The sequence below is a fragment of the Streptomyces sp. NPDC101225 genome (assembly GCF_044767585.1).
GTDB lineage: Bacteria > Actinomycetota > Actinomycetes > Streptomycetales > Streptomycetaceae > Streptomyces.
The window spans coordinates 1-54,956 of sequence record NZ_JBIWOE010000049.1 but is presented as its reverse complement, the minus strand read 5'-3'; the positions used below and the strand labels follow the sequence as shown (position 1 = coordinate 54,956).

The following is a 54,956-nucleotide window of genomic DNA, read 5'->3' as shown; positions in this document are numbered from 1 at the left end:
AGGAGATCGCCGCCGAGAAGGACGTGACGCCCGCGCAGCTCGCCATCGCCTGGGTGCTGGCCCAGGGCGAGGACCTGGTGCCGATCCCGGGCACCAAGCGCCGCACCTACCTGGAGCAGAACGCCGGCGCGGTCGGCATCGAGCTGACCAAGGACGACCTGGCCCGCATCGACGCGGAACTGCCGCAGGCGGCGGGGGAGCGGTACGACGAGGCGGGCATGCGCTCCGTCAACCGCTAGGTGTACTGCCCTGTGTGGCGAGCGGTGCGTAGACGGCCGGAACGCTGCTGCTGCTCACGGTCGGTTCACCGCTGGAGCTGGGCGTGGCCGCTGCGCTGACCGGCGCCACGATCCCGCCGCTTCTCACGCTCTTCTCGGTCCTCACCGAATCGGCCGTCCACCGGGACGTCCTGACCCAGGCGTTCTCCTGGCTCGGCTCCGCGAGCGCGGCGGGCTCGGCCGTGGCCGCGGCCACGGCCGTCTCGGGCTGGGCGATCGACGCGCTCGGACCACGCGGCGGCCTCGCGCTCACCGCGGCGGAGCCGGCGGAGAACTGAGGCCGTGTCAGCCGGGCGGTACCCCGTTTCGGTGGGCGCCGCCGCCCGGCTGACGCGAGAATCGGGGCACGGGACGTCCCGGCAGCGGGGCGTCCGCCAAGGCCGCAGGGCCGAGCCGGTCCGGACGGGACCGGCCGGCGCCAGGAGAGGAATCGTCAGCCATGTCACTCGCACGCGTCCACAACTTCTCCGTCTCGCTCGACGGCTTCGCCACCGGTGAGGGGCTGAGCCTCGACGCGCCGTTCGGCCACGCCGGGCAGCGGCTGCACGGGTGGATGTTCGACACCCGGTTCTGGCACGACATGGTCGGCCGGCCCGGCGGGAGCACCGGCGTCGACCACGCCTTCGCGCTGCAGTTCGACCCCGGGATCGGTGCGGAGATCATGGGCGCCGGGAAGTTCGGTCATCCCGGCTGGCACGAGGACCCGGAGTGGAAGGGATGGTGGGGACCCAACCCGCCGTTCCACACACCGACCTTCGTCCTCACCCATCACACGCGTCCGTCGATCGAGATGGAGGGCGGCACGACGTTCCACTTCCTCGACACCGAGCCCGCCAAGGCGCTGGAGACGGCCCGCGACGCCGCGGGCGGCAAGGACGTACGCATCGGCGGGGGCCCGACCGTGATCCGCGACTTCCTCGCGGCCGGGCTCATCGACCACCTGCACGTCGTGGTGGTCCCGATCCTGCTCGGCCGTGGCGTGCGCCTGTGGGAGGGACTGGAGGACCTGGAGAAGGACTACCGGGTCGAGTCCGTCTCCTCGCCCAGCGGCGTCACCCATGTGACGTTCACCCGAGCGGGACTCTGAAGCACCGGCCGTGCGGGTGCGCGCCGTGCTGTAAAGGATCCCTTGACGCCGAAGTCGTGTAAAGGCATCCTTGACGCATGGCCGATTCTCCGTCGCCGGCCGCCCTGAGCGGCCTGCTCGCCGAGCGGTCCTCGCTTCTGGCGGAGGCGCTGGGCAGCCCGCTGGCGCCGCCCGCCTACCTGGACGTGGTCCGGCAGGCCCGGGGCCTCGACGAGTTGGCCGAGCAGGTGCTCAAGCTCTGCGTGCAGCTGTGCCGGGACGCCGGGCACACCTGGCAGGAGATCGGCGATCTGCTCGGCGTCACGCGCCAGGCCGCCTTCCAGCGGTTCGGCCGGCCCATCGATCCCCGGACGGGAGAACCCATGGACAGGACAGTGCGCATGGCGGACGCCGCGCCGCGTGCGGTCGCGATCGTCAAGGCGGTCCTCGACGGGCGCATGGACGAGGCGAGGCGGTCGTTCAACGCGCAGGTCCTGGAGGCGTTCACCGACGAGGTGCGGGGCAGCGGCCTGGCCACGGTCGCCGGGCTGGTGGGAGCGTTCGAGGGCTTCGGCGAGGACGAGCCGTCCGTCCGCCGGATCGGCGACCAGACGGTCGTCGACGTCCCGTTGCGCTACGAGGCCGGCGACATGAAGGCCCGCGTCACGTTCGACACCGACGAGAAGGTCGCCGGGATCTTCATCCTCGCGTCCGAAGCCCCGTAAGCCACCGGACGCCTGCTCGGGGACGAGGAGATGGTGGTCATCGCACCGGAAACACAGATCCTGCGTGCCGGGTGAGGCTGGACCGCCCGCCCCTGCCGGATGTGGGGAGACCGGTGGCAGGGAGGCGGTCGGGGCGTCGTCTCCCTGCCACCGGTCGGACGTGGTGCCGCAGTCGGCTACAGATCCTTCTCGACCTGTGCCACGACATCCGAGATGAGGTCGGCGACGGCTTTCGGGGCCGTCACGAGCGGCGTGTGGTCCACGTCGTGCACCCGCACCGAGGCGCCCATGCGCTCCGCCATGAAGTGCTGGTTCTCGGCCGGGATCATCCGGTCCTGCTCGGCTATGAGGTACCAGGTGGGGCGGTCCTTCCACAGGGGACGACCCACCGGAGTGGTGATCGAGGCGACCGAGATCGGCCGCTGGACCGCCCGCAACAGAGCCTGCTCCTCGGCGGTGGCCAACGGCGCGAACGCGTTGGGGAACGCCTCGTCGGGCAGCCACATGAAGCCACGCTCGTTCGGGGCCAGCACCGGCGCCTGCGGATGCGGAGTGCCGCGCCCGAAGACCTCGCCGATGGTCTCGCCCTCGTCCGGCGCGAGAGCCGCGACGTACACCAGTGCCCGGACGTTGTCCGCCGCGGTGGCACCGATCACGCCACCGGCGTAGGCGTGGCCGACCAGGACGACCGGACCGCCGACGTGGTCGAGAGCGTGGTCCAGCGCCGCCACGTCGTCCTCGAGCGAAGTCAGCGGCAGGGGGGCTGCGACGGCACGGATGCCCTCGGCCTGAAGCCGGCCGATGACCTTGATCCAGCTGGAACCGTCCGCCCAGGCGCCGTGGACGAGGACGACCGTGATGTCCGAAGACATGGTGACAAACTCCTTGGTTGTGGGAGCCGACCGCGTGCACGCGGGCACGCCCGATGCGGCTGGAAGATGACGGAATGCCAGAACCTGCACGGCTCTGCGTGGCGTTCTCCGGCGAGGCCCTGGATGCCGGGCTGCTCTAGGTCCTGTCTGGAGTTTGATCATGGATGGGGTGCGATGCTGCGGAGCCAGAGCATCGCACCGCACAGGTGGAGCCCGGCCTCGTAGCTCTGCGGGGTCTTGTCGAAGCGGGTCGCTATGCCGCGCCAGTTCCGCAGGCGGTTGATGCACCGCTCCACGGTGTTGCGTTCGGTGTACAAGTCCGCGTCGTGGCTGACGGGGCGGCCGCCGCGCGAGCCACGCTTCTTGCGGTTGGCGGCCTGGTCCACCTTCTCAGGGATCACCCCGCGGATCCCTCGTTTGCGCAGGTAGCGGCGGTTGCGGCGAGAGGAGTACGCCTTATCGGCAGCCACCGCGTCCGGCCGGGTCTTCGGGCGTCCCACGGACCGCGCACCTTGATCCGTTCCAGGACCGGGACGAACTGCGGGCTGTCGCCGGCCTGTCCGGGTGTGAGGACGAACGCCAGCGGGCGGCAGCGCCGGTCGGCCGCCAGGTGGATTTTGCTGGTCAACCCGCCTCGAGAGCGCCCCAGTTCAGCAGCGTTCAAGCGGGCGCGGTGCCGTCGGCGGGTCCGGCGCCGTTCAGCGCGGTCGTCGGCGTCGGACTGTCCCTCTCGCGGCTCTTGTTCCTTCGGGGCGCCCCCTTTTCAGACTCGACGGCCGCCTCCAGAGCTGCCAACTGCTCCGCGTCGAGGATCATCCCGGCGGCGTGGTGGTGGGCCCGGGACGTCGCGGAGTCCACGCTGACCAGGCCCATGTCGGTCTCACCGCGCGCGGCTGCTTCGGCGATCAACGCCTCCATCAACTGCTGGAAGGCTCCCTGCCCCACCCAGATGCGGAAGCGGTCGTAAGTGCTCTGCCAGGGCCCGAACTCGTTCGGCAGGTCGCGCCAAGGGCTGCCGGTGCGGAAGCGTCACATCACCGCGTTGAAGTGTTTCCGCAGGTCGGGGATGGGCCCGACCGCGGCGATCGGGAGATGGGGCTCGATCAGGGCCCACTGCTCGTCGGTGAGATCGCCTCGCGCCATGACTGACGATCTATCAGGACCGGGCCTCGGTGCGCAGACGATCCACCGAATCGTGATCCGAGCTCCAGACAGAACCTAGAACTCGACCTTCCCGAGGAAGGCCCGAATCGCCTCGGCGATCTCGTCCGCGTGGGTCTCCAGCGCGAAGTGCCCGGTGTCGAAGAGCTGCACCTCGGCATTGGGGTTGTCACGCATGAACGCTTCGGCGCCGGCGGGCAGGAAGAAGGGGTCGTTGCGTCCCCAGACGGCCAGGAACGCCGGGGTGTGCCGGCGGAAGTACTCCTGGAAGGTCGGGTACAGCGCGACGTTCGACTTGTAGTCGCCGAGCAGGTCGAGCTGTACCTCGTCGGCGCCGGTCCGGGCCAGGTAGTAGTTGTCGAGGCTGTAGCCGTCGGGGGACACCGCCGCCGGGTCGGGCGTGCCGTGCGTGTACTGCCAGACGGTGGTCTCCGGAGCCAGGAAAGCCCGCAGCGCCTCGCGGTTGGCCTCGGAGCGGTCCTCCCAGTAGGCGCGGACGGGTGCCCAGCCGTCGCTCAGCCCTTCTTCGTACGCGTTGCCGTTCTGGGAGATGATCGCGGCGATCCGCTCGGGATGCGCCACCGCCAGGCGGAACCCGGTCGGGGCGCCGTAGTCGAATACGTAGACGGCGAACCGCTGCAGCTCGATGACTTCGGTGAAGCGGCCGATCACCTTGCTGACGTTGTCGAAGGTGTAGTCGAAGTCGTCACGGCTGGGCATGTCGGACTGGCCGAAGCCGGGCAGGTCGGGGGCGATGACCCGGTACTGGTCGGCCAGCAGCGGGATCAGATCGCGGAACATGTGGCCGGCGCTCGGGAAGCCGTGCAGGAGCAGCACCGCGGGCGCGTCCTTGGCACCGGCCTCCCGATAGAAGACCTTCAGGCCGTCGACATCGACTGATCGGTAGGTCACAGGATTGCCCATTTCACTCAGCTCCTTCGTCGCGTGCGTGCACAAGAACGAGTCAAGCAGCCCAGTTCTAACCTGTCAAGACTTATTGAATGGTTAGAACTTCTTGAAGGGGTGCAGGTCCGGCCACCACACGGCAACGGCCTGTCGGCGGCCGCGGCCCTCGCGGAGCCCCTGTCGCCCCGCGTTCCACAGTCGGCAGGGATGCGCGCCCTTGTGCGGGACGGCTCCGTGACGCGGGCGCGCAGCGCCGTCACGTCGTCGGAGGCGAACCGGCCGCTCGGGCTCGGGGATGGGTTTGTCATCCCGTGCAGATCTCCGTGTCGGGTATGGCGCACCCACAGCGCACGGCGGCCACGATCGGTGGGGCTTCCCCCACTGCCTTCTTCGTGGCCCCGCATGGGGCTCCTGGCCTCAGGGGCTGGTACGACCGGTCCTCCCCCGCTCGCACGCATGGTCCGCGGGTAATGCCACCGGCTCCGGAGGTATCGGCAGACCGCTGATGGGGAGGCCTTCGACAGACGTGCCCAACGGCGACCCCGAACCCCGCGCGTTCTTCGCGGAGTTGCGGGCCATACACGGCACCGTGCTCGTGGTCGTCCACCAGCCGGCATCCATCGGGACCGGGCCCTCGCGGTGGCCCGAGACATGGACTGCCGGGTCGCCCAGGTGGAGGGATGAACGGTCCCACGGCCTCCCCCCAGGGGCTGGGCTCGCCTGGCTTCAGCCCCCGGCCCGGGCTCCCGGCCCCTGTCCGTCTCCCCAGCCTCAGCGCCCCCCAGCGGCCCACCCCCTGGCCCCAACCCCCGCGGCGTCCGCCCCGGCCCTCAGCCCCCCGGCCGCTAGCCTCCGAGACCTCAGCCCTCCGGTCGGCCTCAGCCGCCGGGCCCAAGCCACCCGCCCCACGGCACCCGCCCCCAAGGACCCGCCATGTTGGCCGACACCTTCGGTTCGTCGCCGAACACGCCGTGGGCCGTGATCGTGCCGCTGATCGCGGTCCTTCCCGCCGTCCTGTGCATGGCCGACATCGCCCGGCAGCGGCGGACACGGCAGTACCCGCCCCAGGTGTGGCTGGCCATCCGTGCCTTCGGGAACATCTTCGGGCTGATCGCCTATCCGAGGTTCGGACGCGGCGATGAGCGGTGACCTCGTCCGGGCGGTGCCGGTCGGACCACCCGCCATGGGTGATGCCGCCCCGTCCCGGTTGCGTGAGCATGAGCAGCGCGCCAGGAGCGAAAGGAGCGCCGACATGGCCGGAGAGACCATCGCCGAACGGAACATCGGGAGCCTTGCCGAGGCCGACGCCCCGGTGTTCGAAACGCTCGTCGAGATGCAACTCGACACCTTCGAGAAGTCCGGTCTGGACACCGAGACGTACCTGCTGGCACGTATCGCCGCGCTGGTGGCCACGGACGCGGCGCCCTCCAGCTACCTGCTCAACGTGGGTGCCGCCGCCGAGAGCGGCGTGCCCTGGGAGAAGGTGCAGGGCACGCTCGTCGCGATCGCCCCGGTGGTCGGCAGCGCACGTATCGTCTCGGCGGCCGGCAAGATCGCCGAGGTCTTCGGCCTGCTGGACGACAGCGACTGACCCGCGGCCCGGCGCTGGTGAGCTGCCGCACGCCGGCCCGCGCCGGCCGTCGGTCCCGTACCGGAAATCAGGAGTGACCATGAGTGACGACCTGGAAGAAATGGGGCCCGTCGACTATCTGGTCGTCGAGTTCCCCGGAAATCGGATGACGGGTGAGGGGCTCCCCCTGCTCGTCGACCTGGTGGACCGCGGCATCATCCGCATTCTCGACTTCCTCTTCGTGCGCAAGGACGCGGACGGCGCGGTCTCGGTCGTGGAGCTCAAGGACCTGGGGGACGAGGTCGATCTGACCGTCTTCGAAGGAGCCTCCTCCGGCCTGATGGGCGACGACGACATCGAGGAAGCGGGCCGTGTGCTGCAGCCGGGCAACTCCGCGGCCCTCCTCGTCTACGAGAACGTGTGGGCGGCGCCGCTGGCCCGTGCGCTGAGGCGTGGCGGCGCCCAGATGGTGGCCGGCGGCCGCATCCCGGTCCAGGCTCTGCTGGCCTCCCTGGAGGCGATCGAGACCTCGCCGTCCGGAGCGGGATCGGCGATCGCCTGACCCGAGACCCGAGACCCGAGACCCGAGACCCGAGCCCGCTGCACGCGTCGCCGTGCCGGCGGGCCACACCCCTGGGAGATGAGTGGACATGCCCGGACTGCTTCGCGGTGTCGCGCGCACCGCCGTCGTCGCCGGCACCGCCACGGCCGTGTCGAACCGTGTCTCACGGCGCCAGGCCGGACGGTGGGCGCAGCAGGACTACGAACAGCAACAGCAGGCGTACCAGCAGGCGCCTCCGCAGCAGCCACCGCCTGCCGCCGCGCCCCCGGACGACATGAACGACAAGATCGCGCAGCTCAAGCAGCTGGGCGAACTGAAGGCGCAGGGCGTCCTGACCGAGGCGGAGTTCGAGGAGCAGAAGCGCCGCATCCTCGGCTGAGCCGCGGGAAGGCGGAACGGCCCACGTCGAGGGGTGGGGACGCCGCCTCCGGCCGCGCGCGATGCCGGGCCGGAGCGGCGGGACCGACGCGCGCCCGCGGACGCGGCGGACCGAGGGACGCGACCGGTTCGCCCTGCGAAGCCGGTACGGGCCTGGCACCGTGGGTGCCGGGCCGCGCCGTTTCCGGGCCGCGGCCCGCCCTCCCCCTTCCCGAGGAGCCGATGTCATGGGCAACGAACTTCAGGGCAGAACCGCCGTCGTCACCGGTGCGAGCAAGGGCATCGGGCTCGCCGTGACCGAGGCACTCGCGGCCGCCGGAGCCTCCGTGGTCGCCGGTTCCCGGACGACGTCGAAGGAGCTGGACGGGCTGGCCGAACGGGGCTCGGTGACCTGGGTGCCCGTCGACCTGAGCGAGCCGGCGGCGGCCGGGCACTTGATCGAGGCAGCGCGGGGCCGGGTGGACATCCTCGTGAACAACGTCGGTACGGCTCCGCCCCGCACCGACGGCTTCCTCTCCGTGACCGACGAGGAGTGGCTGCGCACACTCGACCTGAACCTCCTCGCGGCCGTACGGGTCACCCGCGCCGCACTGCCGGCCATGCTCGCGGCCGGTAGGGGCTCCGTCGTCACCATCGCCTCCGTCAACGCCACCCTGCCCGACCCGCTGGTGATCGACTACAGCGCGGGCAAGGCCGCGCTCGTCGCCTTCTCCAAGGCCCTGTCCAAGGAGGTCGGTCCCCAGGGCATCCGCCTGAACACGGTGAGCCCGGGGCCGGTGGAGACGGATCTGTGGCTCGGCGGCGGAGGAGTGGCCGAGACGGTGTCGGCCGCGGTGGGGGGCAGCCCCGAGGACATCGTGGCCGACGCCAGGTCGTCCATGCCCACCGGACGCTTCACCAGGCCCCAGGAGGTGGCGGAGCTGGCCGTGTTCCTGGCCGGGGACCGTTCGGCCAACATCACCGGCAGCGACTTCGTCATCGACGGCGGCATGATCCCCACCTGGTGACCGCTCGCGTCATTTCCCGCATCACCTCTGTGCGGACCGGGATTTCGCGGGACACTCGGGACATTCTGCAACGAACCCCGAAACGAGGTGAGCGGGATGCGCACACCGGTCAGCGATCCGATGAAGGTGGGGCCGTACCGCATCGTGGGGCGGCTGGGCTCCGGCGGCATGGGCTGGGTCTATCTCGGCCGCTCGCCGGCCGGCCGCGAGGTGGCCGTGAAGGTGGTGCGACCCGAACTCGCCGCGGAGCCCGAGTTCCGCGAGCGCTTCGCCCGCGAGGTCGCGGCCGCGCGGGTCGTCAGCGGGGCCTACACCGCGGCGGTGGTCGACGCCGACACCGACGCCGAACTGCCCTGGCTGGCCACCATGTACGTGCCCGGGCCGTCGCTGGCGGAGGCGGTCCGCACGGACGGGCCGCTGCCCGAGGAACAGGTGCGCCGGCTGGGCGCGTTCCTGGTCGAGGCGCTGCAGGCGGTGCACGCGGCCGGTGTCGTGCACCGCGACCTCAAGCCGGCCAACGTGCTGCTCGCGTCGGACGGGCCGCGCGTCATCGACTTCGGGATCTCCCGCGTCGACGGCGCCCCCGGGCTCACCCAGGCCGGCATCGTCGTCGGCACGCCGTCCTTCATGTCGCCCGAGCAGATGAAGGGCGCGGCCGTCGGCCCGCCCACCGACGTCTTCTCGCTCGGCGGGGTCCTGGTCTACGCGCTGTCCGGCAGACCGCCGTACGGGGCGGGGGACTCGGTGCGCTACCAGGTCGTGTTCGGCCGACCGCACCTGGACGCCGTACCGCAGGAGCTGCGGCCGTTGCTCGCGCGCTGCCTGGCGAAACGGCCCGAGGACCGGCCCGGACTCGGCGAGCTGCTCGCCGCGCTGGTGGAGGAGAGCGGGCCACCGCCGTCGTGGCCCCCACCCCGGGTGCGGCGCACGATCGAGATCCGGGTCGGCGAACTGGCCGCCCGCCGCGACTCCGGAGCGAGCGTGTCCGTGCCCTCCTGTCTGCTGCTGCACGCCCAGGCGCTCCTGGACGCCGGACTGACCGACGACATGGTCGCCCGGGCGGTGGGCCGTGCCGCCCGCTGAGTCGTCGCCCGCGACCGTGCTGGAAATCGGCACGCACTGGCGGCAGTTGGTGCAGAAATGGGGAGCCGGCCGGAATTACCGCGCCGTGGCGGACACCGACTCGGTGTCCCTCCAATTCGATCTCGACGAAACCGGCCGTACGCTCACCGTCAGATTCATGACCACCAAGCGGCTGCTCGTCGCCTTCGTGACCGACGGCCGTTTCCTGCGCCATGACCAACTGGCCGTCGCCGCCGCCGCTTCGAACGCGTGGAATACCGAACAACTGAATCCGATGCTCTCCGTATGGGACGTCCGAGGGCCGCGCCCCTGTCTCGCCGGGGTGTGCAACCTGCCGCTGACCTGCCGTGTCACCCAGCCGGACTTCGACGCTCTGGCCAGTGACTGGGTGGAACGGGCGCGGCAGATGTTCACCCGTTGCCATCAGGTGTTCAAGCTGTAGAAGTGACGGTCGTGAGGGCTCTCAACCCCTTTCGGACAAGGGCGTATTGCCTTCAATATGGGCACGGGCCTTTTCAGGCCGCGGGGGGTTGCCCATGAGGCGTTCAGTCTGTTTCACCATGCTGTTCGGGATTCTCCTCACGGTAGTGCCGACGAGTCCGGCGACCGCGGCCGGCGACGGGTGCGACGCGGGTTTCTCCCCGCGGCTGCGGTGCTGGTCCGCCTGGCTGGGCAAGGGGGCCGTCACCGTCCGGCTCAACCAGGCACTGCCCCTCGACACCGCAGGCGACCGTGCCGACCTGGCCGCCCGCGTCGTGAGGCAGCGCGAGAACCTCGCGGTCCAGGTGCCGGCCGGTGTCACCACCGGGGAGGGCGGGACGGTGCTGCTGGTGCTGGCAGGCCACCGGTTCGTCGATCCGCGGGCCCGTGTCAGCCGGTTGACGCCCTCGACCGTGCGGGAACTGAAGCAGGTCGGCGCCTGTGACCCCCGGGTCCGCGACGACCTGTGCACCGTCCTCGGCGCGCACGACCGCGAGGGCACGGAGCTGGCCGCGCGGCCGGACGTCGCGACCCTGGGCGCGGAGCACTCGGTCGCGGTCGGCCCCGCTCCGCGCACGCCGGCCGCCTCGTCGGCCGCGGCGAAGAACACGTCCGCCGAACACTCCGGCCCGGACCCTGCCCTGATCGGCGTCGCCGTGCTGGGCGCCCTGCTCGCCCTCCTGCTGGCCGCCTTCGTCCACGTCGTGCGCCGATCCCGCTCCCTCGCCGCCCCCGGTGCCGGCGCCCTGCGGGCCTCACCCGGTAGCACCGGCGGCACCACCGGGCCCGCCCGGACCGGTCCGGGCACGGCACCGCGTCCGGGCCCGCCGGTGCGGACGGGGCCCACCCGCCCCGCCGTCGTACGCACCTGTCTGCACCCCCAGGGATACGTCGAGATCGACCGGGTGCTCCACCGGGCGGTGTGGGCGCGGCCGGAGCGGACCCCGCCCGCGCCCGGAGCGCACGTCGACGTGGCCGACGCGGCGGATCGCGACGCCGACGTCCTGTACGCCTTCCCGCCCGCCACCGGACGCCACACCCAGGCCCGTTGAAGCACCGCCGCACCAGGAGACGCCATGTCCAGCGAATACCCGCCCACCCTGCCGGCGGAGTACGCCGACATCGAGTTCGAGAACAACGCCCAGCGCCTGCCGCTGGTGCTGTGCCTGGACACCTCCAGCTCCATGGCGGGCCCCCCGATCCGGGCGCTCAACGATGCGCTCGTGGAATGGACCCGCGAGCTGCACGACGACGTCGCCCTCAGCTACAGCGTCGAGGTCGCCGTGGTCACCTTCGGCGGGCAGGCCGTCGCCGTGTGGCGGGGGCCCCAGCCGCTCGCCCCCGGGGCACCGGTGAGCCCGTTCGTGCCCGCCCACCAGTTCCGGCCGCCGCAGCTGGGTGCCACGGGCGTGACCCTGATGACGGAGGCCCTGGAGCTGGCGATGCACATCGTCGCGGCCCGCAAGGCCGAACTGCGCGCCTGCGGCCTGCAGTACTACCGCCCGCAGATCTGCCTGGTCACGGACGGGCTGCCGACCGACGCGCAGGGCCGGCGCACCGACGCCTGGCAGCGGCTGGTGCCGGTGCTGGCCGGGGAGCAGGGGGCCCGCCGCTTCCGGCTCTACGCGATCGGTGTCGGCGGCATCACCGACCTGGGCGAGCAGGTGCTGCGGGCGTTCGCGCCGAAGTTCCACGCGACCCTCCACGGATTCCCCTTCCGGGAGCTGCTCCAGATGATGTCCGCCAGTGCCAACGCCGAGCAGAAGGGCGCCGGGGACGAGGTGTTCGAGAAGATCTTCAGCCAGTTCAAGACCCAGCGTCCGGCCTGGGAGAGCTAGGCGATGGACGAGGGCGGCGCCGGCTGGCGGATCCACGGCATGAGCGTCGAGGGCTATCGGCACCGCCGCGACGGCCGCCCCTGCCAGGACGCGTGCGCGCACACCGAGTCCGGGCGGCTCGCAGTCCTGGCCGTCGCGGACGGCGCCGGCAGCCGGCCGCGCTCCGAGGAGGGTTCGCGGCTCGCGGTCGCGCTGGCGGGCGAGCACTTCGTACGGCGGGCCGCCGCGGCCGTCGACGCGCCGCCCGGCGAGCGCGTGCACGATCTGCTGCTGGACGCCTTCCACGACGTCACCAAGGTGTTCCTGGACACCACCGGCGCGGCCGCCGCGGACTTCGCGACCACCCTCACCGTCGTGGTGCTCGCGCCGGGCTGGCTGGGCCATCTCAGCGTCGGCGACGGCTTCGTCGTGCTGCGGGCCGGCAGCGAGGACGGACGGCGGCAGTTCCATCTGCTGCCGCAGCCGCCGGCCGCCGGGGAGTACAGCAACGAGACCGTCTTCCTCACCTCGCCGGACGCGGCCCGTCAGGTGCACACCGACTGCGTGTGCGACGCGGGCGTCGACGGCGTCCTGCTGTCCACCGACGGTCTCGCGCAGGCCGCGCTCACCCGGTCCGCCGACGGACCGCCCACGCCCAATGCCTCGTTCGCCGACGCCGTCTTCCGCTCCCTCGACGGCCCCGGTCCCGTGCCCGACGGCGCATACGACAACCTCGCCGCGCTGCTCAGGTCGGACCGGCTGACCGCGCTGAACGCGGACGACAAGACGCTGCTGCGAGCCGTGCGCCGGACCCGGCCATGAGCGGACGGGTGGTCCATCTGGACGGCAGGCCGGTGGTGCTCGCCGGGGCACCGCTGAAGGGCGGCGGCCAGGCGGCCGTCTTCCCGGTCGAGGGCGACCACGCCACCGTCGTCAAGCTCTACCGCGACCCGCCCGGCCCCGACCAGGAGCGGCGGCTGGCCCGCATGCTGACCATGTCACCCCTGGCCGCCCGCCCCACCAACCGCTTCCAGCCGCCCGAGCTGGCCTGGCCCACCGCGCTGGCCCGCGGCAGCGGCGGTGAGTTCCTCGGTTACGGCATGCACCGTTTCGGCGAGCCCGAACACGTCCAGCTGGTCGGCCTGTTCACGCGCGCGCAGCGGACGCGGCTCTTCCCCGACCGGGCCGACTGGCGTTTCCTGCTCGGCGTCGCCTGGAACCTCGCCTTCATGACCGCGCGCATGCACGGCGACCACCTCGTCATCGGCGACTTCTCCAGCAGCAACGTCGTCGTCGACACCAACGGCTTCGTGACCTTCCTGGACTGCGACTCCATCGCCTTCACCGATCCCGTGACGGGCGAGCCGTTCCCCTGCCTGATGCACACCACCGACTACTCCGCCCCCGAGCGGCAGACCGGTGCACCCGCCACCCGGTCCAGCGACGACTTCGCCCTCGCCGTGCTCGTCTACCAGCTGCTGACCGCCGGCAACCACCCCTTCGGGGGCGTACCGCACGACAGCGCCTCCGAGTCGACCGTGAAGGACAACATCGCCGCCAGCGTCTCGTACGTGGTGCGCCCGGAGCTGGTGACCGTCCCACGCGGCACGGTCGACCCGTCGGTGCTCCCGCCCGGCCTGCTCACCCTGGCGCGCGCCGCCTTCGGCCCCGGCGTCCGGGCCCCCGCGGCCCGCCCCCCGGCGGAGGCCTGGCTGCGGGCACTGGACGGGGAGCGGACGCGGATACGGGTGTGTCCCGCCCGGCCGCTGCACACGTACGGCTCCCATCTGCCGTCCTGCCCCTGGTGCGAGCGGGCCGCGCGCACCGGCCACGACGTCTTCAACGCCCCGCGGCCGGTGCAGGCCACGGCGCCACCCGCCCCTCCGCTCCCGCCGGAGGCACCGCCGCCCCGCCGGTTCGGTCCGCTGAAGGTGGCGGCCGTGCTGATCCTGCTGGTGCTGATCGTCGTGGTGGTGACGCGACTCGTGTAGCGCGGGATCGCGCGTTCGAGGGCGGCGCGCCGGTACGGGCGTGAACGCGGCGCGGCGCGTCATCCGCCCGCGTGCCGCGACGGCCCGGCGAGCAGGAGCGGCTCGACGGCCTCGTAACGGTCCCGCGCCCGTACGGTGGTCCCGTCGCGGGACAGGAGGGTGCCCAGCACGCCGCACAGGAAGCCGGCCGGTACTGAGACCAGAGCCGTCGTGGTGAACGGGAACCAGTTGAAGTCGGCGTCCGGGAAGGCCGATCGGGGCGTGCCGGAGACGAGGTTGGTGCCGGTGATGAGGACGAGGACGCTCACGCTGCCGCCGATCAGGGTGCACAGCAGGCCGGCGCGCGTGTAGCGGCGCCAGAAGAGGCTGTAGACGAGGGCCGGCGCGATGGCCGAGGCGCCCAGGCAGAACGACAGCGTGGCGAGCGGCTGGAGGCTGCGGTGCTGCGCCACCACGGCCAGCAGGATCACCGGGGCGCCCACGGCCAGGGCGGCCAGACGCGCCAGGGCCGTCTCCCGCTGCGGCGTCGTGGTGCGGCGGGCGGCGGCGACGTCATGGGCCAGGGAGTTGGCGCAGGCCAGCGTCATGCTGGCCACCGAGGCCAGCAGTGTCAGGAAGATCGCCGTGGTGACCGCGGTGAACAAGAGGGCTTCCGCGTGCGACAGTTGCGTCCCGAACGCGGCTCGCGCGCCCAGCAGATAGGCCGTGTTGCCCTGCGGGTCCGCGGCGGTGACGCCGGTCCGCCCGATGAGGGCCGTGGCGCCGACGGCGATGACGATGACGACGGCGACGCACAGGGCGACGGTGGACACCGCCCAGCTCATCGCGCGCCGGACCTGGCGCGTACTGCCGGCGCTGTACATCCGCATGGTGACGTGCGGCAGGCAGGCGCCGCCGAGCACGATGGCGCACTGGGTGCTGATCATGTCGAGGCCGCGGTGGGCCCCGCCGGCGAACTGCAGCCCCCAGCGCAGGAACGCGTCGCCGGCCCCGCTGCGCCGTGCGGCGGCGTGGAACAGGTTCTGCGGGCTCCAGCCGAACGTGTGCAGGACGAGCGCGGCGACGATCAGCCCGGAGCCGAGCAGCATCACCGTCTTGAGGATCTGGATCAGCGCGGTGCCCCGCATCCCCCCGATGGCCGCGTACGTGATCATCAGCGCTCCGGCCCCGACGACGCAGCCGGTTTGCATCGCGCTGTCGGAGAAGCCGAGGACGTAGGCCAGCAACTGCCCGACGCCCGCGAGTTGGACGACCATCATCGGCACCAGAGAGGCCAGGGTCACCCCGCAGGCCGTGACGCGCACCGCCCGGCCGGGCAGGCGCCGGCCGAGTGCGTCGCCCATGGTGAACCTGCCGGTGTGGTGGAGGGGTTCGGCCAGCAGGACCATCAGCAGCAGCAGGGACAGCAGGGTGCTCAGGGCCAGGACGACACCGTCGTACCCGCACAGCGCGATGACCCCGCCGACGGTGAGCACGGTGGCCGCGGAGATGTAGTCGCCGGCGATCGCCAGGCCGTTGCGCAGGGGCGACAGGGACCGGTAGCCGGTGTAGAACTCGGCGAGGTCGTCGCGATCGGGGCCGGTGAGCACGCACAGCAGCAGGGTGAGGGTCACGACCGTGCAGAACGCCACGAGCGACCAGGACTGCGCGGTGCCGTCGAAGTCGGTCATGGCCGCTGCTCCCCGTCGACCGCGCCGTACGCCTGCCGGCGCACGCGCCGGGCCAGCGGGTCGACGTACCGGTGCGCGATGAACTCGAAGAGGGCCACCGCCAGCCAGGTGACCGGGAGTTGGACGAGGGCGAGCACCAGCCCGACGGGCAGGCCGCCGGGAGCGGGGCGGGTCATGACGTCGGGGAGCTCGACGGTCAGGGTGAGGAACACGGCGAAGTAGCCGAGCGCGGCGAACGTCGCCACGCGGCGCAGCCGACGACTCGCCCGGCGCAGCAGCCGCAGATCGCGGTGGGGACCTGCCCACGAGCGGGTGGGGAAGGAGGGACGCCCGTCGGCCGGGCGGGACGGCCGCGGACCCGGGGAGGGGGCGGGCAAGGCGTGGCGGCCGGGCCGGTGCCGCGCCGGAGACGACTCGGGCGGAAGGCCGGAACATAAGTGGGAGCTGTCGGAGGACATCCCAAGATCTCCTGGTAGGTCGAGGGCCCCAAGAGGTGCGGACCGCGCGGAAGGTGGGGGAGCGGTTCGGGATACCGCACGTTATGCGGGCGGCGGGCGGCGCGCAGCGGCTTCCACGAACTGCCTGGTGAGGCCCGGTCCGGGCGCTGACCTCGGATGTTGAGGGTGTGACAGGTGCGCCGGCGGTCCACGAACGTGGCCCTGGAGGCTCGACGGGTTCCCGCTCGCTAGCCCGTGTGTTCGGCTCGGTCGCGGGCATCCGGATCGCACACGGTACGCACCCGACTTCGTGAACGGACGGACATCATGCTGGCGATCCTCTCCGCGGTCTTGTTCTTCATCTCCTTCCTGATCAACGCGGCGGACATCTCGACCAACGACACCTTCACCTCGACCAATGTGATGCTTCTCGGCCTGACCGCGCTGGCGTTGCACGTGGCGGGAATCGGCAGTGGCTGGAACTGGCGCAGACGCTGACGGCCCGCGCGCGGCGCGGCTTCGCGCCGGGAGGGGGCGCCCTTAGCGCCCCCGTGCGCGGAAAGCAATCACTGCTCACCCGAAGGTGTGACGGTCGGCGAAGAAGAATGAACGTTTCCCTGAACTGCGTGATGTCATATGCCTGTTGCTTTCGGCAAACGGCAACGCGTCACGCAGGCCAGGGGAGAGGACGGCATCACCGGATGGTGGACACCAACTGGGGCGAGCGGGGGCTGTGTCGGACGGCCGACCCCGACGACCTCTTCGTGGAGGGCAGTGCACAAAACCGCGCCAAGGCTCTGTGCGGCGGCTGCGGAGTGAGAACGGAGTGCCTCGCCTACGCGCTCGACCACCGCATCGAGTACGGCATCTGGGGAGGCATGACGGAACGCGAACGCCGGGCTCTGCTGCGCCGCCGTCCCACCGTCACCTCCTGGCAGCGGCTTCTGGCCTCGGCCCGCGCGGAGCACGAGCGCACGTATGACGCCACTGCGGCATCCCTCGGGGCGAGTTGACGCCCGCCACCCCCAACGGGACCACGGCGAAGGTCGGCTGACGGTGTGTCGGGTTCATGCGGGAATTTCCCGTGCCCCCGGTGTGCGTGGGGCGGGCGATCGCACCGTCGTCCGACGGCCGGAAACAAACACATTCGAACCGCCGGGAAAAGCCCACCCGAAGTAATGAAACAAATATTGACGTGTATCAACAGGTTGCGTAACTTCCGAGCCGACTACAGGCACTTTCCATCGGCGGTTGCGCCATCCCGCACGTTGGTGAAACTCGGGAAAGGGTTGTCATGTATACATCAAGATGTTCCGCCGGTCGGGCGGCGTCAGGACGCGGGTCACGCCCGACCCGCCGCGCGGCGAGATGCCTCGCCGCCGCGGCCACCACCCTCGGACTCGTCCTCGCGTTCCTCGTCGGCCTTCCCGCGACGGCCCAGGCGGCGGACTCCCTGCCGTGCGACATCTACGGGGCCGCGGGGACCCCGTGCGTCGCGGCGCACAGCACCACGCGCGCCCTGCTGTCCTCCTACAACGGCCCGCTCTACCAGGTCACCCGTGCCTCCGACGGCGGCACGGCGGACATCGGCCTGCTGTCGCAGGGCGGCTACGCCGACGCCGGCCGGCAGGACACCTTCTGCCGGGACACGACCTGCCGCATCTCGAAGGTCTACGACCAGACGTCCCGGCACAACGACCTCACCCCCGGCCCGGCGGGCACCGCGGGCGCCGCGGACCGCGGGGCGGACGCCGGTGAGATCGCGGTGAGGGCCGGCGGCCACAAGGTGTACGGCATCTGGATCTCACCGGGCGTCGGCTACCGCTACACCGGCGTGGCCTCCGGCGTCGCCGTCGACGGTCGGCCCGAGGGCGCCTACATGGTGGCCAGCGGCACACACGTGGGCTCCGACTGCTGCTTCGACTACGGCAACGCCGAGAGCACGCCGGCCGACACCGGCAACGGCCACATGGACGCCGTCAGCATCGCGACGACCTGCTACTTCGCGCCGTGCACCGGTTCGGGGCCCTGGGTCGAGGCCGACATGGAGAACGGCATGTTCCAGGGGAACAACGGCTCCAACACCGCCAACCTGGGCAACAGCAGCACCTATGTGACGGCGGTGCTGAAGAACGACGGACAGACCAGATACGCCCTCAAGGGCGGCGACTCCCGGTCCGGTGGGCTGTCGACCTGGTGGGACGGAGCCCTGCCCACCCGCGGCGGCTACCGGCCCATGCACCAGGAGGGCGGCATCATCCTGGGGACCGGCGGCGACAACAGCAACCGCAACCGGGGCACCTTCTTCGAGGGTGTCATGGTCGCCGGATACCCGACGGACGCAGCCGAGAACGCCGTCCAGGCCGACATCGTCTCCGTCGGCTACTCCGGCGAGACGGACGTGCCCAACGGGCCCCAGGGGGCGATCACCGGCCCCGGCGGCACGTGTGTCGACGCCGCCGCGGACGACACCGGCGGCAACGGCACCGCCGTACAGCTCTGGGGGTGCCAGACCTACGCCGAGGACCAGCACTGGCAGCACCACGCCGACGGCTCGCTCAGCACCATCGGCAAGTGTCTTGACATCGTTGGCAACGGGACGGCGAACGGGACCAGGGCCGAGTTGTGGGACTGCAACGGTGTGGGTGGCCAGAAGTGGGTGCAGCAGAGCGACGGTTCGCTGCTCAACCCGCAGTCGGGTCGCTGTCTGGACTCCCCGAGCGGTGCCACCGCGAACGGCACGCGGCTGCAGATCTGGGACTGCAACGGCTCCGCCGCGCAGAAGTTCGCCGTGAACGGCGGCGCCCCGGCGATCGGCCCCGGCGGCACGTGCGTGGACGTCGCCGCGGACGACACCGGCGGCAACGGCGCGGCCGTACAGCTCTGGGACTGCCAGTCCTGGGCGGTCGACCAGCACTGGTACCACCGCTCCGACGGCTCGCTGTCGACGCTCGGCAAGTGTCTTGACATCGTTGGCAACGGGACGGCGAACGGGACCAGGGCCGAGTTGTGGGACTGCAACGGTGTGGGTGGCCAGAAGTGGGTGGAGCAGAGCGACGGTTCGCTGCTCAACCCGCAGTCGGGTCGCTGTCTGGACTCCCCGAGCGGTGCCACCGCGAACGGCACGCGGCTGCAGATCTGGGACTGCAACGGCTCCGCCGCGCAGAAGTTCGCGCTCGGGTAGGGGCGTACGCATCCGTGCTCAACCGCGGCCGTACGAAAGGGAGCCGGTGCCCGGAGGCCCGGGACCGGCTCCCCGTCGCCGTTCCACCGCGCCTCGATGAGGCCCGAGGACGCCGACCCGGGCGACTGGTACGCGGCCTCCGTCGCCTCGACCGCCTCGATGGCGGCGACCGTGCGGGACAAGAACTTCCGCATGCTCGACACCCTCGACACGGTCACCGTCGTGACGGGGACGGCGTCCTTCCTGGACGAGAAGCGCGTCGAGGTCGCGGCGGGCGGCGACCGACTGGAGATCAGCGCGGACACCATCGTCATCAACACCGGTGCCGAACCGGTGATCCCGGACGTCCCCGGCCTGCGGGACAGCGCCCATCTCGTCACCAACGCGGACCTGGTCCGCTCGGCCGACATGCCGCGCCGCACGGCGGTCATCGGCGGCGGCCGTCAGGGCATCGAGTTCGCGGCGATGCTGAGCCGGTACGGCATTCCCGTCACCGTCCTGGAAAGCGGCGACCGCATCCTGCGGCGCGAGGACGACGACGTCGCACATGCCGCGGAGAAGATCCTCCGCGAGGAGGGCATCACCTTCGTCACGGGAGCCCGCGTCACCGAGGTCGTCGACCGCGACGGCTTCGCCACCGTCCACTACGGGACGCGCGACGGCGCCCGCGGCACCGTCGAGGCGGAAGCCGTCGTCGTCGGCACCGGCCGTGCGCCACGCACCGCCGGGCTGCGGCTGGAGGCCGCCGGCGTGCGCACGAACGAGCGCGGCGCGATCGAGGTGGACGCGTACCTGCGCACCAGCCGCCCGCACATCTTCGCGGTGGGAGACGTGAACGGCGGACCGCAGTTCACCTACATCTCCCTCGACGACTACCGCATCGTCGCCGGCCAGATCATGGGCGGCGGCGACGGGAAGCGGTCGACGGCCGACCGGGTCGCCGTTCCCTACACCCTCTTCATGACCCCGCCGCTCGCCCGGGTGGGCCTGACGGAGAAGGAGGCACACGCCCTCGGACGATCGGTGCGTGTCGCCGCCAAGGACATCGCCGCGCTGATGGCCATGCCCCGCGCCAGCATCGTGGGCGAGGTCCGGGGCATGATGAAGTTCGTCGTGGACGCCGAGACGGACGAGATCCTCGGCGCGGCGCTGCTGAGCGTGGACGCGCAGGAACTCATCAACACCGTGGCACTCGCGATGCGCACCGGGACGACGGCGAGCGGTCTGCGCGATGCCATCTGGACCCACCCGAGCTCCACGGAGGCCTTCAACGAGGTCCTGGCCACCGTGGTGCGTCAGGGCCGTCCACGACGGTCCCGCCGGCCCGGCGGGCGGACGGCGCTACGGTCGGAGAACGCCCTGGCGGGCCTCCGCCTCGACGACGGCGAGGTCCTCACCGGTGAGCTCCGCGATGCGGTGTGCCGGCACCCCGGCCGCCAGGGCGCGGGTGAGGAGAGCGGTCCGGCCCGTCGGTGCAGGAACGGTAGGCCAGCAGTTCCCGCTCCAGCTGCGCGAGGTTCGGTGGCGCCATCGCGTGCCGCAGGCGGCTGAGTTCCTCCTCCCCGAGGGGCACGGGCAGCCGCTCGGCGTCCTCGGGGATGGCCGCCGTCTCCTCCGGCGGCAGCGGCCGCAGCCCGGGAGAGGTCGCGGTGATCCCCTGCGCGCCGAGCCAGGCGACGACGGCGGGGGTGTCCATGCAGGCCGGCTCTCCGACGGCCGCGGGAGGCACGCCCAGCGTCGCGGCCGTGCCGTCCAGCAGGACGAGGTAGGCGTCATCGGTCATCGTCGTCATCCCTCGGCGAAGTGACGTTCGGTCTGCCGCACCGCGTACCCGGCCTCGGCCGCCTCAGCCGGTGCGAAGGACGCGGAAGCGACCGGGCGCCGCCGGATCCCGGTCGACGACCTGGACGGGCGGCCACGCCCACTGCCGCACCCCGATACCGGGCACGCGCGAGAACCGGATCGGTCCGCGCGTGCCCTCGACGGCAACCCCCGCCCAGGAGGCGGCGATGCGTTCCCGGCCCACTTCGCCGGTGCCGAGCAGGTCGGCGAGGGCGGCGACGGTGTCGTAGCCCTCGAAAGCGACGAACGAGGGAGCCTCGCCCAGCCGTTCGCGCAGTGCCGTGCCGACCCGCGCGCCCAGGGGGCCGAGCCGTTCGGGCAGGTAGCGCAGGAACGGGATGCCGGCGCCGTCCTCGCCCAGCAGAGCCGCCCAGGTGCCGAACTCCGGCTGCCCGGCCGGAGCACCCATCATCACCCCGTCGAGGCGCCGGTCGCCACGGACGGACCGCACGATGGACACGGCCGGCTCCGGGAGACCGGTCAGCAGGAGGAGCGCCGTCGCGCCGTGGTCGACCAGTGCGTCGCACACCGCGGAGGGGGTGAGCGCGTCCATGTCGAACTCGACGACGGTGCCGCCGTGCGCGGCGAGGTGCTCCCGTAGAACGCGGGTCCCGGATGCCCAGTAGACACTCTGCTGGGCCGCCACGGCGATCCGGCGGTGACCCGCGCCGAGCAGGAACTCCCCGTAGATCCGCCATCCGTGGGACTGCGCCGGGGCCAGCCGCGCGACCCAGTCCGTCGGCCGGTCGGTGAGCGCGTCGAGAACCGCCGACGAGCAGAGGAACGGCAGCCCGAGCGCGTCGGCCCTGGCGGCGGCGGCACGGGCCACGACGCTGTGATACTCGCCGGCCACGGCGGCCACGCCCAGAGCGGCCAGTTCCTCCACGGCCGCGGCGGCCCGACGTGGATCGGCGGCGGTGTCCCTGACCACCAGTTCGACCGGCCGCCCCAGGATGCCACCGGAGTCGTTGACGTCCCGCACACCCGACTCGATCCCGGCGAGCAGATGCCGGCCCGCCTCGACCCAGCCCGGCCGGGTCAGCGGGACGAGAGCGCCGATCGGAACGGACGAACCGTCGGTCCGCCGGGGAACGGGGTGCGGTGCCGGAGCAGGCGTGTCGACCATGGCGGACATTGCACCCGCGACCGCCGCCATCACGCAACTCATCACCGGTACATCGTTGTCAGTGACGCCTGTTACAACCGGGGGTGCAGGCACTCAGTGGGGGTGTCCTGCACCCAAGGAGGGGAATGTGACTGTGCACACACGCGCGGGTTCACTGCGGTCGCTGCTGGGCGCGTTATTGAGCCTCATGGTGGCGGCCGGCCTCGGTGTCGCCGTGACCGGCACGGCATCGGCGGCCACCGGCGTACCGTCGGCCGTGACCAAGTACCGCTACACCAGTGAGGCCGGCGACTACATCGGCCAGGGCGGCAGCGCCGTGTACACGCCGTCCACCGCGACCGTCAGCGTCGGTGGCGACGCGCAGTACGTGCGGTTCCGGGTGAGCACCGACGACGAGTGGTGGGACGTCGACCTCGCGGCGCCCAGCGGAGAGCAGCTCCATCCGGGCGTCTACCGCGACGCGGAGCGGGCCGCGTTCCGGACCGGGCGGTCACCCGGCCTGGACGTCTCCGGGGACGGCCGCGGCTGCAACGAGGTCTACGGGCAGTTCTCGGTCAACCAGATCGAGACCGACGCGTCCGGAGCGATCACCGTCCTGGACGCCACCTACACCCAGCACTGCGAGAGCGCCGGCGCCCCCGCCCTCAAGGGCGTTCTCAAGTACCGCGCCTTCCCGCTCTCCTACGCCTACACGAGCGATCCCGGTGACTACGTGGGCCAGGGAGTGACCCAGACCCATCGGGGTGCCACCAGCACCTTCTCGCTCAGCCGCTACGGCGACGGCATCCAGTACGGCGTCTCCGGGAAGCGGGAGTACTGGACCGCGCTGCTCACTCCGCCCGACGGCGAACAGTTCGAGGCCGGACACACCTACCAGGCCCGGCGCAGCCACGGAGCCGGTGTGGCGGGACTGGACGTGTCCGGCAGCGGCCGCGGCTGCAACACCGTGACGGGAGAGCTCACGGTGACCAGGCTGGCCCGCGGGGACGACGGCACCGTCAAGGCGTTCGCCGCCACCTTCGTGCAGCACTGCGAGGGCGGCGACCCGGCGCTGCACGGCACCATCCACTACTACGCCTGACGCTCGGACGGACCCCTGCCGGGGCCGCGTCGCGGCCCCGGCAGGGTCTCAGGCGCTCGGAGCGTCCTTCCTCGCGTCGGTCACGGGAACGAGGTCAGCTTCGAGGGCACGGTGTCCGTCCCCGATGTGGGCGCACCGGTGTTGTTGACGACGTGGGCGTACTGGCCCTTGCCGCCGAGGGAGATCACCAGGACGTCGTGCAGCTTCACCCCGGCGGTGACCGGGACCTGGAAGCCGTGTGCCTGGACGATCGACGGATCGGAGGTGTAGTTGCAGTAGCTGCCCAGCCCCCATGCCTCGTGCTGGGTCACGGTGTCGGCGACCTTGTAGGCCGCGTAGCCGACGATGCCGTCATGGGTGATGGCGGCCGCGTTCGGGGCGTCGTAGGCCTTCTCGTTCTGGAAGAAGATCGTGCGGCCGCGTTCGCCGCTCCACAGGACGTCGTACTTGTTGAAGTGCTCCACGAACAGCCCGGTCGCCAGGACGTCGTCGCCGTTGACGCGCAGGCCGTAGTCGGCGCGGTTGGTGTCCCAGCCGACTCCCGTCCCGTGGTCGGCGCGCCACAGCCAGGTGTGGTCGATGACGACGTCGTCGCTGTTGACGACGACGGAGTTGGTGGCGAGTCCGGGTCCGGCCCCGCCGATGCGGACGAACACGTCCTGCATGGTGGTCGGGTCGGCGGAGTGGTCGGCGTTGGCTCCGGGCTGCCCGATCCGCAGCAGGGTGTCGGAGTTGACGGAGCCGGCGTCGATGAGGAAGCCGGCGAGGCGCACGCCGTCGACGTCGGCCACGTGCATGGCGTCGATGCCGTTGTCCGGCACGATCGTGGCCAGGCCCAGACCCAGCACCACGGTGTCGGGCCGTGTCACGTCGATGGTCCGGTCGAGGTGGTAGACCCCCGGCGTGAACAGCAGGTTGAGTCCCTGGGCGAGCGCCTGGTTGATCGTGGCCGCGGTGGCGCCCGGCTTGACGACGTAGAACTGGTCCAGGGAGAGCGAGGTTCCCGCGTTCGCCGGCCAGGACACGCCGCGGGCGTTGGTGCGCTTGGCGGGCACGAAGACCTTGTAGGTGCTGCCGTCGAGGTAGAGGAACGGCTTCTCGCGGGAGACGGGCGTCGTGTCGAGCGTGGTGTAGGGGCCTGCGTCGAAGTTGCCGGCCGGGGCGCCCTGGACACCGGTGAACGTCATGTTCCACACGCCGTTGGTCCAGCCGCCGACGGAACTGTCGCGGGTGTACCACTGCTGCTGGGAGTACGGGCCGACGGTGCCGTCGATCTTCGAGTCCGCGATGTAGCCGCCGGAGGCCCAGCCGTAGCCGTTCGGGGCCAGGTTGAGACCGCCCTGGACGTGGATACGGCGGAACGGCGCCGCCTGCGCGACGGCCCAGCGGTCGGTGCCGTTCGACGGCCTGATGGCGAGGTTCTCCGCCGAACGCCAGAAGTTCTGCGTGGCGTTGCCGTTGAACCAGCCCGCGTCGACGGTGACGTCGCCGTTGATCTGCGTGTCGTCGGGGTTGAGGCCGAGGCCGGAGATCGAGGTGTAGAAGCCGATCTGGGCGTTGATGCCGTTGTAGGTGCCGGGCTTGAGCAGGAACTGGTAGCGGCCGGAGCCGAACTGGTTGGACTCCTGCTGGGCGAAGACGTCGTCGAACTTCTGCTGGAGGTTGGGGGTGCTGGGGTCGACGACGATGACGTTGGACCCGAGGTCGCCGCCGCCCTGGACCGGGGGAGTGCTGCCGCCGGTTCCGGTGTGGACGGCCACCTCCCACAGGGAGTAGCCGTAGCCCGTGGCGCGGACCGTGCCGTTGATGCGGACGTACCGTCCTGAGCCGGTCACGTCGTAGGAGGCCGTGCCTCCGCTCGCGCCCGTGACGCTCTTGAGGGTGGTCCAGCTCTGGCCGTCGGAGGAGGCCTGGATCTGGAACTCCTTGGCGTAGGCGGCCTCCCAGGTCAGGTCGACCTTGCAGAGGTCCATGACCGAGCCGAGGTCCACCTGGACCCACTGCGGGTCGGCGGCCTGGCTGGACCAGCGGGTGCCGGCGTCGCCGTCGAAGGCCGCGGAGGCGGGGGTGCCGGCGTTCTCCGTGGAGGACGCGGAGGCGGGCCTGCCCTTGGCGGCGTTCGCGGTGTCGCAGGAGGAGGTGCCGGTGCCGGCGGTGCCGAAGACCTGGAACTCCCAGAGGGAGTAACCCCATTGGGTGGCGCGGTGGACGCCGTACATCCTGACGTAGCGGCCCTGCCCCGAGACGTCGAGGGTGTCGGTGCCGCCGTCGCCGCCGGTGACCGTGGTGAGGTCGGTCCAGGTGCTGCCGTCGGCGGAGGACTGGATCTTGTAGTCCTTGCCGTAGGCGGTCTCCCAGTTGAGGACGACCTTCGAGATCGAGGCCGTGGTGCCGAGGTCGACCTGGAGCCACTGGGCGTCGCTCGCGGCCGACGACCAGCGGGTGCCGGTGTCGCCGTCGACGGCGGCGGCGGCCGGTGTGCCGGCGTTCTCGTCGGAGGACGAGGTCGCCGTTCTGCCCTGGGACAGCGGGAGTTCGGCCGCGGCGGCCGGTCTGGGAACGGGTAGGGCGAGCAGCGCGGCCATGGCGGCGAGCGTGACGCCCACGGATCTGAGTCTCATGGAGGTCCCTGCGGGTGCGATGGGAAAGGAGCACGCCGGGTCCCCGACGGCTGACGGGGGTGGGCCAAGGCCCCGGCCCCGGCGCTTAGTTCACGTCTTGATTTAACTGATGAGTTCCAAGTCTCGGCAAGCCTTCGGAAGTTGAAATCTTTCCTGGTCCAGTTCTGCGGGATCCCTTGACATCTTGATGACATGCCCTCAACACTCCTCGGCGGGAGAGCGCTCTCCCACGCTCCGCCCGGCACCCCATGACGCAGACACCACCTGATGCCCTGTCATGCCGCGGCCGGGCGCGGTCTCTCACACCCCCACCGTTCAGGAGGAGGTCTCCATGTCACGGAGATCGAAAGGCCTGTCAGCGACGCTGATCACCGGCGCGCTCCTGCTGACCTCGATCGGGCTGGGCGGCGTCGCCCTCGGCGCCGGCCCGCCCGCGTCGCACAGCACCACGGCGCAGACGCTCGCGGCCACCCGCTCCGGTCACGCGGCGGCGGCCGCCGTCAGCTCGCCGGACGATCCGGACGGCGACGGCTACATCCCCGCCGTCCCGCCGGTCACCGGCGTGACCCCTTCGACGCAGGACCCGCCCCACCGCTACTTCCACGAGTTCCAGGCCAACTGCTCGGTCACCCGCACCAGGACGGACGACCCGATCGTCTACCCGCAGCAGCCCGGCACGTCCCACGACCACACGTTCCTGGGCAACACGACCACCGACGCCTACAGCACGACGGCCTCGCTGGCGGCCGGCGGAACCAGCTGCAAGGCCCCCGGCGACCTGTCCGCCTACTGGATGCCCACCCTCTACAACGGTGACCAGCAGATCCTTCCCGTGGGTCCGCAGGTCATCTACTACAAGGCGGGGGTCACCGACTACACCAGCGTCCGGCCCTTCCCCAAGGGCCTGCGGTTCATCGTCGGCAACCCGATGCAGAGCGCCGACGAGTTCCGCCACCACCCGGGCTTCGTCGAGGGCTGGGAGTGCGGCGACAGCTACTTCAACACCGAGTTCCCCGCGACCTGCCCGAACCGTGCCGACGTCCAGCTCAACATCCGCTTCCAGGCGCCCAGTTGCTGGGACGGCACGTATCTGGACACCCCCGACCACAGGAGCCACATGGCCTACCCCGTGGTCAAACCCGGCACGAACGACAACATCTGCCCGGCCGACCACCCGGTCGCGCTGCCGATGATCGAGTTCAAGATGGCCTTCCCCGTCAACGGCGACATGTCGAACGTGCGGCTCGCCAGCGGCCCGGGTCACACCTTCCACTACGACTTCTTCAACGCCTGGGACGACCCCACGCTCAAGGCGCTGGTCGACCACTGCATCGTCGGCGGGCTGCAGTGCGACGCGCGCGGCTACGACCAGACCCACCCGGAGGCGGGCGCGGCACTGGACGAGAACTATGAACTCCCCTGAGGAGCAGCAGCGATGACCTCCACCCGCACCCGTATCCGGCGTGCCGCGGCACCCCTCACCGCCGGCGTGCTCGCCACCGGCGCCCTCGTCGCCCTGCCGGCCGCCCCGGCGCACGCCGCCGGCAGCGTCGTCAAGGTCACCGGCAGCCAGGGCTCCTGGCAGCTGACCGTGGACGGGCAGCCGTATCAGATCAAGGGCCTGACCTGGGGCCCGAGTGTCTCGGACGCCGAGAAGTACATGCCGGACCTGCAGTCCATGGGCGTCAACACGATCCGCACCTGGGGCACCGACGCCACCAGCAAACCACTGTTCGACTCCGCGGCCGCGCACGGCATCAAGGTCGTCGCCGGCTTCTGGCTCCAGCCCGGCGGCGGACCCGGCAGCGGTGGCTGCGTCAACTACCTGACCGACACCGCGTACAAGAACCAAATGCTCGACGCGTTCCCCAAGTGGGTCCAGACGTACAAGGACAACCCCGGCGTGCTGATGTGGGACGTCGGCAACGAGTCGGTCCTGGGCCTGCAGAACTGCTTCAGCGGCGACGAACTGGAGCGACAGCGCGACGCGTACACCACCTTCGTCGACGACATCGCCAAGAAGATCCACGCCGTCGACCCCGACCACCCCGTCACCTCCACGGACGCCTGGGTCGGGGCCTGGCCGTACTACAAGAGGAACGCACCGGACCTCGACCTGTACGCCGTGAACGCCTACAACGCGGTCTGCGACATCAAGTCCGCCTGGGAGAAGGGCGGTTACACCAAGCCCTACATCGTCACCGAGACCGGCCCGGCCGGCGAGTGGGAGGTCCCCGACGACGCCAACGGCGTACCGCTCGAACCCTCCGACCGGGCCAAGGCCGACGGCTACACCCGCGCGTGGGGCTGCATCACCGGCCACAAGGGGGTCGCGCTCGGCGCCACGATGTTCCACTACGGCACCGAGTACGACTTCGGCGGCATCTGGTTCAACCTGCTGCCCGCGGGCCAGAAACGCCTGTCGTACTACGCCGTGAAGAGGGCCTACGGCGGCGACACCTCGCACGACAACACCCCGCCCGTCATCTCCGACCTGAGTGTGGAAGGCGACGCGGGCAAGGTGCAGGCGGGACGTGACCTCGTCCTGGACGTCAAGGCCACCGATCCCGACGGCGACCGGATCTCCTACGAGGTCCTCGACAACAGCATGTACGTCGACCAGAGCAAGAACCTCGCCTCGCTGCCCGTCACCGATCTCGGCGGCGGCCGTCTGCAGGTCACCGCCCCGGACCGTCCGGGCGTGTGGAAGATGTACGTCAAGGCGACCGACGGCCGGGGCAACGTCGGTGTCGAGACCCGTTCGGTCCGCGTCGTGCCGCCCGTGCCGTCGGGCACCGACCTGGCCCAGGGCAGACCCGCCACCGCCTCGTCGTACCAGGCGAGTTACGGCGACTGTCCCTGTACCGCCGGCAACGCGGTCGACGGAAATCCCGCCACCCGGTGGGCCAGCGACTGGAGCGACCCCCAGTGGCTCCAGGTCGACCTCGGTACCCGCACCACGTTCCGGCACGTCCAGCTGTACTGGGAGGCCTCGTACGCGAAGGCGTACACCATCCAGACCTCCGACGACGGCCACACCTGGCAGACCGTGCACACCGTGTCCGACGGCAACGGCGGCATCGACGACTTCGACGTCACCGGCACGGGCCGCTACGTGCGGGTCAACGGCACGGCGCGGGGGACCGGTTGGGGCTATTCGCTGTACGAGTTCGGCGTCTACGCCTGACGGACACCCGCGGCTCCCGACGGCCGGAGCACCGCCGGAGAGCGCTCTATTGCCCGATGCGCAGGTCCGTTAGGGTGCCCGCATGAGCAGACGGGCCCCGACGCTGGAGGACGTCGCCCGGGAGGCCGGCGTCTCCCGGGCGACGGTGTCCCGGGTCGTCAACGGCATCCGCAATGTGGATCCGGAGATACAGGAACTGGTCCGCCGGGCCATCGAGCGCACGGGTTACGCGCCCAACCGGGCCGCCCGTTCGCTGGTGACCCGGCGGGCCGAGACCGTCGCGCTGGTGGTGTCCGGCGCGGGGGACACCTCGGACGCCGGGCAGAACGCCTTCGCCGCACGGGTGTTCGCGGACCCCTTCTTCGGGCGCGTGGTCGGGGGCATCGTCGGCTTCCTGCGCCCCCGCTCCATGCACCCGGTGCTGATGTTCGCCGAGTCGGCCGAGGCCCGGGACGAGGTGCTCACCTACCTGCGGCAGGGACGTGCCGACGGCGCCCTGGTCGTGTCCACCCACGCCGGCGACCCGTTGCCCGCCCTGCTCGCCGACGCCCGGCTCCCCGCGGTGCTCTTCGCCCGCCCCTCGCGTCCCGTTCCGCTCAGCCACGTCGACCTGGCGCACCGGGACGGAGCGCGCCTCGCCGCCGAGCACCTGCTGGCCCGGGGATGCCGTCAACCGGCCACGGTCTGCGGTCCCTTGGACGTGCCGGCGAGCCAGGAGCGGCTGGCCGGCTTCCGCGACACGCTCGCCCGCCACGGCCACCCGGAGGTCCCCGTCGCCGAGGGCGGCTTCACCCTCGACAGCGGCATCGCGGCCATGGCGGAACTGCTGGAGCGCCGGCCCGGCACGGACGGCGTGTTCGCGGCCAACGACCTCATGGCCCAGGGCGCCTGCCAGGTGCTGCGTGAGCGGGGCCGGCGGGTGCCCGAGGACGTCGCGGTCGTCGGCTTCGACGACTCCAGCATCGCCGTCACCTGCCGCCCCCGGCTCACCACCGTGCGCCAGCCGGTCGAGGAGATGGCGGCGGAGATGGCGCGCCTGCTCGACGAGCACATCCGCGGCGTGCGCACCGACCCGGCGTCGGTCGTCTTCGAGCCGGAGCTGGTGGTGCGCGAGTCGGCCTGACCGCACGGGAAGGTCCGTACCGGATGCGTCAAGGGATGGAGGAACAGGGCGCAACCCGCTTGATTTCGGCTTCAGTTGTTGACGGCGCGCACCACCGGGACTACAACCCGAGAGAGCGCTCTCACATCTGCAGTTGCTCCACCCCCACGCACGCCGCACCGGCTTGAGGAGACCCCGCATGCAGAGTTCCGTCGGCGCATCCACCCGCAGACCACCGGCAGGCGTCGCACGCTCACGTGCCGCTCTCGGGCTCGTCGTCGTACTGATCGCCGCCTTCTTCGCGGCCCTGGCACCGTCACCCGCGCACGCGGCCGACTCCTTGCTGTCCCAGGGCCGTCCCGCCACCGCCTCCTCGACCGAGAACGCGGCCTTCCCCGCGAGCGCGGCCGTCGACGGCGACACGGGCACCCGCTGGTCCTCGGCCTTCTCGGACCCGCAGTGGATCAGGATCGACCTCGGGTCCGTGCAGCAGCTCAGCCGTGTCACGCTCAACTGGGAGGCCGCCTACGCGACCGCCTTCCAGATCCAGACCTCCACCGACGCCAACACCTGGACCACCGTCTACTCCACGACCACCGCCACCGGGGGAACCCAGAACCCGACCGTCTCCGGCAGCGGCCGCTACGTCCGCCTCCACGGCACCGCGCGCGGCACCCCGTACGGGTACTCGCTCTGGGAGTTCCAGGTCTACGGCCCCGGTGGCACCACCAGTCCGCCGGACGACTTCTGGGGCAGCACCGGTGACATACCCCCGGCGAGCAACGCCGTCGAGGTGAAGATCCTCAACCGCACCAACGGCAGGTATCCCGACAGCCAGGTGTACTGGAGCTTCAACGGCCAGGTGCACTCCATCGCCGAGCAGCCCTACCTCGACATGCCCGCCAACTCCGCGGGGCGCATGTACTTCTACCTGGGCTCGCCCAGCAGCCCCTACTACGACTTCATCGAGTTCACGGTCGGCAACAACGTCTTCAACGGCAACACCACCCGGGTCGACGCCTTCGGGCTCAAGCTGGCCATGCGCCTGCACTCCAAGGACGGGTACGACGCCGAGGTCGGCGAGAACCGGCAGACCTTCGCCGAGGACCGCACCACCACCTTCCAGCGCTTCACCGCCGCCGTACCGGACCAGTTCAAGGTGCTGGCCCAGACCCAGGCGCCGTACCGGATCATCGCGCCGGGCAGCGACCCGAGCTTCCGTGCGGGCGGCGCCAACGCCGACTACTTCACCGCGTACGCCCGGTCCGTGGGCGTGGACGCGGCCACCTCCGACATCTTCGGCTGCGCCGCCTCCCTGGCGGGCAACCCCACCCTGTGCGCGGCCCTCAACCGCCACGTCGCCACCCTGCCGGCCTCCCAGCAGTCCGACCCGGCCCAGTTCTACCGAGCGGCACCGGCGAACTACTACGCCAAGTTCTGGCACGACAACGCGATCGGGCAACTCGCCTACGGCTTCCCCTACGACGACGTGGCGGGCCGGTCGTCGTTCATCTCGCACGCGAATCCGCAATGGCTGCTGGTGGCGGTCGGCTGGTAGCGCACGCGGACCACGGGACACAGCGGCCCGGCCAGGACGACGAACCTCACCAGGATCTCGGACGTCCGGTCGGGGTCGGGGGCGGGGGGCGGCGGCTCGTGGTCCGCGACCGAGCGGCTGACGCGGGCGCAGTCCCTGCCGCCGACTCGGACCGGACCCGGGATGCCGGCCTGCGGCGCGTCGTGCCCGACGGGCCGTGCCGTGTCCTCGCCTCCGGCGGCGGCTGCGGCGAGTTCCGGATCCGGGACCACGGCAGGACGTGCCGCGGACCGGGAGTCCCGGCCGGCCGGGTGACCGGGTTCTCAACTGGCCGATAATGTCCGTCGATTGAGCGGGTCCGGGATCGCCGGCGGGCCCGGTGCCCGTCGCCGCCGGGTCTCTCCGGGGTACGTGTCGCGGCGGTTCCGCATGCCCCGGCGGCGCCGTCGGTACGGCAATATCCGCAGCATGCGCCCCCCATGGCGTCATCGTGAATTCAACCAATGGACGTTCGAGGCGAAGTACAGTGCTACTGCGGCACCTTGACCACACTCCGCCTGTTCAGGCGGATTTCAGCCACTTCGGACTGTCAGGGTTTGCCGGGAAAGGGGCGGATTGTGGATGCCTATCTGTGTCCTCCCGCTGTAGTGCACGGCGAACACGCCGTTCAGACCGACCAGATCCTGGATGACGTGCGAAGCCGGCATCCGCGGGCGTCATGGCTGCCGCGCATCGACGGCATCGCGGCGAGCACGGGGATCACTTCACGGGGGTGGATGCTGCCGTTGGAGACGGCCACCGCACCCGGCAGCGGGAGCGGCCTGCGCACCCCCGGCGCCGGTCCGGCCCGCGAGGCACTGGGCCGTGCCGGATTCGGCGAGGCCGAGGTGGACCGGGCGATCGCCGCTCTGGAGGCGATACCGGCGCCGCAGACCATCCAGGAGCGCACCGCGCCGGCCTGGGCCGCCGTGCAGAGGTACGCCGAGCACGCGGCCCGCGAGGCCCTGGGGATCGCCGGGCTGGAGACCGCGGACGTCGACTGCCTGATCACCAGTCACTCCACCACCCCGGCCCTGCCGGGACTGGATCTGTCGCTGCTCAACCGGCTCCCGTTGCGCAACGACGTACTGCTGCTGCCGGCCAGCCAGTGGGCCTGCATCGCCGGGACCCGATCGTTGGCGCTGGCGGCCGATCTGGTCGCCGCGGACCCCGACCGCGTCGTGCTCGTGGTGATATCGGAGGCGCTGAGCACCACCTACCAGCCCGCCGACGACACGCTGGAATCCCTCATCGTCCGCCTGCTGTTCGCGGACACCGCCGTCGCCGCGGTGGTCACCGGCCGCCCCAGGACGGAGTCGGTCCTGCGGCTGGACGCCGCCTGGCACCACACCCTCGCCGGGACCTCGGACCTGCACTGGCTGGACACCCGGGCCGACGGCACGCATTTCGTGATGGACCGCCGCGGACCGCGCGCCGTGCAGGAGACGGTCACCGAGATGTGGAAGTGGCTGGGCACACGGCACGAGCACGACGAGCACCCGTGGCACCCCGACCTGCTGCTCGCCCATCCCGGAGGGACCCGCGTGATGGAGTACATGGAGCAGACGATGCCCGACGGGTGGCCCGAGGGGCTGCTGGACTACAGCCGGGACAGCTACACCACCGGCAACCGGGGCGGTGCCGCCGTACTGGACATCCTGCGGCGCGCGTACGACGCCGGCCAGAAGACGGGCAGTCGCACCGTGCTGTACGCGGCCGCGCCCGGGCTGACGGCCACGGCCGTCGAGGGGGAGTGGCTCTGACGTCCGCTCCCTCACCGTGAGGGGCGGTCACCGCGGTCGGTGTGCCACAGATCCAGTTCCGCCCAGACCGCCTTGCCGGTGCTGGTCCACCGCACCCCCCAGCGCGTGGTGAGCTTGTGGATGACGTGCAGGCCACGCCCGCTGTCGTCGAGTGCCCCGGCCTGGCGCAGGCGCGGGCGGCCGTTGCCGGTGTCGCAGACCTCGCACGTGAGCCTGCCCCCGGCCTTCACCAGCCGCACCGTCACCGGCTCGGCGCCGAAGAGGACGGCGTTGGTGACCAGTTCGCTGATCACCAGGAGCGCGTTGTCCAGGGTCTGGGCGCCGACGTCCCACTGCCGGAGGAGGGAGGAGGCCAGTGTGCGGGCGCGGGCGGCGGTGTTCTGGCGGGCCGACAGGTGCCAGGTCGCGGTGTCCCGGCTGCGGCGGCCGGTCATACGGGCGAGCAGCAGCGTCACGTCGTCGCGCAGGCGGCCCTGCGGGGCGAGACCGGCGACCACGCGACGCGCGGCCTGCTGCAGTTCGTCCCAGGGATGTATCTGCCGCACCGCGTCCGTGAGCCGGGCGATGCCGTCGTCGATGGAGGCCGCCGGATCCTCCACCAGGCCATCGGTGTAGAGGGCGAGGAGCGAGCCCGGCGGTGCGGCGAACTCATGCACGTCGAACGGCTCCCGCACGGCGAACTCCGCCCCCAGGCCGGGGTGCGGCTGTGCGGCGACGGTGGTGGCGGAACCGTCGGGGTGGACCAGGACCGGGGGCAGGTGGCCCGCGTTCGACATCACGACGCGGTGGTCCACCGGATCGTAGACCGCGATGCAGCACGTCGAGCCGAGCGCGCTGTAGCCGGCCGCCAGGCCCGCGTCCGTGTCGTCCAGCAGGGTGACCGTCTCGTCCAGGCGCTCCAGCACCTCCCCGGGACCCAGCCCGGCCGACAGCAGCGCGCGTGCCTCCATGCTCAGCTGGCCCATGGCCGCCGCGGCCCCCAGACCATGGCCGACGACGTCGCCGACGACCAGCGCGGTCCGGTCGCCCGGCAGCGGAAAGCTGTTCACCCAGTCCCCGCCGACCCCCGCACTGTCCGGGGTGGTGGGCAGGTAGACGCTGGCGACCTCGATGGTGTCGCTGCCGGCCCGTGGCAGCAGCCGGCGCTGCAACGCCAGCACCTGGGCGTGCTCACGCTGGTGCTGGCGGGCCAGGTCGACGTGGCGCGCGGTCTTGGCGACGAGTTCCTGCAGGTCGAGGAGTTCGCTGTCGCGGAAGGGTCGCTCCGGCCGCCGCCACACCTCCGTCACGCCGAGCACGATGGGCCCGGACGCGCCTTCCGGCCCTTCCACGACGAGCGGGACGCACGCCACGGTCGCCGGCCGGTCGCCGGGCACCAGGGCGCGCACCAGCCGGGGCTCGCTCAGGACCCGCTCGATCGCGTCACGGTCGGGGATGACCGTGGCCCGCGGCATGTCGTCACGCGTGACCGCACCCACCAGCAGCCGGCTCGCCTCCCGGGGAAGGTTGTCCCCGCAGGTCAGATAGCCCTCGGGCCAGGCCCGGTCCGGCACCAGGGCCGCCCTGCGCAGCCGGATGCGCTCATGTGTCTGCTCGGTGACCGCTTCCCCCGTCCACACGGCGAAGTCGAGGTCCACGGCGGCCACGTCTCCCCAGGCCAGCAGGGACTGGGCCAGGGACTGCGCGGTCTCGCCGATGTCCAGCGACGTCCCGATCGCGGCCGCGGAGGCGTACAGGTGCAGCCGTTTGGCCATGGCGATCAGGGAAACCGTCAGGCCTCCCGAGGGCGCCCGGGCGGGCAGGATGCTCATCGAGACGACCATCTCGGTCCCGTCGGCCCGCCGCAGGCGCTGCACCCGGGCGACGTGCGCCTCCCTCGTTTCCAGGACGTTGCGCAGGCGCTGGGTGACCGTCGGTACGTCCCCGGGGGGCAGCAGGTCGGCGAAGGCGGTGCCCCGCGCCGCGTGTACCCCCGCGAACGGGGCGGCGTCCAGATTGCAGCTGGTGATCCTCAGATCCCAGTCGAGCGTGACGACCCCGAGGATCTGTTCCTGCCCTCCGGCCTCCCGGCCCTCCCCGGCAGGGCGGCGGGCGCGGCTCTGGCTCCGCGCGGCGCCAGGACCTGCGGTCCGCGCGGTTGCGCCCTGCGGGATGTAGTCCGACAGGGCACCGCTGACCGTGTCGAACGGCGAAGGAGACGATGAGGAGGGCGTGGGATCCATGCAGCTCACCCAGCTCGCTTACTCCGGCGCAGGCCGGAGTGACAGTCCCGAGTCCGTGCGATCGAGCCCCGAGATCCCTGACCGCACACCTCCTGGATAACACAAACGCCGTCCACGCCGTGAGAGGTAAAGGAAAGGCAAAGCCGGAAGGAGTGCTCCGCCGCGGGTCCGTCCATGGTCAGCCGGCCCGGGTCGGGCGACGACGTACCCCCTGGGACGGTGACTCGGCGGACCGGCCGAGCCGGCGGGCGAGACGCCGCGCTCCGCGCCCCGTGGGCCTGAGGGGCTTGTCCCCGGAGGCGACCGGCCCCGCGCCCGCCGCCAGAGCCGGCACCCCGGCCGAGCCGCCACGATTTCGCCGCCCCGCTCGACACGGCGCCGGACGGCGCGGGCCACCTCGGGCGCCGCCCGGCTCAGGCCGGTGCGGCAGCGGATGCGCGCCACGGTCAGGGCGAGGACCGTGGAGAGCAGGTGTCCGCCGCGGCAGACACACCGGCACGCCTCGACGGCCCGTGCCTGCGTCCGCGGCGGGAGCCGCCGGGGTACACCCGCGGCGGTGCCCCCTGCGACACGCCGCGGTCGATGCCGGTGGCCGCGGCGGCGCCCCGGGGTGCGGCCGGGGCACCCCTCAGGGCTGGAGTGTCAGGTCGCGCCGGTACCACGTGCCCGTCTTGCCGCCGAGGTCCGAGGGACCGGCCGGGCCGACCGGCATGAACCCGGCCTTGATCAGCACCCGCCGGGACGCGGCGTTTTCACGGGAGGTGCCCGCCTTCAGGGTGTGCAAGCCGTGCCGCTCCACCGCCAGCCGGCACAGCTCTCGTACGGCCGAGGTGGCGACGCCGTGGCCGGCGGCGTCCTGCGCGACCCGGTAGCCGAGCTCGGCGGTCCCGTCCGAGAGGTCGTACAGATTGAACCGGCCGAGCACCGAGCCGTCCTCGTCGACCAGCACGTAGAAGGCGCAGATGCCGGCCTCCTGTTCCGCCAGCAAGGCGCTGAACCCTTTGGCGAAATCGGTGAAGTACGCGTCGCCGCGGTCGGTGACCGAAGCGGCGAAGTAGGCGCGGTTGGCGAGCTCGAAGGCGAGGACGGCCGGGGCATGGCCTGCATGCAACTGCTTCAACTCGGGCACGGATCAACCCTAGCGGCATCGGCGGGAGGTCCGACGGTCACCCCGATCCCGCCGCCGTCGCCCGGCGGCGGACCTCGCACGAGGGCATGCGGGGCACCGGCACGGCCATGGCGGTCGACGTCCTGCCTCCCCCCTCCCGGTGCCACCTCGCGGGTGGCCGGGTGGTCACGGGTTCTGGCCGTCCACCAGCCCCCGGCTCGACTGCTCGGCCGTCCAGGACGCCAGGATGCGCAACGCGTCGTGCGACGGGCTGCCCGGCTCGGCGGTGAGGACCATCAGGCGCTGGCCCGAGCCGTCGGGGCTGGTCCAGGTGTCGCAGTCGAGCGTGAGGTCGCCGACCAGGCGATGCCCGTAGTGCTTGGTCCCGTAGCTCGCGGTGTTGACGCGATGCTCGGCCCACCAGGTGCGGAAGTCGGCGTCCTGGACGGACAGTTCGCCGACGAGGCGGACGAGCTCGGGGTCGTCGGGATCGGCGGCCGCCTCCATGCGCAGCGCCGCGACGGCCTCACGGGCGTCGTGCTCCCACCGCCGGTGCATGCCCCGCAGGACAGGGTCCGTGAACAGCAGGCTCACATAGTTGCGTCGCTCCGGCGGGAGCTGCGAGAAGTCGATGTACAGGGCCGCGGCCGCGGAGTTCCACTCGAGGACGTCCATGCGCTTGCCCAGCACGATCGCCGGCGTCAGCGTCAGCTGGTCGAGCAGGCGTCTCATCGCGGGCCGCACGCGCTGTGCGGGCCGCCGCCGGCGTGGCCGGGCGTCGGTCTTGCCGGCGAGTTCGTACAGGTATCGCTGCTGGTCGTCGTCGAGGCGCAGGGCACGGGCCAAGGTGGCGAGCACCGATGCGGACGCCCGTACGCGGCCCTGTTCCAGCCGGGTGTAGTAGTCGACGCTGATCGCCGCGAGCTGCGCGACCTCCTCGCGCCGCAGGCCCGCGACCTTGCGGCGCGAACCCGTGTCGGGAAGGCCGACCCCGGCCGGGTCCAGCTGTGCCCGGCGGGCCTTGAGGAACGCGGCCAGCTCGTTGCGATCACCTGCGGGAGTCATGTCTGCCATTGTTCCCTCGGGCCCGGCCGCTGTGCGGGGGCAGATTCCTTCCCGGGCAGGAACGTGCCGCTGTTGCGCGCCCAGGACCTGGGCGAACGTGGAGACCGGCCCGGCACAGTGCCGGGTCCGAGGCCCACCCGCGACGGTGCGGCCCGACCGGAACGGCACCTGCGGAGAAGCACATGACCAGGACCGACGTCACCTTCGACAGCGCCGGCATCACCCTCGCCGGCCACCTCTACCTCCCCGGCGGACCGGCCGAGGGCCCGCGCCCGGCCGTCGTCGTCGGCCACCCCGGTTCGGGCGTGAAGGAGCAGACCGCCGGCCTGTACGCACAGCGCCTGGCGGAGCGCGGCTTCGTCACGCTGGCCTTCGACGCGGCCCACCAGGGTGAGAGCGGCGGCCTGCCGCGCGGCCTGGAGGATCCCGCCCAACGCGTCGAAGACCTCAAGGCAGCCGTCTCCCTCCTCACCACCCGCGGCGAGGTCGACGCCGACCGCATCGGGGCGCTCGGCATCTGCGCGTCGGGCGGCTACGTACTCCCGGCCACCGCGAGCGACCACCGCATCAAGGCCGTCGGCACGGTCAGCGCCGTCGACGTCGCCCGTCAGTTCCGCCTCGGCGCCGACGGAACCCAGGACCCGGCCGTGTTCCGGAGCATGCTGGACGCCGCGGCCCAGGCGCGCACGGCGGAGGCCCGCGGTGAGCAGCCGCCGGTTCTCACCCTCTTCCCCGACACCGCCGAGCAGGCCCGCGCGCTCGGCGGCGAACACGCCGCCGAAGGGTTCGACTACTACCGCACACCGCGCGCCCGGCACCCGCGCGCGGCACGCTACTTCATCTGGAGCAGCATCGACCGGGCGGCGACCTTCGACGCCTTCGCCGCCGTCCCGCTGATCGGGCCCCGGCCCCTGCTCCTGCTGGCGGGCACCCGAGCCGTCACCTCCTGGATGAGCGTGGAGGCGTTCCAGCGGGCCACCGGGCCCAAGCAGCTCCACTGGATCGACGGAGCCGGCCATGTCGACCTCTACGACAAGAAGCAGTACGTGGACCCCGCCGTCGACACGCTCGCCGCCTTCTTCACCGAACATCTCGGCCGGGCGGTCTAGGGCAGCCCCAGGCGGGTCCGGGTGCATGGGCGGGACCGGCCCGCGACGGTGGTCGGCACGGCCGATTCGCTGTCCAGGGCGGCCCGGTCCGGCGGCGACTGCCTCGCGCACGCACGTCCCCGCCGACGGGCCGGCGCGGGCGGGCGTCCTTCCTTCGCGACACACTCCCGCGCCGTAACCGGTCGCGGCTCAGGCGCCGACCATGTTGTAGCCGCCGTCCGCGATCAGGAACCCGCCGGTGATGTGGTGGGCGTCCTCCGTGGCCAGGAACAGCGCGGCGCCGGCGAGTTCCTCCGGGCCCGGGATGCGGCCCATGGGTGTCATCCTGCGCAGCTGGTCGCCGCGCCCGTTCTGCCAGTCCGCACGGCCCAGCGTGGCCGGTGTCTCGATGAACCCGGGGGCGAAGACGTTCACACGCACCGCGGGGGCGAAGGCGTGGGCGTAGGACTTGGTCAGACCGATGATGCCGTACTTGGCGGCGGCGTACTGCGGTGCCCGCGCACTGCCCCGGGCCACCACGGTGGAGCCGATGTTGACGATGCAGCCGCCGCCCTCCTGCTCCAGCATCCGGGCGCCGAACTCGTGCGTGCACAGCAGCGTGCCTTTCACGTCCACCGCCAGCACGTGGTCGACGGACTCCTCGGTGATGTCCCGCCAGGACATCTGCTCCCGCGCCACGTCGCCGACGTTGTTGATCGCCACGTCGAGCCGGCCGAAGTGGTTCCACACCTGGTCGGCCAGGCGCTTGATCTGCTCGTGTTCGGCGATGTCGGCCCGGACCACGAACGCGTTGCGGCCGAGGGCGGTGACGCGCTCGGCGGTCGCCTCGGCGCCCGCGCGGGAGCCGCGGTAGTGGACGGCGACGTCGGCGCCCTCCTGGGCGGCGCGCACCGCTATCTCGGCGCCGAATCCGGTGCCCGCGCCGGTGACGAGCACGGTCTTGCCGGTGAATCGCTGCGGGCTGGTGGTCATGTGAACTCCGTTCGGCAGAGGGGGCGTTGAGTGGGGCGGGAGGTCATACCAGGGTGCGGCCGCCGTCCGCGTGGAGCACCTGTCCGGTGCCGAAGGCGGACTCGCCGGCGGAGAAGAAGAGGGCGGGGCCGACGTGTCCGGCCGGGGTGTCCGGAGGTCCGGCCGGGACCAGTGCCTGCACGGCGTCGCGCATGCCGGGCCTGGCGAGGTGGGCGCGGGTGAGGCCGGTCTCGGTCTCGCCGCGACGGCGTCGACGGCGTCGAAGGCGACGATCCGCTCCCACACCTCGTCCGGGGTCTCCAGCACGGGCCGGCCTCGTCCGCGCCGACGGCGTGCACGAACACGCCGACAGTGCCTCCGACTTGTCCGGCGGACGCGGCCACGGCGTCCCGGCAGGTGTCGGCGCAGGTGGGACCGGCGGTGACGCCCCGGACCGTGCCGGGGCCGCCGTCGCGGGCCCGATCGCCGGGCCGGGCCCCGTCCCGGTCCAGTACGGCCACGTCCGCCCTGGGGTCGGCCGGGGCCACGTCACGGAGCCGCCGATGCCTCCGGTGCGGGTGCGGGTGCCGGTGTCGGTGTCGGTGACCGGGGCGCGGGGTGCGGGCGGCGGCGAAGTCCTTTGGCGGACACCTCGTACGGGCGTCGACTACGGTCCCCAGCATGCACCCGCGACCGTTGTGATGGCCGAGGAGCCACGGAGGACCGGATGAAACTGGTGACGTTCGACGCGGGCCCGGACACCGCACTCGTGGGTCGCCTGGACGGCGACACGGTGGTCGGACTCGACGTCCCGACCACCCGGGAGTACTTCGAGCGCGCGGGCCGGGTGCCGGCGACGGGACGCACGTACCCGCTGACCGACGTGCGGCTGCGCGCGCCGATCGTGCCGAAGAAGTTCTTCCACACGGCCGGCAACTTCCGGGAGCACCACGAGGACCTGGCACGTGTGGACTGGTCCCACCCGGTCAACAGGGGCATCGTGTTCTTCCAGAACGTGGACGCGATCGTCGGCCCCGAGGACGACATCGTCTACCCGGCCAACCTGACCCGGGAGCTGGACTACGAGCTGGAGCTCGCCGTCGTCATCGGCAGGCCGGGCAAGTTCTTCGGCGCCGAGCAGGCCGCCGAGCACATCGCGGGCTACCTGGTCTTCAACGACATCACCGCACGCGACATCCAGCGCCGCGAGATGGAGTCCGGCGTCTTCTCCTTCTCGAAGGCCATCGACACCTTCTGCCCGATCGGCCCGTACATCGTCACCGCCGACGAGATCGGCGACCCGCACGACCTGGACATGGAGCTACGGGTCAACGGCGACGTACGGCAGAAGTCGAACACCTCCCGCATGTCGGTGTCGATCCCGCAACTGGTGGCCTACCACTCGCCGCAGATCTACAGCGCCGGCGACATCATCACCACCGGCACCATCGCCGGCGTCGCCGCGAGCACCCCGGACCCGTTCGCCCACTACCTCAAGCCCGGCGACGTCGTCGAGGCCGAGATCGAGAAGCTGGGCGTGCTGCGCAACCGGGTCGTCTCCTGGGAGGACGCCTACGGCACCCCCGAGCCGCCGGCCGGACAGTGGGCGTGACGGCACAGGCATCGCGAAACCCCCGGACCGGCCGGGCCCGTTGACCGGTGACGGCGCCGTGGACGCGGCGGCGGGCGGCAGCACCCCCCGGCCCGGTCGCCGTCGAGGCGCACCGTCGTGGCGGAACGTGTTTGCCTTGGACGCGAGCGGCAACGCGAAGTTCATGAGTCAATCGAACAGCGGCACGAACCAAGGTTTCGCATCGGAGCGGAGTGCGAAGGCGACCGCCCCCGCGTCGCAGCCGGCGAACACGGCGGCCGAGACGTCCGATGACATGACGTCAGCGGGGGCCGACAAGGCCGGGCGTACGGCCGAGGCGACCTCCGCGGTCGTGCACGGCGCGGCCAGGCGTGTGCAGGCCGGCCGTGAGGCGGTCGTCGCCGCCTCTAGCCAGGCTGCGGCCCTCGCCAAGACGGCATGGACGGTGATCGCCCAGCGCAAGTTCATCGCCGTCGGCGTGGGTGCGGGTGTGTCGGCGTTGGGCGCCACGTCGTACGTGGCAGGACGGCGGGCGGGGCGTCGTACGCACGGTCCGATCACGCGGATGACCGGCGGCCGGATCTGAGGCGGGAGGCGGACCCCGCCATCCGCCCGTGGCGGGGTCGTCGAGGCAGGCGCGCCGGGGAGTGCGGCCTACCGCCCGGCACGGCAACACGCCGGGCGGAGTTGCGCCGCTCCGGCATGCGGCAGGCGCAGCCCGGCACCGCTCGAATCCGGGCGGCTCACCGGATGAGCGAGCCTACGTCTCTCGGTGCCCCGCCGTACCGGAGCGCGGCGCCGGAGCCCGAGCCCGGGTGCACGGTGAGCGCCATGCTCGAAACGGCGACCCCGGTCCGCAATGTCAAGGGCCGCGCCGAGGCGACCGAGGCCGAACGCAACCTGTGAGGGTGCGGCGACCTGCGGCCTCGCGCTCGGCGGTGGTCACCCTCATGAGCGCCACCAAGCCTCGACGTCGCCTCGCCGTCGGTGCCTGTCACCGCTGGACCGTGCGGGAGGAGGTGGCGCTCCGGGCGTTGCCCGCTGAGCATGGTTCCACCCGCCGCGTGTCGGTCAGGCGGCCTTGCCGCTTGTGCGGGAAAGGGCGGCCGCGCGGCCGGCTGCCTTGGCGGCGTCCACGACGGCACGGTCCTGCAGCAGACGCCCCGAGGCGAGAGCGCCGTCGATCAGCAGCCCCAGGTGCGCTGCCAGGGCGGCGGGATCGTCGGCCCCGGCTGCGGCGGCGAGGCTCCTCAGCCACTCCTGCCGGCGCCGCGTGTGGGCTGTGGTGGCGGCATGGGCCTTGGAATCCGGCTCGGCCTCGACGGCGGCGCTGACGAAGGGGCAGCCGAAGAACCCGTGCCGGTCGAAGGATGAGAGCAGCGCGTCGAAGAGTCCCGCCATCTGCTCCACGGGATCGGGGCCCGCGGCCTCGGCGGCCGCTCGCAGGCGCTCCATCCAGGATTCGTCCGTGCGGTGCAGGTAGGCCGCGATGAGGTCGTCCTTGGTCCGGAAGTGGGCGTAGAGCGTGGACTTGGCCACCCCGGATTCCGCGATGATCTGGTCGACACCGACCCCGCGCAGCCCGTGCCGGTGGAAGAGCGCGGCTGCGGTGTCGAGGATCTTCTGCTCCGTGTTGGTCTTGCGTACGCGGGTCGCCATACCGGACAGACTAGTCCGTTCGACCGGCGACCGGGAAGCCGGGTCGGCTCGTCTCAATCACGGCGACTTGTTCGTTTTGTCGACATGGGCGGGGAGCTGCCGCTGGCGACCGAGGGATGAGGTGCGCGAGGCACGCGGTCGGGGTGGAGGAGCTCGGATGGCCGCTTCAGCTGCGGGGACCTTCAGCAGTCGGTACCCGGGCCGGAGCAGGGGCTGACGGAGTTCGCCGCGGTCGACACCCTGCTGCCGGCCCGCAAGCCCGTCGCGCTGTCGGCGAGAGGGGCCGCGGTGCTGCCGCCGACGGTGATCACGGCCTTGGGGCGGGGCTGGTGGACCGGGTCCAGGTGCGGAGCGGGCAGAAGGTGCCGGTCCATGGGGGTGCCGACGGCGTGGGCAGCGTGGCGGTGCCGATCGCGCCGACCCGTGGGCCCGAGGCGTTCGCGACCGCCTCGGCGGACAAGGCGGACATCTCTCCGCGGCCATGGGGCCCTAGACGGGCGTGTGGCCCTCCAGGTATACGCGCACGGTTTGGGAGACTCCGGCGGCGACGGCTTCGGCGATCGGCACCCAGGTGAACTCGTCCGGGCTCAGCCGGGCGTCGCCGGAGGGGGTCTCGCTCAGCAGTTGGCACACCACGGCCGGGCGTGTGTCCGCCGTGTCCGTCCCGTCCGGGGTGAGGAGCGTCGTGCCGTCGACGAGGTAGCCGGTGAGTTCGTACACCACACGGGCCGCGGTGGCCGGCGCCGGTTCGGCGAGTTCGGGATCGCCCGAGGGCAGCTTCCAGTCGCCCCCGGCCTTCACCAGGAGGACCCGGCCGGCGTACTCGACGACCGCGTCCACCGGACCTCCGGAAGCCTGCTCCATGGTCATGTGGCCGCCCCTTCCCAGTTGTACGTCCGCCCCGACCTGCCCTGTCCTCGCGGGCCCCCCTTACCTACCCGGCACGCATCGGTTCACGCTGTGCGGAGTGCGGAGTGGTCACGCCCAGTACTCCGGCGGTAGATCGTGATCTTCATGTCTGATCTGCGGTCTGTTGCTGGTAGTGGCTCGTGCGGGATCGGGCTTCATGCCGCGTCGCCAGTCTGACCGGCTGAGCCGGTGGGCCGGCCGGACGACGAGTGTGTTCGTGAGCGCGGACGATGCGAGGAAGGCGTGGGCGAGCCTGGCGAGGGTGGCCCAGCGGGCCCAGGAGACGTAGCGGCGTTGGTGCTCTTTTCAGGTCGCCGGTCTCGTCAACCACGAGAACTGCCCGGTCGGGGCCGCACAGGTGCGGGCATCGGCATCTACGTGACGGTCCGCCGTCCCAAGGGCCGGTCCGAACAAGCGCTCCATGCCGACACGCGCACCACGAACACCCTGAGCAGAGACCTCCGAGCCCTCGGCGAGCGTGCCGCCGCCGAGCGTAAGGAACGCCGGCGCGCTCTTCGCTGGAAATGACCTCCGCTGCCGGTCTTCGTCCGCCCGCTCGTCCGGCATGCTGTGCGCCCATGGGGATCTACATGGAATTGATGCGCGTGGAACCGGAGACCGCACGGACAGCCGTCGCCGGTCAGGCCTGGCCACGCCCGGAGATGCGCGAAGGCGAGAAGTTCCGGGCCGTCTTGTCGCTGGACAAGGCATGGAACGCCCTCCAATGGCTGCTCACCGCCTCGGGCTGCCCGGTCGACCCGGTGATGGGCACTCCGTTCCTGGAAGAGCAGCCATTCGACTACGCCCCGCCGGGCCTACTGACCGCCGAAGAGGTCGTCCGGGCCGCGGACTTCCTCGCAGGGCTGGACTTCGATGCCTTGGCGGACTTCGCCGACGAGGAAGCGATGGACGCAGACGACGTCTACCCGTCCGGCTACGACAGGCAACGGGCCGAAGAGCTACGCAGTCACTACGCCGATCTCCAACGGTTCTACGAGACCGCGGCAGCTGCCGACCAGTGGGTGCTCACCACGCTGACCTGACAGCGGGCTCAGCGGACGACAGTTTCGTTTGATAAGACGTCAATGATCAGTAAAATCCGATTGGATCGGCTACCAAGGAAGCAGGGGTCCTCTTGAGACACCTTCCCGCGGACCAGCAGTACCGAATCATGCAACTCATATGGGGACGAGAAAAAGCGGATACGCAAGCAGCAGCCAGCACAGACGACTACGTACGCCGGGTGCTGGAGAGCGGAGAGCTCAGCGGCGACCTACGTAAACCCAACGAGCAAGCACCCCGCGACCCGACCTACGTCCGCATCTACCGTGCTGCCAAGCCACTGCCAGCCGTCGCCTACGCGATGCCCGGCCCTGGCACGATCGAGATCCGCCTTGAACATGAGGACGCAAATGACTTGCGCAGCGAGAAGTGCGTCCGCTTCCTCGACGTCAAGCATGACAACAAAGTTGCCGTGACCGTTGCCAATACGGCCACGGTATTGATCGCAGTAGAACTCACCGCCCGTGCTCTGAAGAAGCTGAACGCTGATCACGGGTAAGGCAGACCCCGATTTCCGACAGGGCCGAATCCCCGCCCGTCGGCAACAGGCGCCGCAGAGGCCCCGTCTGTCGGTGACCAATCTGAACCGGCAGCCCGTGCCGGATGTCCCCGAGGAGAACACAGGCGCGCACTGTCGCAAGGTGATCAGCCACCTCTCCACCTACTGCAGCGGCCTGGGCGTGTGCGAGAACCCTCCTGGCCCGGCGCACCGTGGAACACGGCGCCCCCCGCTGCGAGCCCCTCAGGTAAGCGGATCGGGGAGCCGCGGCGTAAAGGGGGTGTGAAGCAGCTGGAGTTCAAGGACTTCTACCGAGCCAGCCGGGACGCGTGCCTGCGGGCGGTCCTGGCGAGTGTGGGTGATCGGCAGCTGGCCGAGGATCTGGTCGCCGAGGCGTTCACCCGGGCCTGGACGGCGTGGCCCAAGGTCAGCCGCCATCCGGCGCCGCGCGCGTGGATCGTGCGTACGGCGCTCAACACCCGGGTCTCGTGGTGGCGCAGGCGACGCCGGGAAGTGACGCTGGACGGCGTCCCCGACGCTCCGGCCGGCGCGGCCGGTGACCCCGGCCTGGACCCCGCGCTGCTCGCCGTGCTGCGCCAACTGCCCGAGCGGCAGCGGGAGGTGATCGCGTACCGGGTCTTCCTCGATCTCGACACCTTGGCCACGGCGAAGGTGCTCGGGATCGCGCCGGGAACCGTCACCGCCCATCTGTCGCGGGCGGTTGCGACACTGCGCGGCCACCTCGTCACCGCGGACAAGCCGGAGGTTGGGCAATGACTGAGCACGACACGGACGTACTGGATGCGCTGAGGGACTCGCTGGACGGCATCACCATGGACACCCCGGTCGAGCGGATCGAGGCCGTGGGCCGGGCGCGCCGGCGTCGGCGTCGCATCGTGGGCATGACGGCGGGAGTCGCTGCTGCCGCGGGCCTCGCGCTCGGCGTGCCCACGTACGGCAACCCGCCGACGGCCCCGCCCGCGGCAGGCGACGGCAGCGCGGCGGGCGACAGTACGGGGGCGGGCGCCGTGCACATCCGCACGGCGGCGTACACCGTGGACACCAAGAAGGACGGCACGGTCCACGCGACCTTCGACAAGCAGCGGTACTTCACCGACCACGCGGGTCTGCAGGACGCCCTGCGCAGGGCGGGCTTCCCCGTGCTCATCAAGGAGGGCGAGTTCTGCAAGGGGCCCCAGGACGACGGAACGCTCGACCCCAGTGGTGTGGGGCCCGGCGTCGGGAAGGTCATGAAGGGCGTCCGGGGCGAGAACGGCAAGGTCACGTTCGTCTTCACCCCGTCGGCGATGCCGTCCGGGACACAGCTGTTCATCGGCTTCCTGAACAAGGCCCAACTGGCCTCCGTGCACGGCAATCCGGGGTCGGTCGAACGCCTGGTGCCCACGGGCGTCCCGCTGACGTGCAGCACGCAGGCGCCGCCCGCGGACACGCGGTCGTAGCGGAACGTCACGCCGGCCGATAGGGAAGGGGAGGGGAGGGGCGGGGTGGTCGAGGGGCGGACGCCGCCCCTCGGCCGCGCCGTTCACGCTCCGTCCGGGAACGCCTTGCCGGGATTGAGGATGCCGTGCGGATCGAGTGCGCCCTTCACGGCGCGGTGCAGGGCGAGGACGGCCGGCGAGAGCTCGCGCCCGAGGCCGTCGGCCTTCAGGATTCCGACGCCGTGCTCGCCGGTGACCGTCCCGCCGAAGGCGAGCACGGCGTCGAGGATCTCCTCGAAGGCGAGCTGGGCCCGGGCGCGGGCCGCCTCGTCCCCGTGGCCGGTGATGAGCAGCGGGTGCAGATTGCCGTCGCCGGCGTGGGCGATGTTGGCGATGGTGACAGCGTGGCTGCGGCCGATCTCCTCGATGCGGCCGAGCATGGCCGGGACGTGTTCGCGCGGGACGCACACGTCTTCGGTGAGCACCGGACCGAGCCGTTCCAGCGCCGGATAGGCCAACCGCCGTGCGGCGAACAGGGCTTCGGCCTCCTCGGGGTCGGTGGACCGCTCGGCCCAGGTCGCGCCCGCACCGCGGAAGCAGCCCACGACCTGGTCGGCGAGCTCCTCGCCCCGTGCACCGGGCTCGTCGACCCGGGCCAGCAGCACGACGTCGGCTTCGAGGGAGAGGCCCATGTTCTTCCAGGCGTCGACCGCTCGAAGGCAGTGCCGGTCGACCAGTTCGAGCGCCGACGGCGTGATGCCCGCGGCCGCGACGGCCCGGACGGCCTCGCCCGCGGTGACCACGTCGGAGAAGTACCCGGCCACGGTGATCGCCGGTGCGGGCAGCGGCCGGAGCCGGACGGTCACCTCGGTGACGATGCCGAGCGTTCCCTCCGAGCCGACGACGAGTCCGGCCAGGTCGTAGCCCGCCACGCCCTTGGCGGTACGGCGGCCGAGGCGCACCACCTCGGCGGTACCGGTGACCACCTCGAGTGCGAGGACGTAGTCCCGTGTGACGCCGTACTTCACGCAGCACAGGCCGCCCGCGTTGGTGGCCACGTTGCCGCCGATCGTGGACCACGGTGAGCTCGCCGGGTCCGGCGGGTACCACAGGCCGTGCTCGGCGACGGCCGCGCGCAGGTCGTCGTTGACGACGCCGGGCTGCACGACGGCCAGCCCTTCGAGCGGGTTGATCTCCAGGATCGACGCCATCCGGTCGAGGGCCACCACCACGCAGCCGTCCACCGCGTTCGCGCCGCCCGACAGCCCGGTGCCGGCGCCCCGGGCGACGACCGGGGCGCCGTGGTGGAGACAGACCTCGACGGTGCGGCGTACGTCCTCGGTGCTCCGCGCACGGACCACGGCGGCCGCGCGGCCGACCGGTGCCCACTCGGCCTCGTCGTGACTGAGACCGGCGACGACGTCCGTGTCCCGCAGGACGCTGCCCCGCGGGAGCGCGGCGCACAGGGCCTCGACCAGCGGACGGGCCGAGGGGGAGGACACGGGCACACTCAGCGGCTCTTGGGTCATACCTCCAGTGGATCATCCCCAGGGCAGCGAGCGCAGCGGAGATGCCCTCACAGGGCATGCGGGGCATGCGGGGCATGCGGGGCACGTCAGCCGTCGCCGGGCAGGGCGCCTTCGAGATGCCGGTGGAGGGTGGTGGGGTGCTGATCGACCGTCAGTACGATCTTGCCCCGGACGTGCCCACGAGCGGCACGTTCGTGTGCCGCGCGGGCATCGGCCAGGGCGAACGTGCTGTCGATCGCGACGCGCACGGTGCCCGCATCGAGCAGCCGCCCCAGGGAGGCGAGTTGCGCGCCGCTGGAGCGGACCTGGGCGCTCGAGACCGTGACACCCCGCATCGCGGTCTCTTCCTCGTCGAACACCCCCGGCAGCACGGGGAACTGGGCACCACCGCGCCTGAGCGTGCGCAGGAAGCGTTCGCTGCCGGGGCCGCCCACGGTGTCCACGACGAGGTCGACGTCGTGCACGAGGTCCTCGGCACGGTGCTCGGTGTAGTCGATGAACCGGTCGGCGCCGAGCTCGCGCAGGAAGGACGCGTGCGCGCCCGACGCCACCGCGATGACGTGGGCGCCCCGCCACTTCGCCAGCTGCACCGCGAAGTGCCCCACGCCGCCCGCCGCGCCGTTGACGAGCACCGTCGTGCCGGCGTCGAGCGGTGCCGGGCGATGCGGCTTGTCCTGGAAGGGCGAGGGGTGATCGTGCCCGACCTCGATCAGGAACTGCCACGCCGTCAGCCCGGCCATGGGCGCCCCGGCCGCATGGACGTGATCGATGCCGGCGGGCTTGAGGGCGAGGTCGGACGCGGGCGCGGCCACGTACTCGGCGTAGGCGCTGCCGCGGAAGCCGGGGAAACGCAGGAGACCGAAGACCTCGTCGCCGACGGCGAGGCCCGTCACGTCCGCGGCGACGGCCTCGACGACGCCCGACACGTCCGTCCCCGGGATCACGGGCAGACGGACCGTCGGTTCGGTCTCTCCGGGCATCGTGGTCATCCCGTCGCGCAGGTACCGGTCCGGAGGGTTGACGCCGACCGCGCGCACTCCGACGACCACCTCGCCCGGCCCCGGCTCGGGCATCGGCACCTCGTCGTACCGCAGAACGTCCGGGCCGCCGTGCTCATGGAGGCGGACCGCTCTCATCATTCGGGTCGGCATCGTCTTCTCCTGTCCGTGCCCGCGGGATAGTCTCATCCGGATCGGTGCTCCATATAAGTGAACCACTGATCCGAACCACTGATCCGAATATATGGACCACTGATCCGGATGGTCAAGGGAGACAGATGCGGGCCGACGCCAGGAAGAATCGCGACCACCTGCTCGAGGTGGCGGCTGCCGCCATCGGCGAGCAGGGCGTGGACGTGTCCCTGCGCGACATCGCACGCAGGGCCGACGTCGGGCTCGCGACACTGCTGCGGCACTTCCCCACGCGTGAGGCGCTCCTCGACGCCCTGCTCCGCACGAGTTTCCACGAACTGACCGCGCGCGCCGACGAGTTGGAGAAGTCGGCCTCCCCTGCGGAGGCGCTCGTCACGTGGCTGCGGGAATGCGTCGCATGGACAACCGAGTACCGGGGCGTGACGGTGCTCATGGCGGCCGCGATCGAGGACGCGGAGTCCGCCCTCCATGCCTCGTGCGTCACCCTGCGCACGGCCGGTGCGCGGCTGCTCGCCCGCGCCCAGGCCGCCGGGGGAGCACGGAGCGATCTTGACGGCACCGAACTGTTCGCGCTGGTCGCGATGCTCGCGTGGCTCGGCGACCAGCCTTCGCTCGCGCCGCACGCCGGTCATCTCTTCGACGTGGTCGCGAGCGCGATTCCGCCGAGCGCGGCCAGGGGCGGGACCGGGCCCGCGGGACGCGTGAACGGTGCGGCCGGCGGGTGAGGCCGACTCCGGCGGTCCGGCCGCCACCCGGCCGAACACACCGAGGTGCTGCTCGCCACGGAGGCCCGAGGCGGCCGGGCCATGTCGTCACCGCCATGGGGCACCCGGCGCGCTGACGCTCGGTGGCTGCTGAACCCCCGTCAGGCGGAGGGCTCGTCGGCCGACTCGCCCGAGCTGGTGGCTCCGGCGGATTCCGGGGCGGTGTAGAAGACCGACGTGCCCTGCTTGGTGCGCTGGGCCTGCGCCTTGGCCACGAGTCCTTCGAGTGTGGTGCGCACGACGGTGGTCTTGACGGTGCGTTCCGGGTGCTGCTGTCCCAGGGCGGTGCTGATCTCGGCCGCGGAGCGCGGTTCGTTCTGCCCCGCCAGATGCTCGCGTACGAGGTCGACGAGCGTGGGCGCCGTGGTGGAAGGGGACGGGGCGGCCGACGCGGCCGGCGTCCTGGCGGCGGCCTTCTTCCCGGTGGTGGCCTTCTTCCCGGCCCGCTTCCGGGCCGGCGCGGCGGCCTTCTCGGCCTGCTTCCGCTTGGCTGGGGCCTTGGCGGCGGGAGTCCGCTTCTTGCGCGGGGCGGGCACGGCCGCGACGGGTTCGGCTGTGGGGGGAGTGGGGACTCCGAGGGCCTGCTGGATGCTCACCAGCACGGTGTTGTCGTGCCGCAGTGCCGCCAGCTGTGCCTGCAGCGCGTCGATCTCACCGGTCAGACGGGCCTGCTCCTTGAGATTGCGCTCGAGGTCGTCGGCCACCTGCGTGCTGTACTGCGAGGTCAACTCGGTTGCTACCGTCGGAGTTTCGGACATGGTGCTCACACCCTTCCTGGGTGCTACGGCCGGTGGGCGGCGAGCCCCCGGCGTATGCGAAGTCCAATGTGCGTGTTCTTCCGCCAGGTGCTGTGTGGGCCTGGGCAGTTACTGTCGCACAGTCGTGTCTGAGCGATGGTACGGAATGCCTGAACAATCTGCTCACGTACGTGGCCGAAACCCTCCGGACGGCACGGTGGCCTTGACTGCCGTCACAGTGGTGACGAGATCGCGGCATGACACATGTCGCGCCGCCGCATGGGTCGTCGTCGGCGCAATTACTGTGCTGGTCCATGAAGACCTGGTTGCCCGTGGATGCCATGCCCCGACTGTCCGGTGCCGTTGTCCTGGGTGCCGTGGCCGGTGCGGTCGTGGGGCTCGCGGTGGGTGCCGCGCGGGGGGCGCTGGCCGGGATCGCCATGACCGAACTGGCCTTCGTCGCGGCGGGATGGGCCGTGCTGTGGCCGATGGGTGCGGCCGACACGAGGCGAAACGCCCGGCGTGAGGACTTCCGCCCCCTCGTCGAGGAACTCGTCGTCGTGGCCGTGGCGTCATGCGGTCTGGTGGCCATCGTGCTGTTGCTCCTGGTCGGACCGTCCGACACCGGGCACGCCGGAGCCGCACTCGCGGTCCTCGGCGTGGCTCTGGCCTGGGCCGCCCTGCACCTGATGTACGCCGCCCGCTACGCCTACGCCTACTACGAGACATCGGGCGGCATCGACTTCAACTCCGACGCCCCGCCCGCGTACCGGGACTTCTTCTACTTCAGCTACAACCTCGGCATGACGTATCAGGTGTCCGACACCAGTGTCTCCAGCTCGGTGATCCGCGGGATCGTGCTGCGTCACTGCCTGCTGTCCTACGTGTTCGGCGCCGGCATCCTCGCGACCGCCATCAACCTCGTCGTGGGACTCGTCGCAGGCTGAGGCTCAGGCCGCGGTCCTGCCGTGTACTGACGTGACCGCCGACCGGAGTCCAGCCGTCGGCTTCGACGCGTTCCGCGGTGGTCGCGAGGTCGGCGAAGTCCCCGGGCATCCCGACGGCTGCCTGGGAGTGCGGGCGCTCCCGGAACCCGTCGCCGACGAGGACGCGGCCGCCGGGTGCCGGACGGGTCCTGGCTGCCGCGAGGGTGGGCAGCAGGCCGCCGAAGGCGTGCGCGGCCCCGAAGCTGAGGACCACGTCGAACGGCTTGTCGGACACGAACTCCTCGGCTTTCCGGACACGAACTCCTCGGCCTTCCGGCCACGCAGGACGAGGCGGTGCTGTTCCCGTCCCCACAGCCGAGGTCGAGCACCCGCTCCTCGCCGGTCGGGAGACCGTTGCAGGAGGCGGCGCACCGAGTCGTCGTCGAACGGGGGCCTGATCGGGTGCCCGGTACGAGCGATGCGGGAGATCTGTTCGCGATGCACCGGGCAGGGTGCCGCCGGCCCGGCGCTCGCGCACCTCGATTTCGCGCACCTCGCCCACGGGCGGCGGGACGGGTCAGCCCAGCGACGCGGTCGCCGCGCGCAGGTCGTCCAGGGCCGCCAGCGCATGGGGGGCCAGCCCCTCCCCGTCGTCACGATCGCTCTGGGACCACGTGGCGTAGCCCCGCTTGAACGCGAGCACTCCCAGTTCGCCCGCGAGATGCGCGGTCGGGTCGGGGACACCGCGGGCGACGAGCGCGTCGGTCATGGCGGCCGCGAGGCCGACGCTCTTGAGGGCGTCGCGCTCCTGCAGCTCCGTGCTGGCTGCCACGGCTGCCTGGAGGCGGGGGCCGAGCTCGCGGTTCGCGGGTCCCATGGCGCCCGACGCGCGCTCCAGGCCGGCCGCCACCGCCTGAAGGGGGCTGGCGCTCGCGGGCGCCTCGGCGATGCCCTCGGCGAGCAGCCTGCTGAGTGTCTCCTGCCCGGCGACCAGGAGCTCGCGCTTGTCCGAGAAGTGGCGGAAGAAGGTGCTCTTGGTGACGCCGGCGCGCTCGGCGATCTGGGCCACCGTCGTGGCGTCGTACCCCTGCTCGGTGAACAGGTCGACGGCCGCGACGACGAGTCGCTGGGACGCCCCTGGTTGCCATCTAGCCATGAGACCAGGATAGGCGATGGGACCTTTGTCCCATCACCGTGTAGAGTCAGTGATGGGACAAAGGTCCCATCACTTCGAGGGAGAGTTCATGCACGTCTTCATCACCGGCGGTACGGGCACCATCGGCTCCGCCGTCGTCGCCGAACTGCTCGCCAACGGCCACACCGTTCTCGCCCTGGCTCGCTCGGACCGCTCGGCGCAGTCCCTCGGGGGCGCGGGCGCCGAGGTCCTGCGCGGGGATCTCGCGGACCTCGACGTCCTGCGGTCCGGCGCCGCGCGGGCCGACGGCGTGATCAGCCTCGCCTTCGGACGCGACTACAGCAGTCCGGACGCGCTCGCACGGGCGATCGCCGAGGAGAGCGCGGCGCTGACCGCACTGGGGCAGGAACTCGTCGGCAGCGACCGCCCGATCGTCACGGTCTCGGGTACGCCCTGGGTGCCGGGCCGCGCCTCCACCGAGGCCGATCCGCTGCCGACCGACGGACCGGTGGGCGGCCGGGGCCGTTCGGTCACGGCGCTGCTGGATCTCGCTTCACGCGGCCTGCGCAGCATGGCGGTCCGCATGCCGCGCACGGTGCACCACGAGGGGCAGGGCGGATTCGCCGGCCTGCTGGTCGACGCGGCACGCCGTTCCGGGGTGTCCGGCTACCCCGGCGACGGCACCCAGCGCTGGCCGGCCGTGCACGCGCTGGACGCGGCGGTCCTGTTCCGCCTGGTGCTCGAGTCGGCGCCGGCCGGGACGTCCTGGCACGCCGTCGGCGACGAGGGCGACGCGGTGCGGGACATCGCCACCGTCATCGGCCGGCGACTGGGCCTGCCGGTCGAGGAGGTCCCGCAGGAGACCTTCGGCCCGTTCGGCCCGATCTTCGCCCTGGACCAGCCCGCGTCCAGCGCCCACACCCGCGCGGCCCTCGGCTGGCGGCCGACCCACGCCGGCCTGCTCGAAGACCTGGAGAACGTTCGGCCCTGACGCGTGCACCTGAGGCGCGGCACGGCATGCCACGGTACGCGCCTGCCGCCGTCGGCGTGTTCGACAGGTCTCGCCCGGGCGGGCCGGGCCGTCACCGGCCGGGCCCGCTGTCGGCATCGGTTCAAGCGCCGCCGGTCAGCCGATCGTCCACTTCTGGTTGGCGCCGCCCGAACAGGTCCAGATCTGCAGCCGGGTGCCGTTGGCCGAGTTGTTGCCCGTCACGTCGAGGCATTTGTCGGCCTGTGGATTGACGATGTCGTTCGCCCCGCTGACGGCCCACTTCTGGTTGGGGCCGCCGGTGCAGTCCCAGAGCTGAACGGTGGAGCCGTCGGCGGTGCCGTTGCCGGTCACGTCCAGGCACTTGCCGAGCGCGCGGATCGTGCCGTCGGAGCCCACGGTCCACTGCTGGGCGGCGGTGCCGTTGCAGTCGTAGAGCTGTACGGGGGTTCCGTTGGCGGAGTTCGCCCCGGCGACGTCCACGCACTTGCCTGCCAGGCCCCTGATCGCCTGGCCGGTGGAGGTGCTGCCGGTCGTGACGGAGACGGAGTCGACGACGAGTTGCTGGGGGAAGGAGGTGGAGGTGTTCGGGTCGCCGGGCCAGTAGCCGCCGACGGCGAGGTTGAG

The 54,956-nt window shown here is 71.7% G+C and carries 55 protein-coding genes and 3 pseudogenes (1 of these 58 running past the window's edge); 36 read left to right on the top strand and 22 right to left on the bottom strand.

Annotated elements, in window-relative coordinates:
- The 4 genes from ACIRPX_RS40090 to ACIRPX_RS40075 all read left to right on the top strand — a co-directional run.
- Positions 1-239, top strand: the 3' end of a protein-coding gene (locus tag ACIRPX_RS40090) for an aldo/keto reductase (RefSeq protein ID WP_404204742.1). It extends 751 nt beyond the left edge of the window; 239 of the gene's 990 nt are visible here — the last part of the coding sequence; the start codon falls outside the window, past its left edge; the stop codon is at positions 237-239.
- 83 nt (positions 240-322) lie between these two features.
- Positions 323-556, top strand: a complete 234-nt coding sequence (locus tag ACIRPX_RS40085; protein ID WP_404204740.1) for a hypothetical protein — start codon at positions 323-325, stop codon at positions 554-556.
- 161 nt (positions 557-717) lie between these two features.
- On the top strand, positions 718-1,365 hold the full coding sequence (locus ACIRPX_RS40080; RefSeq protein ID WP_404204738.1) for a dihydrofolate reductase family protein: 648 nt from the start codon (positions 718-720) through the stop codon (positions 1,363-1,365).
- Positions 1,366-1,442: 77 nt separating this feature from the next.
- Entirely contained in the window at positions 1,443-2,069 is a 627-nt protein-coding gene (locus tag ACIRPX_RS40075) for a DUF3887 domain-containing protein (RefSeq protein ID WP_404204736.1), read from the top strand.
- Between the two features lie 176 nt (positions 2,070-2,245).
- On the opposite strand, the gene ACIRPX_RS40070 is transcribed toward ACIRPX_RS40075, so the two are convergent.
- From ACIRPX_RS40070 to ACIRPX_RS40060, 3 genes and pseudogenes are all read right to left on the bottom strand, one after another.
- Positions 2,246-2,941, bottom strand: a complete 696-nt coding sequence (locus ACIRPX_RS40070; RefSeq protein ID WP_404204734.1) for an alpha/beta fold hydrolase — start codon at positions 2,939-2,941, stop codon at positions 2,246-2,248.
- A gap of 158 nt (positions 2,942-3,099) precedes the next feature.
- A pseudogene (locus tag ACIRPX_RS40065) lies at positions 3,100-4,084 on the bottom strand (IS5 family transposase).
- A 75-nt stretch (positions 4,085-4,159) separates the two neighbouring features.
- Positions 4,160-5,026 (bottom strand): alpha/beta fold hydrolase, encoded by an 867-nt coding sequence (locus tag ACIRPX_RS40060; protein ID WP_404204732.1) that lies wholly within the window; start codon positions 5,024-5,026, stop codon positions 4,160-4,162.
- Between the two features lie 915 nt (positions 5,027-5,941).
- Between ACIRPX_RS40060 and ACIRPX_RS40055 the strand changes: the two genes are divergently transcribed.
- The 11 genes from ACIRPX_RS40055 (at position 5,942) to ACIRPX_RS40005 (ending at position 13,896) form a co-directional block, all read left to right on the top strand.
- Positions 5,942-6,157 carry a hypothetical protein gene (locus ACIRPX_RS40055; protein ID WP_404204730.1) on the top strand — a complete coding sequence of 72 codons (216 nt, stop codon included), beginning with the start codon at positions 5,942-5,944 and terminating at the stop codon, positions 6,155-6,157.
- A gap of 103 nt (positions 6,158-6,260) precedes the next feature.
- Positions 6,261-6,599: a carboxymuconolactone decarboxylase family protein gene (locus ACIRPX_RS40050; RefSeq protein WP_404204728.1), complete on the top strand. Its 339-nt coding sequence runs from the start codon at positions 6,261-6,263 to the stop codon at positions 6,597-6,599.
- Between the two features lie 79 nt (positions 6,600-6,678).
- A complete protein-coding gene (locus ACIRPX_RS40045; RefSeq protein WP_404204726.1) occupies positions 6,679-7,140 on the top strand; it encodes a DUF6325 family protein in 462 nt (153 codons plus the stop codon).
- 88 nt (positions 7,141-7,228) lie between these two features.
- On the top strand, positions 7,229-7,519 hold the full coding sequence (locus ACIRPX_RS40040; protein WP_404204724.1) for an SHOCT domain-containing protein: 291 nt from the start codon (positions 7,229-7,231) through the stop codon (positions 7,517-7,519).
- A 226-nt stretch (positions 7,520-7,745) separates the two neighbouring features.
- On the top strand, positions 7,746-8,525 hold the full coding sequence (locus tag ACIRPX_RS40035; RefSeq protein WP_404204722.1) for an oxidoreductase: 780 nt from the start codon (positions 7,746-7,748) through the stop codon (positions 8,523-8,525).
- A 96-nt stretch (positions 8,526-8,621) separates the two neighbouring features.
- On the top strand, positions 8,622-9,608 hold the full coding sequence (locus ACIRPX_RS40030; RefSeq protein ID WP_404204720.1) for a serine/threonine-protein kinase: 987 nt from the start codon (positions 8,622-8,624) through the stop codon (positions 9,606-9,608).
- 16 nt (positions 9,609-9,624) lie between these two features.
- A complete protein-coding gene (locus ACIRPX_RS40025) occupies positions 9,625-10,050 on the top strand; it encodes a hypothetical protein (protein ID WP_404204717.1) in 426 nt (141 codons plus the stop codon).
- Positions 10,051-10,144: 94 nt separating this feature from the next.
- Positions 10,145-11,140, top strand: coding sequence for a hypothetical protein (locus ACIRPX_RS40020; RefSeq protein ID WP_404204715.1), 996 nt, complete (start codon positions 10,145-10,147; stop codon positions 11,138-11,140).
- Positions 11,141-11,164: 24 nt separating this feature from the next.
- A complete protein-coding gene (locus tag ACIRPX_RS40015) occupies positions 11,165-11,926 on the top strand; it encodes a hypothetical protein (protein WP_404204713.1) in 762 nt (253 codons plus the stop codon).
- Positions 11,927-11,929: 3 nt separating this feature from the next.
- Positions 11,930-12,727, top strand: a complete 798-nt coding sequence (locus tag ACIRPX_RS40010; protein WP_404204711.1) for a PP2C family serine/threonine-protein phosphatase — start codon at positions 11,930-11,932, stop codon at positions 12,725-12,727.
- Positions 12,724-13,896 carry a hypothetical protein gene (locus tag ACIRPX_RS40005; RefSeq protein WP_404204709.1) on the top strand — a complete coding sequence of 391 codons (1,173 nt, stop codon included), beginning with the start codon at positions 12,724-12,726 and terminating at the stop codon, positions 13,894-13,896. The genes ACIRPX_RS40010 and ACIRPX_RS40005 overlap by 4 nt, the downstream gene beginning before the upstream one ends.
- A 59-nt stretch (positions 13,897-13,955) precedes the next feature.
- Here the strand turns inward: ACIRPX_RS40005 and ACIRPX_RS40000 are convergent, their stop codons facing one another.
- Entirely contained in the window at positions 13,956-15,566 is a 1,611-nt protein-coding gene (locus ACIRPX_RS40000) for a cation acetate symporter (RefSeq protein WP_404204707.1), read from the bottom strand.
- Positions 15,563-16,024, bottom strand: coding sequence for a DUF485 domain-containing protein (locus tag ACIRPX_RS39995; protein ID WP_404204705.1), 462 nt, complete (start codon positions 16,022-16,024; stop codon positions 15,563-15,565). The genes ACIRPX_RS40000 and ACIRPX_RS39995 overlap by 4 nt, the downstream gene beginning before the upstream one ends.
- Before the next feature lie 306 nt (positions 16,025-16,330).
- Here ACIRPX_RS39995 and ACIRPX_RS39990 point away from each other — a divergent pair, with 306 nt between their 5' ends.
- From ACIRPX_RS39990 to ACIRPX_RS39975, 4 genes and pseudogenes are all read left to right on the top strand, one after another.
- Complete coding sequence (locus ACIRPX_RS39990) at positions 16,331-16,501, top strand: hypothetical protein (protein ID WP_384258636.1); 171 nt, start codon at positions 16,331-16,333, stop codon at positions 16,499-16,501.
- Between the two features lie 203 nt (positions 16,502-16,704).
- The gene (locus ACIRPX_RS39985; protein WP_404204703.1) at positions 16,705-17,016 is read left to right on the top strand and encodes a WhiB family transcriptional regulator; all 312 of its coding nucleotides are present in this window, start codon (positions 16,705-16,707) and stop codon (positions 17,014-17,016) included.
- Between the two features lie 281 nt (positions 17,017-17,297).
- Positions 17,298-19,187, top strand: coding sequence for an arabinofuranosidase catalytic domain-containing protein (locus ACIRPX_RS39980; protein WP_404204701.1), 1,890 nt, complete (start codon positions 17,298-17,300; stop codon positions 19,185-19,187).
- 96 nt (positions 19,188-19,283) lie between these two features.
- Positions 19,284-20,450 (top strand): annotated as a pseudogene (locus ACIRPX_RS39975) (dihydrolipoyl dehydrogenase family protein); the annotation flags it as partial.
- Between the two features lie 78 nt (positions 20,451-20,528).
- Here the strand turns inward: ACIRPX_RS39975 and ACIRPX_RS39970 are convergent.
- Positions 20,529-20,970: pseudogene (locus tag ACIRPX_RS39970) on the bottom strand (DUF6003 family protein).
- A 63-nt stretch (positions 20,971-21,033) separates the two neighbouring features.
- Positions 21,034-22,164, bottom strand: coding sequence for an ABC transporter substrate-binding protein (locus tag ACIRPX_RS39965; RefSeq protein ID WP_404204699.1), 1,131 nt, complete (start codon positions 22,162-22,164; stop codon positions 21,034-21,036).
- Between the two features lie 178 nt (positions 22,165-22,342).
- On the opposite strand from ACIRPX_RS39965, the gene ACIRPX_RS39960 reads away from it, so the two are divergent.
- Positions 22,343-23,236, top strand: coding sequence for a hypothetical protein (locus tag ACIRPX_RS39960; RefSeq protein ID WP_404204697.1), 894 nt, complete (start codon positions 22,343-22,345; stop codon positions 23,234-23,236).
- An 80-nt stretch (positions 23,237-23,316) separates the two neighbouring features.
- On the opposite strand, the gene ACIRPX_RS39955 is transcribed toward ACIRPX_RS39960, so the two are convergent.
- A complete protein-coding gene (locus ACIRPX_RS39955) occupies positions 23,317-25,857 on the bottom strand; it encodes a discoidin domain-containing protein (RefSeq protein WP_404204695.1) in 2,541 nt (846 codons plus the stop codon).
- A gap of 331 nt (positions 25,858-26,188) precedes the next feature.
- Here ACIRPX_RS39955 and ACIRPX_RS39950 point away from each other — a divergent pair, with 331 nt between their 5' ends.
- The 5 genes from ACIRPX_RS39950 to ACIRPX_RS39930 all read left to right on the top strand — a co-directional run bounded on the left by ACIRPX_RS39950 (position 26,189) and on the right by ACIRPX_RS39930 (position 33,485).
- On the top strand, positions 26,189-27,280 hold the full coding sequence (locus tag ACIRPX_RS39950) for a DUF1996 domain-containing protein (protein ID WP_404204693.1): 1,092 nt from the start codon (positions 26,189-26,191) through the stop codon (positions 27,278-27,280).
- 12 nt (positions 27,281-27,292) lie between these two features.
- Positions 27,293-29,044, top strand: coding sequence for a discoidin domain-containing protein (locus ACIRPX_RS39945; RefSeq protein ID WP_404204691.1), 1,752 nt, complete (start codon positions 27,293-27,295; stop codon positions 29,042-29,044).
- A gap of 82 nt (positions 29,045-29,126) precedes the next feature.
- Entirely contained in the window at positions 29,127-30,167 is a 1,041-nt protein-coding gene (locus ACIRPX_RS39940; protein WP_404204689.1) for a LacI family DNA-binding transcriptional regulator, read from the top strand.
- Positions 30,168-30,345: 178 nt separating this feature from the next.
- On the top strand, positions 30,346-31,704 hold the full coding sequence (locus tag ACIRPX_RS39935; RefSeq protein WP_404204687.1) for a beta-1,3-glucanase family protein: 1,359 nt from the start codon (positions 30,346-30,348) through the stop codon (positions 31,702-31,704).
- 596 nt (positions 31,705-32,300) lie between these two features.
- A complete protein-coding gene (locus ACIRPX_RS39930; protein ID WP_404204685.1) occupies positions 32,301-33,485 on the top strand; it encodes a type III polyketide synthase in 1,185 nt (394 codons plus the stop codon).
- Between the two features lie 11 nt (positions 33,486-33,496).
- On the opposite strand, the gene ACIRPX_RS39925 is transcribed toward ACIRPX_RS39930, so the two are convergent.
- From ACIRPX_RS39925 to ACIRPX_RS39915, 3 genes are all read right to left on the bottom strand, one after another.
- Positions 33,497-35,707, bottom strand: a complete 2,211-nt coding sequence (locus tag ACIRPX_RS39925) for a SpoIIE family protein phosphatase (protein ID WP_404204683.1) — start codon at positions 35,705-35,707, stop codon at positions 33,497-33,499.
- Positions 35,708-36,335: 628 nt separating this feature from the next.
- On the bottom strand, positions 36,336-36,836 hold the full coding sequence (locus tag ACIRPX_RS39920; protein ID WP_404204681.1) for a GNAT family N-acetyltransferase: 501 nt from the start codon (positions 36,834-36,836) through the stop codon (positions 36,336-36,338).
- Between the two features lie 165 nt (positions 36,837-37,001).
- Positions 37,002-37,880, bottom strand: coding sequence for a helix-turn-helix domain-containing protein (locus tag ACIRPX_RS39915; protein WP_404204679.1), 879 nt, complete (start codon positions 37,878-37,880; stop codon positions 37,002-37,004).
- A gap of 182 nt (positions 37,881-38,062) precedes the next feature.
- Here ACIRPX_RS39915 and ACIRPX_RS39910 point away from each other — a divergent pair, with 182 nt between their 5' ends.
- Positions 38,063-38,989, top strand: a complete 927-nt coding sequence (locus ACIRPX_RS39910) for an alpha/beta hydrolase (protein ID WP_404204677.1) — start codon at positions 38,063-38,065, stop codon at positions 38,987-38,989.
- A gap of 189 nt (positions 38,990-39,178) precedes the next feature.
- Here the strand turns inward: ACIRPX_RS39910 and ACIRPX_RS39905 are convergent, their stop codons facing one another.
- Positions 39,179-39,961 carry an SDR family NAD(P)-dependent oxidoreductase gene (locus ACIRPX_RS39905; RefSeq protein WP_404204675.1) on the bottom strand — a complete coding sequence of 261 codons (783 nt, stop codon included), beginning with the start codon at positions 39,959-39,961 and terminating at the stop codon, positions 39,179-39,181.
- A gap of 43 nt (positions 39,962-40,004) precedes the next feature.
- Positions 40,005-40,244, bottom strand: coding sequence for a hypothetical protein (locus tag ACIRPX_RS39900; RefSeq protein ID WP_404204673.1), 240 nt, complete (start codon positions 40,242-40,244; stop codon positions 40,005-40,007).
- Between the two features lie 423 nt (positions 40,245-40,667).
- Between ACIRPX_RS39900 and ACIRPX_RS39895 the strand changes: the two genes are divergently transcribed.
- The 3 genes from ACIRPX_RS39895 (at position 40,668) to ACIRPX_RS39885 (ending at position 42,437) form a co-directional block, all read left to right on the top strand.
- On the top strand, positions 40,668-41,552 hold the full coding sequence (locus tag ACIRPX_RS39895) for a fumarylacetoacetate hydrolase family protein (RefSeq protein ID WP_404204671.1): 885 nt from the start codon (positions 40,668-40,670) through the stop codon (positions 41,550-41,552).
- A gap of 274 nt (positions 41,553-41,826) precedes the next feature.
- Positions 41,827-42,117: a hypothetical protein gene (locus ACIRPX_RS39890; RefSeq protein WP_404204669.1), complete on the top strand. Its 291-nt coding sequence runs from the start codon at positions 41,827-41,829 to the stop codon at positions 42,115-42,117.
- 164 nt (positions 42,118-42,281) lie between these two features.
- Complete coding sequence (locus ACIRPX_RS39885; RefSeq protein WP_404204667.1) at positions 42,282-42,437, top strand: hypothetical protein; 156 nt, start codon at positions 42,282-42,284, stop codon at positions 42,435-42,437.
- Positions 42,438-42,602: 165 nt separating this feature from the next.
- On the opposite strand, the gene ACIRPX_RS39880 is transcribed toward ACIRPX_RS39885, so the two are convergent.
- From ACIRPX_RS39880 to ACIRPX_RS39870, 3 genes are all read right to left on the bottom strand, one after another.
- On the bottom strand, positions 42,603-43,190 hold the full coding sequence (locus ACIRPX_RS39880) for a TetR/AcrR family transcriptional regulator (RefSeq protein WP_404204665.1): 588 nt from the start codon (positions 43,188-43,190) through the stop codon (positions 42,603-42,605).
- Between the two features lie 182 nt (positions 43,191-43,372).
- Positions 43,373-43,564 carry a hypothetical protein gene (locus ACIRPX_RS39875; RefSeq protein WP_404204663.1) on the bottom strand — a complete coding sequence of 64 codons (192 nt, stop codon included), beginning with the start codon at positions 43,562-43,564 and terminating at the stop codon, positions 43,373-43,375.
- Positions 43,565-43,679: 115 nt separating this feature from the next.
- The gene (locus ACIRPX_RS39870) at positions 43,680-44,060 is read right to left on the bottom strand and encodes an NUDIX hydrolase (protein ID WP_404204661.1); all 381 of its coding nucleotides are present in this window, start codon (positions 44,058-44,060) and stop codon (positions 43,680-43,682) included.
- A gap of 617 nt (positions 44,061-44,677) precedes the next feature.
- On the opposite strand from ACIRPX_RS39870, the gene ACIRPX_RS39865 reads away from it, so the two are divergent.
- From ACIRPX_RS39865 to ACIRPX_RS39850, 4 genes are all read left to right on the top strand, one after another.
- Complete coding sequence (locus ACIRPX_RS39865) at positions 44,678-45,142, top strand: DUF1877 family protein (RefSeq protein WP_404204660.1); 465 nt, start codon at positions 44,678-44,680, stop codon at positions 45,140-45,142.
- 128 nt (positions 45,143-45,270) lie between these two features.
- Entirely contained in the window at positions 45,271-45,660 is a 390-nt protein-coding gene (locus ACIRPX_RS39860; RefSeq protein WP_404204658.1) for a hypothetical protein, read from the top strand.
- Positions 45,661-45,942: 282 nt separating this feature from the next.
- The gene (locus tag ACIRPX_RS39855; protein ID WP_404204656.1) at positions 45,943-46,437 is read left to right on the top strand and encodes an RNA polymerase sigma factor; all 495 of its coding nucleotides are present in this window, start codon (positions 45,943-45,945) and stop codon (positions 46,435-46,437) included.
- Complete coding sequence (locus ACIRPX_RS39850; protein WP_404204654.1) at positions 46,434-47,120, top strand: hypothetical protein; 687 nt, start codon at positions 46,434-46,436, stop codon at positions 47,118-47,120. Before ACIRPX_RS39855 ends, ACIRPX_RS39850 begins: the two co-directional genes overlap by 4 nt.
- A gap of 83 nt (positions 47,121-47,203) precedes the next feature.
- Here ACIRPX_RS39850 and ACIRPX_RS39845 read toward each other — a convergent pair whose 3' ends face one another.
- On the bottom strand, positions 47,204-48,577 hold the full coding sequence (locus tag ACIRPX_RS39845; RefSeq protein WP_404204744.1) for an FAD-binding oxidoreductase: 1,374 nt from the start codon (positions 48,575-48,577) through the stop codon (positions 47,204-47,206).
- A gap of 137 nt (positions 48,578-48,714) precedes the next feature.
- Positions 48,715-49,779, bottom strand: a complete 1,065-nt coding sequence (locus ACIRPX_RS39840) for an NADP-dependent oxidoreductase (RefSeq protein ID WP_404204652.1) — start codon at positions 49,777-49,779, stop codon at positions 48,715-48,717.
- Between the two features lie 125 nt (positions 49,780-49,904).
- On the opposite strand from ACIRPX_RS39840, the gene ACIRPX_RS39835 reads away from it, so the two are divergent.
- Positions 49,905-50,504: a TetR/AcrR family transcriptional regulator gene (locus tag ACIRPX_RS39835; protein WP_404204650.1), complete on the top strand. Its 600-nt coding sequence runs from the start codon at positions 49,905-49,907 to the stop codon at positions 50,502-50,504.
- A gap of 140 nt (positions 50,505-50,644) precedes the next feature.
- Here the strand turns inward: ACIRPX_RS39835 and ACIRPX_RS39830 are convergent, their stop codons facing one another.
- Positions 50,645-51,301, bottom strand: a complete 657-nt coding sequence (locus ACIRPX_RS39830; protein ID WP_404204648.1) for a hypothetical protein — start codon at positions 51,299-51,301, stop codon at positions 50,645-50,647.
- A gap of 293 nt (positions 51,302-51,594) precedes the next feature.
- Between ACIRPX_RS39830 and ACIRPX_RS39825 the strand changes: the two genes are divergently transcribed.
- Positions 51,595-52,227 carry a DUF1345 domain-containing protein gene (locus ACIRPX_RS39825; protein ID WP_404204646.1) on the top strand — a complete coding sequence of 211 codons (633 nt, stop codon included), beginning with the start codon at positions 51,595-51,597 and terminating at the stop codon, positions 52,225-52,227.
- Here ACIRPX_RS39825 and ACIRPX_RS39820 read toward each other — a convergent pair.
- Positions 52,196-52,501 (bottom strand): hypothetical protein, encoded by a 306-nt coding sequence (locus ACIRPX_RS39820; protein ID WP_404204644.1) that lies wholly within the window; start codon positions 52,499-52,501, stop codon positions 52,196-52,198. The genes ACIRPX_RS39825 and ACIRPX_RS39820 overlap by 32 nt on opposite strands.
- Positions 52,502-52,783: 282 nt before the next feature.
- Positions 52,784-53,362 (bottom strand): TetR/AcrR family transcriptional regulator, encoded by a 579-nt coding sequence (locus ACIRPX_RS39815; protein ID WP_404204642.1) that lies wholly within the window; start codon positions 53,360-53,362, stop codon positions 52,784-52,786.
- Between the two features lie 88 nt (positions 53,363-53,450).
- Here ACIRPX_RS39815 and ACIRPX_RS39810 point away from each other — a divergent pair, with 88 nt between their 5' ends.
- On the top strand, positions 53,451-54,332 hold the full coding sequence (locus ACIRPX_RS39810; RefSeq protein WP_404204640.1) for an SDR family oxidoreductase: 882 nt from the start codon (positions 53,451-53,453) through the stop codon (positions 54,330-54,332).
- Between the two features lie 135 nt (positions 54,333-54,467).
- On the opposite strand, the gene ACIRPX_RS39805 is transcribed toward ACIRPX_RS39810, so the two are convergent.
- The coding region (locus ACIRPX_RS39805; protein ID WP_404204638.1) for a lectin at positions 54,468-54,956 on the bottom strand (489 nt) is incomplete at its 5' end.

Coding starts and splice junctions, on each gene's coding strand:
- ACIRPX_RS40080 (WP_404204738.1), top strand. CDS start 718: ATGTCACTCGCACGCGTCCACAACTTCTCCGTCTCGCTCGACGGCTTC.
- ACIRPX_RS40075 (WP_404204736.1), top strand. CDS start 1,443: ATGGCCGATTCTCCGTCGCCGGCCGCCCTGAGCGGCCTGCTCGCCGAG.
- ACIRPX_RS40070 (WP_404204734.1), bottom strand. CDS start 2,941: ATGTCTTCGGACATCACGGTCGTCCTCGTCCACGGCGCCTGGGCGGAC.
- ACIRPX_RS40060 (WP_404204732.1), bottom strand. CDS start 5,026: ATGGGCAATCCTGTGACCTACCGATCAGTCGATGTCGACGGCCTGAAG.
- ACIRPX_RS40055 (WP_404204730.1), top strand. CDS start 5,942: ATGTTGGCCGACACCTTCGGTTCGTCGCCGAACACGCCGTGGGCCGTG.
- ACIRPX_RS40050 (WP_404204728.1), top strand. CDS start 6,261: ATGGCCGGAGAGACCATCGCCGAACGGAACATCGGGAGCCTTGCCGAG.
- ACIRPX_RS40045 (WP_404204726.1), top strand. CDS start 6,679: ATGAGTGACGACCTGGAAGAAATGGGGCCCGTCGACTATCTGGTCGTC.
- ACIRPX_RS40040 (WP_404204724.1), top strand. CDS start 7,229: ATGCCCGGACTGCTTCGCGGTGTCGCGCGCACCGCCGTCGTCGCCGGC.
- ACIRPX_RS40035 (WP_404204722.1), top strand. CDS start 7,746: ATGGGCAACGAACTTCAGGGCAGAACCGCCGTCGTCACCGGTGCGAGC.
- ACIRPX_RS40030 (WP_404204720.1), top strand. CDS start 8,622: ATGCGCACACCGGTCAGCGATCCGATGAAGGTGGGGCCGTACCGCATC.
- ACIRPX_RS40020 (WP_404204715.1), top strand. CDS start 10,145: ATGAGGCGTTCAGTCTGTTTCACCATGCTGTTCGGGATTCTCCTCACG.
- ACIRPX_RS40015 (WP_404204713.1), top strand. CDS start 11,165: ATGTCCAGCGAATACCCGCCCACCCTGCCGGCGGAGTACGCCGACATC.
- ACIRPX_RS40010 (WP_404204711.1), top strand. CDS start 11,930: ATGGACGAGGGCGGCGCCGGCTGGCGGATCCACGGCATGAGCGTCGAG.
- ACIRPX_RS40005 (WP_404204709.1), top strand. CDS start 12,724: ATGAGCGGACGGGTGGTCCATCTGGACGGCAGGCCGGTGGTGCTCGCC.
- ACIRPX_RS40000 (WP_404204707.1), bottom strand. CDS start 15,566: ATGACCGACTTCGACGGCACCGCGCAGTCCTGGTCGCTCGTGGCGTTC.
- ACIRPX_RS39995 (WP_404204705.1), bottom strand. CDS start 16,024: ATGTCCTCCGACAGCTCCCACTTATGTTCCGGCCTTCCGCCCGAGTCG.
- ACIRPX_RS39990 (WP_384258636.1), top strand. CDS start 16,331: ATGCTGGCGATCCTCTCCGCGGTCTTGTTCTTCATCTCCTTCCTGATC.
- ACIRPX_RS39985 (WP_404204703.1), top strand. CDS start 16,705: ATGGTGGACACCAACTGGGGCGAGCGGGGGCTGTGTCGGACGGCCGAC.
- ACIRPX_RS39980 (WP_404204701.1), top strand. CDS start 17,298: ATGTATACATCAAGATGTTCCGCCGGTCGGGCGGCGTCAGGACGCGGG.
- ACIRPX_RS39965 (WP_404204699.1), bottom strand. CDS start 22,164: ATGTCCGCCATGGTCGACACGCCTGCTCCGGCACCGCACCCCGTTCCC.
- ACIRPX_RS39960 (WP_404204697.1), top strand. CDS start 22,343: ATGGTGGCGGCCGGCCTCGGTGTCGCCGTGACCGGCACGGCATCGGCG.
- ACIRPX_RS39955 (WP_404204695.1), bottom strand. CDS start 25,857: ATGAGACTCAGATCCGTGGGCGTCACGCTCGCCGCCATGGCCGCGCTG.
- ACIRPX_RS39950 (WP_404204693.1), top strand. CDS start 26,189: ATGTCACGGAGATCGAAAGGCCTGTCAGCGACGCTGATCACCGGCGCG.
- ACIRPX_RS39945 (WP_404204691.1), top strand. CDS start 27,293: ATGACCTCCACCCGCACCCGTATCCGGCGTGCCGCGGCACCCCTCACC.
- ACIRPX_RS39940 (WP_404204689.1), top strand. CDS start 29,127: ATGAGCAGACGGGCCCCGACGCTGGAGGACGTCGCCCGGGAGGCCGGC.
- ACIRPX_RS39935 (WP_404204687.1), top strand. CDS start 30,346: ATGCAGAGTTCCGTCGGCGCATCCACCCGCAGACCACCGGCAGGCGTC.
- ACIRPX_RS39925 (WP_404204683.1), bottom strand. CDS start 35,707: ATGGATCCCACGCCCTCCTCATCGTCTCCTTCGCCGTTCGACACGGTC.
- ACIRPX_RS39915 (WP_404204679.1), bottom strand. CDS start 37,880: ATGACTCCCGCAGGTGATCGCAACGAGCTGGCCGCGTTCCTCAAGGCC.
- ACIRPX_RS39910 (WP_404204677.1), top strand. CDS start 38,063: ATGACCAGGACCGACGTCACCTTCGACAGCGCCGGCATCACCCTCGCC.
- ACIRPX_RS39905 (WP_404204675.1), bottom strand. CDS start 39,961: ATGACCACCAGCCCGCAGCGATTCACCGGCAAGACCGTGCTCGTCACC.
- ACIRPX_RS39895 (WP_404204671.1), top strand. CDS start 40,668: ATGAAACTGGTGACGTTCGACGCGGGCCCGGACACCGCACTCGTGGGT.
- ACIRPX_RS39890 (WP_404204669.1), top strand. CDS start 41,827: ATGACGTCAGCGGGGGCCGACAAGGCCGGGCGTACGGCCGAGGCGACC.
- ACIRPX_RS39885 (WP_404204667.1), top strand. CDS start 42,282: ATGAGCGAGCCTACGTCTCTCGGTGCCCCGCCGTACCGGAGCGCGGCG.
- ACIRPX_RS39880 (WP_404204665.1), bottom strand. CDS start 43,190: ATGGCGACCCGCGTACGCAAGACCAACACGGAGCAGAAGATCCTCGAC.
- ACIRPX_RS39875 (WP_404204663.1), bottom strand. CDS start 43,564: ATGGACCGGCACCTTCTGCCCGCTCCGCACCTGGACCCGGTCCACCAG.
- ACIRPX_RS39870 (WP_404204661.1), bottom strand. CDS start 44,060: ATGACCATGGAGCAGGCTTCCGGAGGTCCGGTGGACGCGGTCGTCGAG.
- ACIRPX_RS39865 (WP_404204660.1), top strand. CDS start 44,678: ATGGGGATCTACATGGAATTGATGCGCGTGGAACCGGAGACCGCACGG.
- ACIRPX_RS39860 (WP_404204658.1), top strand. CDS start 45,271: ATGCAACTCATATGGGGACGAGAAAAAGCGGATACGCAAGCAGCAGCC.
- ACIRPX_RS39850 (WP_404204654.1), top strand. CDS start 46,434: ATGACTGAGCACGACACGGACGTACTGGATGCGCTGAGGGACTCGCTG.
- ACIRPX_RS39840 (WP_404204652.1), bottom strand. CDS start 49,779: ATGCCGACCCGAATGATGAGAGCGGTCCGCCTCCATGAGCACGGCGGC.
- ACIRPX_RS39835 (WP_404204650.1), top strand. CDS start 49,905: ATGCGGGCCGACGCCAGGAAGAATCGCGACCACCTGCTCGAGGTGGCG.
- ACIRPX_RS39830 (WP_404204648.1), bottom strand. CDS start 51,301: ATGTCCGAAACTCCGACGGTAGCAACCGAGTTGACCTCGCAGTACAGC.
- ACIRPX_RS39825 (WP_404204646.1), top strand. CDS start 51,595: ATGAAGACCTGGTTGCCCGTGGATGCCATGCCCCGACTGTCCGGTGCC.
- ACIRPX_RS39815 (WP_404204642.1), bottom strand. CDS start 53,362: ATGGCTAGATGGCAACCAGGGGCGTCCCAGCGACTCGTCGTCGCGGCC.
- ACIRPX_RS39810 (WP_404204640.1), top strand. CDS start 53,451: ATGCACGTCTTCATCACCGGCGGTACGGGCACCATCGGCTCCGCCGTC.